This window comes from Trueperaceae bacterium, assembly GCA_036381595.1.
In the GTDB taxonomy this organism is placed as follows: domain Bacteria; phylum Deinococcota; class Deinococci; order Deinococcales; family Trueperaceae; genus DASVCN01.
Genome location: DASVCN010000024.1, coordinates 1 through 55,870 on the forward strand (window position 1 = coordinate 1; position 55,870 = coordinate 55,870).

A 55,870-nucleotide genomic window follows, 5' to 3' on the forward strand; every position below is an offset into this window, starting at 1 on the left:
TCGTCGTTATGTACCTGACCGCCTTCCTGGTAAGTGTCTGACTGCAGTCAGCGCCCGTAGTCTGATCTCATCCTCGTCGGGGTACCGGCTCATGTCACGGAACAAGCAGAACCGGAGGGAGATCCTCCCTGTCCATCCACGTGAGCATCTGGCGGAGTACTTGGAGGAACTAGGCGCAAGCCCGTATCGATTGACGAAGGAAACCCAGGTTCTGCAGACACGGGTGAGCTAGGTAGTCCCAGGCGAGCGGGCAATAACAGCAGATACGGCGCTCCGATGAGCCAACTCCTTCTATACCAGTGCCCAATTCTGGCTCTCAACCATGCCAGACAATGGCAGTCTTCGTGGCAGGAAGCGCCATGGATCGAGCTTGGTACGCCAAAAGGTAGTAAGATGTAGAGTATGAGTCAGCAGAAACTCAGTGTCTCGGTTCCACGTCCACTCGCCAGGTTCATCGAGGAGTACAGGCGCGAGCACAACCTCAAGACGAAGAGCAGTGTAGTGGAGCGCGCCTTGGAAGCACTTCGCGAAAAGGAACTGGAACAGGCCTATGCCCTGGCGTCAAAAGAGAACGATCAAGCTTGGGATGCAACAGTCGCGGACGGACTGCGGGACGAGCCCTGGTAATGATCAGGGGAGACATCTGCTACGCCGACCTCGACCCCAGCATCGGCAGTGAAGCCAACAAGCGCAGGCCCTGCTTGATCGTTTCCAATGACGCCAACAACCGAGCCGCTAACACTATTACCGTACTGCCAGTAACTAGCAACGTAGAGCGCATATACCCATTCGAAGTCTTGGTGGAAACGGAACTCGGTAAACCGTGCAAGGTTCAGATTAACCAGGTCCGGACCATCAGCAAACAGCGCCTTAGCGGGGCGCCCCTCACCCGCCTACCGGAAGAGACCATGCACCTCGTCGATGACGCCCTACGCCTGCACCTTGACTTGTAACGGCCGGTTCGAGCGGCAACCCCACACCTCTCTGCGCGAAACGCCACTGCCACCCCAGTCAGCCGCTTCTCACGGGATTGACGAGTCGGATGTAATCCTCCAATTACCTGCCCGTATTAGCAGTTCGGCACGTAAGACAGGCAAGAGTTCGTCCGAAGAGACCTGACATGAAGCTCTTCGAGGTGTCGCCGTAGGTCAACCTGTTACGCTTGACTGAAATGCGCACCGTGGGCAACAGGAAGCGTGTAAGCGGCAGTTCGAACAGCAGCAAGAGCATCGGTTCGCGACTACTACGAGAAGTGCGAGGCTACGCTGAGGCTCTCGTCATTGCTTTCCTCGTGGTCACCTTCGCCTTCAACACCGTCGGCGTGGTCGGATCTTCAATGCAGCCCACACTAGACGGTGGGGCCGGTAGAGGACGTCTTCTCCAATCGCTGTTAACTGGCGATCGAGTGTTCATCCCCAAGTACGAGACCTGGCTTCGCAGGTTGGGCCTCCTCGGACCCTACCACCAACCCGGCCAAGTAGTAGTACTTCGCGAGCCGCCTAACTCCCCCACCGCCCAACTCCCCGAACGCCAAGACTGCGCTCAGGAAGTCATCGGCCTACCCTGCCGCCCCTTCCTGATCAAGCGGGTGATCGCTGGCCCCGGCGACCACCTGAGCATGGTGAACGGGCAAGTCCACCTGAACGGCACACCGCTCGAAGAAGCGCACCTAGAAAGCGAGCAGTTAAGACGCGAACCAGAGTACTTCCCAGTCATCACCCAATCGAATGGGGTCGTTACCGCTGTTGGCGTCAACCTAGCGACGGCGCCTTCCGGCATTACCTATCCCATCCTCCCAACCAAAGTGGACGTCAGCGTCCTCTACCCGCCCCAACACCCGCTCATCCAGTACTTCTATGGAAAAGTACTAACCTCACTAGCTGCAATTTCGGAGGAAGCTCCAGTGCGCGAGCCCTTCGTGCACGAAATCGTGGTTCCGCCCGACCACTACTTCGTTATGGGCGACAACCGCTCCCGCGGCGGCAGTGAAGACTCTCGCCTTTTCGGACCGATACCAGGCATAACAATCGCAGGTAGGGCAAGTGCAGTCATCTGGCCGCCGAGGCGAGACGGCCAGTGGAACTGGCGGGCACTTCGGTCACCCAGCGAGTACAAGACGGCAGCAGTCAACCAATAGCGGACGCGGCCAAGCACAATTCGACGGCGGCACAATCGGGGCCTCGGCACTGATCCCACTCTAGGAACCTCCACTTACGCGCCCTACTCAACAACTCGTTCTGGGCCGCCTACTTAGCGAGTTCCCTGAGCACCTCGGGATGCCTGACAGCTACCTGAAGCAGAGTCCTGGCTGCGCCCGTCGGCTCGCGGCGCCCCTGTTCCCAGTCCTGAAGCGTACGAGCGGACACCCCCAGTAACCCGGCGAAATCACGCTGAGACAGGCCCACGTGGGCCCGGGCCGCTGCCACCGGGGACAACTCTACTTCCGTCACCCGCTCGGCCTGTCCCCGCTTCATCTGCTGTACGGACTCGAGCAGATCCTTCTGAAACCTTTCCATCTCGCTACTCATTCCCTAGGCCCCGCTTAAAAAGAGTCAAAAACCTGTTGGCAGATTGTCGAACTTTGACTTGGCGTAAACGATCAGCAACCATCGCCAGCGATGGTGTAGATGACTCGAGCCCCGCCACGCTTACCCCGTCCCGATGCCGACCACCGAACCTTCCTGCAGCCCCCCTGGTTGATCATGAACGTAGCGAACGTATGCCTGAGGACATGAGGGGTAACCCGATCCCTAAGGCCCGCTCGCTTCGCCACCCTATTCACGTGCCAGCGCAGAGTCGCAACACTCGACCGCCGCGCAGGGCGGTGCTTCGCCACCAACAGGGCGGCATGGTCGTCGGTCCTAGCCGAGAGATACCTCTTCAGCCAAATAGCCGCCTTCGCTCCGAAGTATACCTCGCGCTCCCGGTGGCCCTCGCCCAACACCAGAATGCTGCTCTCGCGCCAGTCGACGCCACACCGGTTCATCCCGTGAACCTCACCGATACGTGCATAGGCGCCAACTCAACTCTGCACCTAGAAGGCTGCTGCCTACGCGCTCAGCTGGCTGATGATCGAGAACATCGGCAGGAACATGCCGGCTACGATGAAGCCGACGATGGTGCCTAGGAAGACGATCATCGCAGGCTCCAGAGCTGCCGTGAGCGAGTCCACGGCCTCATCTACCTCGCGCTCGTAGAAGATGGCGATCTTGTCCAGCATCGAGTCGACCGCGCCTGTCTCCTCGCCGATGGCGATCATCGACGACACGAGTGGCGGGAAGACACGCGGGTACTGCACCAGGGTCGTGCTTATCTGCTCGCCCTTCTGTACCGACTCCTTGGTCTCGTCCAGGACGTCCTCGACGATGATATTGCCGGCCGTGCCCTTGGTTATGTCGATCGACTCGATGATGTTCACACCGCTCTTGAGGAGCAGACCGAAGGTGTTGGAGAAGGAGGCGATCGCTGTCTTCTGCACCAGCGGCCCGATGATTGGCAGGCGCAACAGCAGCCTGTCGATGACGTGCTTGCCGTTGTTCGTCCTGTAGTAGAAGCCTATGCCGACGATCAGCGCAACGATGAGCCCGACCAGGATGTACCACTGGAACCGGAGGAAGTCGGAGATGGCGATGAGCACAGCAGTGATGGTCGGCATCTCGCCACCCAGCTGGTCGAGGATCTGGGCGAACTGCGGCACGATACCCGTGAGGAGGAACCAGGTGACCGCCAGGGCGATGACGAGCACCACCGTCGGATAGGTAAGGGCGGTGCGGATCTTGCCCCGCAGCGCGGCCTGCTTCTCCTGGTAGGAGGCGACCCTCTCCAGGATGCCGTCGAGGTTGCCCGACACCTCACCTGCTTTGACCAGGTAGACGTAGAGCTTGTTGAAGATGCCGGGGAACTTCGCCAGGGAGCCGGAGAGCGGGAGGCCTGTCTCGACGTCTTCGCGGATCTTCTTGAGGGCGTCTTTCATGCCCTGCTTCTCGGCCTGCTTCTGGAGGATCGCCAGCGACTGCACCACCGGCAGGCCGGCGTTGATAACGGTGGCGAACTGGCGGCTGAAGACGGTCACGTCGCGCAGGTTCGGCTTCGAACCGATGTCGAGCCACTTCGGCAGCTTGATATCGGCATTGAGACCCGACTTGGGCGCCTTTATCTCACTGATGAAGAAGCCCTTCTCCCGCAATGCCGACGCCACGTCCCGTTGGCTGGCAGCCTCCATGGACGCGGCCACGATCTTCCCTGTCCGGTCCCTTGCCTTGTACTCGAAAACCGGCATCGATCCTCCTAAAAGTGCGCCGGCCGACGGCGCTGCACGGCAAAGTCTAGCCTCGGCCCCTCCTCTGCTGCTGCTGGATTCTGCACTTCTGCCGGTGGGAACGGCGATCGCCGAGCTCCGGCCACCCCCTTCCTCGATGGTGCAGGAGGATCGCGCGGCCTCGCATCCGGTCGATAGCGCGATAGGTCGCGCGGATACAATGCCGGGATGCCACGTGAGAAGATCGCCGACAAGCGCACCCGGGCAACCGAGGTGCTCGCGCGGCTGCGAAAGCTCTACCCCAACGCCAGAACCGAACTGGAGTACCGCAGCCCTTTCGAGCTGTTGGTCGCGGTCATCCTCTCGGCCCAGGCCACCGATGCGGGCGTCAACCGGCTGACACCCCGCCTCTTCGACCGGTACCCCGACGCATCCTCACTTGCCCGGGCCACCCCCGAGGAGGTCGAGCCGCTCATCAACAGCATCGGGCTCTTCCGAGGTAAGGCCAGGAACATCGTGGCAGCAGCCAGGATCCTCGTCGAGAAGCACGCCGGCGAGGTTCCCGACGACTTCGATGCCCTGCTCGAACTCCCGGGAGTGGGCCGGAAGACGGCCAACGTCGTACTCGGGACCGTCTACGGCCGACCCGGGATCGCCGTGGACACGCACGTCCTGCGGGTCTCGAACCGCCTCGGCTTCACCCGTTCCGATGATCCAGTGAAGGTCGAGAAGGACCTCGAACGGCTCTACCCGAGCGAACAGTGGGTATTCGTCCACCACGCCCTCATCCTGCACGGCCGAAGGATCTGCGTAGCCCGCACGCCCAAGTGCGCAGATTGCGTTCTCAACGACATCTGCCCTAGCAGCAGGGTATAGGGGCCGGCAGGCCGCAGGCTTGGAGGAGGGAGCCGCAGGCTTGGAGGTGGGGGCGCGCGACCACCAGGGTAGACATGCCTACTTCCGCTCATCTACTGCCTGAACCTCTGCCAGCCTGTAACCAGCCGGGAAATCCGGACGGGCATCGGTTGGTACGCTTGCACCCATGTTCGACCTAGCCATCGTTGGCGCCGGGCCCATCGGCCTGGAAACGGCCATCCTCGCCAAGCGGGCAGGGCTCGATTACGTAGTCCTCGAGAAGGGCAGCGTGGTCAACGCCATCTGCGGCTACCCGACCTACATGACCTTCTTCACCACCTCGGACCGCCTCGAGATCGGCGGCCACCCGCTCGTTTCACAGACCGATAAACCTACTCGCAAGGAGGCGCTCGAGTACTACCGGCGCGTCGTTCAGAACGAGAACCTCGAGGTGCGACTCTACACCGAGGTGTTGGAGATCACGCCCTGCACACGCGGCTTCGAGCTTAAGACGGCAAGCCGCCGCCCTGGTCAAGCTGCATCGCCCGGCACATCGGACCGAGCTATCGAATCGGGCCGCGACGAGGAGCAGGCGAACGATCGGATACTCGCCCGCAAAGTCGCTGTAGCGACCGGCTACTACGATCATCCGAAAATGCTCGGGGTCCCTGGCGAGGACCTTCCGCACGTAAGCCACTACTACACCGAGGCCCACCCCTTCTTCCGGCGCAAGGTGACGATCGTGGGCGCCGGCTCGAGCGCTGCCGACGCGGCACTCGACCTCTTCAGAGGCGGAGCCAAGGTGACGATGATCCATCGGGGAGACGATTTCCGCCACAGCCTCAAGTATTGGGTTCGGCCCAACCTGGAGAACCGCGTCAAGGAGGGCTCGATCGAGCTGCACCTGAACACGGTGGTCGAGGAGATAACGCCCCAGGCGGTTATCGCGCGCAAGGAAGGCGAGAAGCTAGTCATCCCCAGCGACCAGGTCTTCCTCCTCACCGGTTACTTCGCACCGCACAATCTGATCTCAGCAGCCGGGGTCGCTTACGACCCGGACACCCTCGCCTGCGATCTGGACGAGGAAACCTTCGAGAGCAACGTACCCGGCCTCTACCTCATAGGGTCTGCCGGTCACGGCAACAAGACCTCCGACGTGTTCATCGAGAACGGACTCGTACACGCGAGGAAGGCGATGGACGACATCGTGGGCAAACTGAAGGGAAGCGCCGTGCCCGGCTGAAGCGCTCGCCCTGCGTCGTTCCGTGATGGATCGTGGGCCCGGCGCTCATCCGGGCCCCGAACGGTAGCCGACCGGCTGCTGCTCGCGGTAACGAGCGTGTGCAACTGTATGCTGCCCGCATGACCCAGTACGATTTCCTCCGCGATCTGCTGCAGAGCCCGGGCGTGAGTTCGTTCGAGGGCCTGCCTGCGAAAGTGTGGCGGGACCAGGCTCGCGCTTACGGCGCCGAGGTGGAAACGGACGCCTACGGCAACAGTTTCGCCCGCTTCGGCAAGGGCGGCAGCCCGCGAGTGATGCTGGCGGGCCACGTCGACGAGATAGGCCTGCTCATAACCTACGTCGATGACGCGGGTCTCCTCTACTTCACGGGCGTCGGCATCAACGAGGGCAGCGGCTTGCCGGGCCAGCGGGTGCGTGTCGTGTCCGAAGGGAACGAGTTGCCGGGCGTGATCGGGCGCAAGGCGCCTCACCTGAGTGGTAGCGACGACCGCGGCAAACGGGTGAAGCTCGAAAGCCTCTGGATAGACATCGGGGCCCGCAACAAGGAGGACGCGCTGAAGCGGGTGCAGCCAGGAAGTTTCGCGGTCTTCGAAGCACCGGTGATCGAGCTCGGCGATAACCGCTGGGCTTCGAAGGCGATGGACGACCGAGTAGGAGCTTTCGTGGCGCTAGAGGCGGCGAGGCGTGCCTCTGCCTCGGGAGCCAAGGCCGAGATAGTGGCCGCGGCGACGACGCAGGAGGAGATCTCCGGCGTTGGCGCTAACGTAGCGGCCTACCGGATAGAGCCGGACCTGGCGATCGCGCTCGATCTGACTCACGCCAGCGACGTTCCCGACGTGGACAAGAAGAGTCAGGGTGAGATCGAACTGGGCAAGGGACCGGTGCTCGAGGTGGGCGCCACGGTACACCAGGGGCTGATGCAGCGCCTCCGTGAATGCGCCGAGAAGGAGGGCGTCCCCTACCAGCGCGGTTTCAGCGGTCGCAGGACGGCAACCGACGCCGACGACATCGCCAAGGTCAGAAGCGGCGCACCCACGATCCTCGTGTCGGTGCCCAACCGGTACATGCACTCACCGGTCGAGATCGTCGATCTCAACGACGTGGAGGGCGCCATCAAGCTGCTGGAGCGTTTCATCGTCGAACTGGAGGGCGCCGGCGACCTCTATCCGCGAGACTAGGAGCGCCGGCGGCGCTCATGAAGCTGATCGTCACCCACGAACAACCGGACTTCGATGCGCTGGCCGGCCTGGCTCTGGCCCGCTTGGCCCACCCCGGCGCCGTTGCGGTCCTGGGGGGCGACGTGCCGGACAACGTTCGCGCCTTCCTGCACCTGTACCGCGACGAACTGGAACTGCGCCCTCCGGACGAGGTGGATGCCAGCGACGTAACCGAGCTGATAGTCGTTGACACCAACGATCCGGCCCGACTGGGCGGTTTCCGCGACCTGCTCGGTACCGTTCCGGTGACGGTGTACGACCACCACCCTCGTCACGACGCGGAGATCAGGGCCGCTCACGGCATCCAGGAGCAGGTCGGCGCCACCGCAACGCTGCTTACCCGGCACCTCGAAGCGTCCTCGATCGCCATCCCCCCGCAGATCGCCAGCCTGGCCCTCCTGGCCATCCACGAGGACACTGGCAACCTCTCCTTCGACCTAACCACCGCCGAGGACTACCACGCAGCTACCCTGCTCATGCGCCGGGGCGCCTCCCTGGCGGTCGTCCGGGAGTTCCAGAGCGACTCCAGCGACAGCGACCAGAGGGAACTGCTCGGGGCCGTCCTGGAGCGCGCCCGCATCGTTCAGCTGGGCGGTTTCACCGTCGCCGTATCGGCCTTCGAGTTCCCCCGCTACGTCAGGCAGGCGGTGGGCAGCTGCAATCGGCTGCTAGGCGAGACCAGCAGCGACGCTGCCCTCGTCGTCGTGAAGATGGAGGGCAAGACACTGCTCTTCGCCCGCAGTCTCCGCGGATTCGATGTCGGCGCTGCCCTGACGAGCGAGTTCGGGGGAGGCGGCCACGCCGGCGCAGCCTTCGCCCGGAGCGACCTGGAGCCTCCCGAGGCGGCAGCACGGGCACTCGAAGCGCTCGAGCGGCACATGCCGGCGTCTCTCACGGCCCGCGAGATCATGAACAGCCCGGTTCGGAGCCTGGAGGCGGAGGATACGGTCGCCGAAGCCCAGAGCCAGCTGAGCCGTTTCGGCCACAACGGTGCCCCGGTTGTGAGCGACGGGAAACTGGTTGGCATCATCTCCCGACGCGACCTGGAGCGGGCCCTGCGGCACGACCTGGGCCAGTCGAAGGTGAGCGGGTTCATGAGCAGAGACGTCATCACCGCCACACCTCAGGCCACGCTGATCCAGCTCGAGCGGTTGGTCGAGGCCCACAACATCGGCCGCATCCCGATAGTCGAGGGCGAGGAACTGGTGGGCATAGTCACCCGTAGCGACCTGCTGGCTGCCCACCATCCGCCTCGCGAACCGGCCACAGCTCTGGAGGTGAAGGAGCGCCTGCCCAGTGAGGCCCGAGACGTGATCGAGCGGGCCGCGGCAGAACTGGCCGGTACGGACGAGGAGGCCGCGCTCTACGTAGTGGGCGGCACCGTTCGCGATGCGCTTCTCGGCAGGGCCCTGGTCGACCTCGATCTCGTACTCGAGGGTTTCGCCGCAGAAACTCTGGTAGGCCGCCTGCAACGCAAGCTGGGCGGGAGCATGACCTTCCACGCCTCCTTCGGCACCTCCACCCTCACACTTCCGAGCGGACTGGCCGTGGATGTGGCCGGTGCTCGCGAGGAGTACTATCGCCACCCGGGAGCCCTGCCCCAGGTAACGCCCTCCTCGATACGCAAGGACCTCTCGCGGAGGGACTTCACAATCAACACCATCGCGGTCCGCCTCTTCCCTCTGCCACCGGAGCTGATAGACCCGTTCGACGGGCTGCGGGACCTCGAACGGAAGACCCTTCGCACGCTTCACCCGCTCTCCTTCGACGAGGATCCCACCAGGATCCTGAGGGGAGCGCGATTGGCGGGACGCCTCAATTTCGATCTCGCCGCCTCGGCCCGGAATCAGGCTACCCAAGCCCTTGCGGGTGAGGCGCTGGCGAAGGTAAGCGGCTCCCGCCTGCGAGCCGAACTGGAACTGACGTTGGCCGAGCCGCGGGTCACTCCCGCCCTCGGCATCCTCGACTCGCTGGGGGCCATGCAGAAGGTCTACGGCCTCGAGTTCGACGAATCGCTCACCGGTCGACTCGACGAACTTCGGACGAAGGAGGAGGTTCCCGACATCGCCTACCTGCTGGCCCTCCTGCTGGGCAATACGGCCGGCCGGGCGGCCGCCCATGTCGAGGAGTTCCACTGGCCGAGGAGGCTGCTGGCGAGCCGCGAGAACCTGGTCCGGGCGGCGGAAGAGGACGATGTTTCGGACGAGTGGTTGGAGTCCGCGGACGAAGCTCAACGATCCGTAGCGAAGGCGCTCTCGCCAGCGCTGGCAGCGCGTGTGGAGGCGTTCGAAGAGGCCCCCAGGCGCAGAAAGGTGCGCGGAAGGGACGTGTTAGAGTTGGGCCTGCCCCCCGGACCCGAAGTCGGGGAGATCCTGTCGCAAGTGGCCAGGGCGAGGCAGCACGGCCGGGTCAATTCCTTCGAAGAGGAACTCGAGCTGGCCCGGCGCCGGGTCGAGGAACGACTGCAGCGCCGAGCGCGGGAGTAACGTCATGATCCTCAATTTCTGGAACAACCCGACCATCCTCGTCATCAGCGCCATCGTCATGATCATGGCGCTCATCTTTCACAACATGGTCCAGGCCTGGGTCGCTTCCCGCTACGGCGACAACGGACCAAGGCTGTCGGGCTACATGAACTTCGATCCGCAGCAGCAACTGGAACCGTGGGGCGTGCTGCTCCTGTTCCTGCTAGGCTTCGGCTGGCCGCGAACGATCCCCGTCAACAGCCGTAACTACCGCGGCCGTGGCAAGCAGGAGGCGATGGTCTGGTACAGCGGACCGCTCACCTACCTGGGGGTCGCTACCCTCTGCTACCTGCTCGAGTTGGTCTTCCGTAACATGGGCAGTTTCGAACTCGCCCGAGCGTTCTTCGCTGCGGGCAACTTCGCCGTGCTCCACGCGGCCATCAACATCATCCCCGTCTACCCGCTCGACGGCGCCCGCGCAGCGCTCGCCTGGGGCGGACCTGGTGTGCGGCGATTCATCGGCCAGATCGCGTCCTACGGCATCATCGGCTTCTTCGTGGTCTTCCTGGTGCTCTCCTACACCGGCATAACGGGCTTCATCATCGGCTTCTTCAACAGCATCATCCGCGGCCTGCTGCAACTGATACCCGGGCTCTAGTTGGGGGCGACGCAACGCGACCCAACGCGATCGAACGCCACCGAACTCGACCTACCGCGATCGAACGCCACCGAACTCGACCCAAGGCGACCGAACGCGACCACCGCAAGCTGCGAAGGCTCAGCTCCTGCTCGTCGTAGCCGCCTGCGCACCCCTGGCTGACTCGTCGACCCTGCGTACGTCGACGATCATCTGCACGACCGGGGCGTAGGTCTCGAGCGTCGCCAACAGCTGACCCGAGGGCTCGTACTTGCGGATCGACTGGCCCCCCCGCCTGGCCGCGTAAAGCTGACCCTCGTCATCCACGCCCAGGTCGAGGAGGTTCTCGTTCGAGTCGCCGTGCACGGTGTCAACGTTGTACGACTGGACCAGCTTCCCGTCGGGGCTGACCTTGCGGATCTTGGCCCCTGAGGCGTCGCTGATGAAGAGGTTGCCATCGGCGTCCACGGTCAGGCCGTCGAGGAGCCGCATCCCCGCCTGATCCCCACCCTGCTTGAACGCCCAGCGCGTCTGGTAGGTGCCGTCCGGAGCGAGCCGCTGTACCTGCCGATTGCCGTAGTCGAGAACGTAGACGGCCCCGTCGCCACCCACCACCAGAATTCGCGGGTCGTTGAAGGTACCGCGCCCCTCGCCCCGCCCGCCGAAGCGGGCCAGGAAGTTCCCCTGCGAATCGAAGCGCTGGATGAGGTGGGTCTCGGCGTCCAAGACGTAGAGGGTGTCGTCGGGCGCCACCGACAGCGAAACCGGGTAGAGGAACTCGCCCTGCTTCATCCCATAGGAACCGAAGCTCGTGAGCGGAGTACCGTCCGGCGCCAGCTTGTGGATCATCCTGTGCTCGGTCTGACCCAGCTGGTACTCGAACACGGCCGCGTAGTAGTTGCCGGCGCTGTCGACAGAAACCGAGAGAGGTGCGGCGGTGAACGAACCGGCTCCTTCGCCGATGTCGCCCAGGCTGGCATGAAGGGCGCCGGCCGGGTCGAGCACCCGCAATACCCCCTGCTTGGTGCTGACGGTAAGGACGATGCGGCTCGGAAGCTCCGGGATCCCCTCGTCCGAGAGGTCGGCACTGGCCAGAGCCGACTGCACCTCCTCCAGCGAGGGCCGGTCGTCCGGGTCCTTCTCGATCATCTTCATCACCAGGTCGTCGAGCACCTTGGGTACCCGCAGGTTGAGCTGGCGGGGCGGCGGCGGACTCTGGAAGATCTGCTGGTGGACTATCGCCTCGTAGCCGCCCTTGAAGGCGGTCTGCCCGGTGAGCATCTCGTAGAACACCAGCCCCAGGCTGTAGATGTCGCTGCGGTGGTCGATCTTGAGGCCGCGCGCCTGCTCGGGCGACATGTAGACGGGTGTGCCGATCCGTGCACCGGTCATGGTGAGGCGCGAGAGCACTTTGCCGCCGGCGATGCCGAAGTCCATCAGCTTCACCGCATCGGGCGCCAACCTCGGCTCTTCGCCGTCGCGGATGCCGCCTTCGAGGATCATGATGTTGGCCGGCTTGATGTCGCGGTGGATGATGCCGGCAGAGTGGATGTGCTGCAGGGCGCTGGCAACCAGCGCCATGACGTCGACCGAGAGTTCAGCGTCGAGCTCCTGTGTCTCGATATAGCTCTCCAGCGACCGCCCCTTCACGAACTCCATGACCATGTAGTGCTTTATCCCCAGGCTGCCGTGCTCGAAGGTGCGGACGATGTTGACGTGGTTCAGCCTCTGGGCGACCTCGGCCTCCCGGTGGAAGCGGCGGATGAACTTGGCATCGGCGACGTACTGCTCCATCGGGATCTTGAGCGCGACGATCTGGCCACCGTTGAGCTTCCGGGCCCGGTAGACGCTCGCCATACCGCCCGAGCCCACCTTCTCGAGGATCTCGTAGCCCGGTACCTCCATCGGATCGAAGCCGGGAGAACCGCGGTGCGAGCGCTTGCCCTTCGATCGTGCCGCGTCCTTCCGCTTGCGGGGCGCGACCCTTGGCTTGCGGGCGGTGCCCTGGTTGCCGGTAACGAGAAGTCCCAGCGCCAGCGCGAAGAGCGCTACCGGCGCCAGGGCACGGTCGGCTCCGCTCACTGCCAGCAGTCCGGCGACCAACAGGGCGCCCAGAGCGACGATGGTGATCTTCACCCAGGAGGCCGCGTGTAGCAGCCAGAGGACCAACAGGAGAGTGATCACCAGCAACACCCAGAGCATCAGGGAACCTCGGCGATCACGAGGGTGATGTTGTCGGGTCCGCCCCGCTGATTGGCGAGGCCGATGAGGTACTCGACGCTCGACTGGCGGTTGCTCGTGCGGCCGATCTCGGCCAGGATCTCCTGGGGCTGCACCTGGCCGTGGAGCCCGTCGCTGCAGAGGGCCAGGACGTCGCCGCTACGGACTCCGAACGGGATGATGTCCGGTTCGACCTCGGGCCGGGTGCCCAAGGCGCGGGTGATGAGGTTGCGCCACTCGTGCGTCCGGGCCTCGGCGTCGGTGAGCAAACCGCGCTTGCGCTGCTCCTCGACCCAGGAGTGATCGACGGTGAGCTGATGGATGCGGCCGTCTCGCACCAGGTAAGCGCGCGAGTCGCCTACATGGCCAACCACGGCGTTGCCGTCGTGTACGGCCGCCAGGGTGAGGGTGGTTCCCATCCCCTTGCGGCCGCTCTCCCTGGTCGCTTCGTTGTAGACCTTGCGGTTGGCGAGCCGGATCGCTTTCTCGGTGAGGCGCTCGATGCTGACCATCGGCTTGCCCATCTCGAGCTCGCTCACGTAGCGACTGAACGATTCGTCGAGCACTTCCATCGCGAGTTTCGAGGCTACCTCGCCGGCCGCCGCGCCACCCATGCCATCGGCAACCGCAAGCAGAGTCAAGGGCCCACCGCGGAGCGAGAACTGCAGCACGCGGTGGTAATCCTCATTCAGCGGTCTGACGCGGCCCACATCGGAGCCGTGGCCTACGTTCTGACCCAGGCGCACGCGGTGAGTCTATCCCTTGCGAGCGGCGTGTCTTGACGAACTATCCCACACGCCCGCGGCCTCAGTTTCCCTTGGCTCTCGGCCTTCTGACGGTTTCGAGGTAAGGGAAACGCTCGAGCAGATTCCGGTAGTCGTCGAAGAGCCTGAGCGCTTCCCCCCTGTCGCCCGGCAGCTCCTTTATCCGCAGATAGGCGAGGTGCCCGCCGGTGAACTCGAAGGTCGGGGTGCCGAAGACGTCGAGGGCGACAGCCCGGTAGTGCTCGTGCGCCAACTGCGTGCGGCACTCGGGATCGGCCAGATCGCTCTCGAAGCAGGCCATGTGCACGCCCACCTGCTCTGCGACCGAGAAGATCGTCTGCTGGTCGAACGGCCGGTGATCGCGGTGGCGGGCCCGAAGCAGCGCCAATAGGAAAGCGCCGTGCTTCTCGGCTCCCTGCCGGCGCACGGCGCATGACGCGAGGAAAGGCAACAGGCCGTTACAGCCGTACTCGTCCTGCGGATCGAGGCGTTCGTTCCAGAGTTGCCAACCGTTCCCCTGGAGACGCGCCTGCATCAGGCTGAAGTGTTGCCACTCGAACTCGATCTCCCGCTCGGTGGAGACGATCGCGGCGACCTCGGCGCCCCGCCAGGCGTAGGGGCACAGGTAGTCGACGTAGACGCGAACTGTCTCCGGCATGGACACATTACAGCCCGGGTTGTTGCCGAGAACGGGTAGTGCGAGCGACAGGCAGGCCGGTTGGAACGGCGGTTGTGCAGGCCTTCACGCCGCAACGGTGGAGTGATGTCCCCCCTACCGCGACGGCGGTCGGGATGTTACTGGCTGACTGCCTGCGACAGTTCGGGCAGCAGCTTGCGGAGCTGGAAGCGCACACGCCCGAGCGAGTTGGCGCCGTCCAACGTGAGTACGGCGACGTACTCCTTGCCGGCCGCCTCCAGCGGGGTCATCAGCACCGGTCCGTTCTCGTATTCGATCATCGTCTGCGTGACCCGCCCCTCTCCCAGCAGCCCGGCGAGCGCCTTGCTCGAGGAAAGGCTGCTGGCGATGGCGCCGCCGACGAACGAGAGGTCGGTCCCCTCGCTGGAGACCCCTTCCAGCACCATCCCGTCACTGTCCACCACGGCCGCGCTACGCACGCCACGGATCTCCAATACCTGCTGCAACAGCGGCTTCAGCTTCACGCTTCTCCTCTCAGCTCGAGCCTGAGTGGCTCCAGCGCGCTCTCCTGGATGAGCGGCGCGGCGTTGTGCGAGCTCTGCCTGTCGCTCACGATCGCAAGGTAGTAGCCGGAGACCGGGAAGATGTCGAGATTATGGCCCTCGAGTTCGACTCGTTGACCGCTCGGCTCGCCCAGCCCCAGCTCCCGGCAGGCACGACGGCTGGCGAAGGCGATCCCTGCCACCTCGGCCGCCAGTTTCTCGGCCCGCAGGCCGTAGCCGAACATCTCGACCGGCAGGCCGTCCTGGGTGAGGAGCAGAAGCGCCACCAGTCCGTCGGCCCCCAACAGGGGGCGGAGTGCTACCTTGAGGCTCATGCCAGAACCTGCGCCAGCCGCGCCCCCGCCTGGTCGGTATAGAGGCGAGCCTTGCCCAGGTTGCCTTCGGCCTCGAGGAGCATGAGGCAGAAGAGGTCGTTGCCGAGTAACCGCACGTAACCGACGCGCTCCTGGGAACCGAGGACCAGCTCACGGAGGTCGCCGCTCCTTAGGTGTGTCGACATCGCGCTCCTCGCCGACGCCAGTATGTTCGTAATCTCGGCGGCGGCAGCCGAGAGATCGGTTTCGTCGTTGCTGTACTGTTCTACGAGGAGGCCGTCCATTCCCGCTACGGCTGCCGCGACTGAGCCGTCGACCTGTTCCACCAGGTGAGCGAGAATCTCGTCCAGCTCGGTCATCTGGGGGAGTCTAGCACGGGCCCCTCAGCGGTGTCGTTCAAGTTTTCGCACCCGTGGAGGGCGTTTTCTCGTCTGCTATCTTGTTTGGGCATGAGCCAACTCCACATCCACGCGCGCTCCTCGGATGTCGCCCCGTTCGTGCTCCTCCCCGGCGATCCGAACCGCGCGACCTACATCGCCCACAACTTCTTCGACGAGCCTCGGCTCTACAACGAGAACCGCCAACTGCTCGGCTACACGGGCAGCTACAAGGGCGTGCCCGTGAGCGTGCAGGCTACCGGTATGGGGTGCCCCAGCCTCGCCATAGTCGTCGAGGAGCTCATCCGGTTGGGCGCCCGCACCCTCATCAGGGTGGGGACCGCCGGCATAGTCGCCAAGGAGGTGAGGCCGGGCGACCTCGTGATCGCGACCGCCGCCGCGGCTGCCGACGGCACGACCCGGCAGTATCTGGATGGGGCTCCCAGCGCTCCTCACGCGTCGTTCGAGGTGGTCGAGGCGCTGCGATCGGCAGCTGGCGCCGGTAGCGGCATCCACCTCGGCCCGATCAGGACCGAAGACGCCTTCTACGCGACCAGCAAGGAGGATGTCGCCAGGCTTCGCGAGCAGGGGCTGCTGGCCGTCGAGATGGAGGCCTCGGCGCTCTTCCTCCTCGGTCAGCTTCGCGGCGCCCGGTGCGGCTGCGTCCTGGCCGCCAGCAACGCCATCGGCGACTCCTCGTTCATCGATCCGGAAGTCCTGCGGCGTAGTGTCGGGCGGATGACCGAGGTGGCCCTCGACGCCTGCCTGAGACTGCACGCTAACGCCTGAGGGTGGCGCCCGCCGGGGCCGGCAGCCTCCGGCGGAGCTAGGAGGAAGACGATGAGAGTAGCGGTAATGGGATCCGGCACGATGGGCTCGGGTATCGCCCAGTCGTGCGCAGCGGCCGGTCATGAGGTCGTCCTCTTCGATGTAGCGCCGGCGGCTCTGGAACGAGCCCGCCGGTCGATGGCCGACAGCCTGAGCCGACTGGTGCGCAAGGAGAAGCTGAGCCAGCAGCAGGCAGACGAGACCCTCGCGCGGGTCAGCTGGTCGCAGGACCTCTCCGACTTCGCCGAAGCCGAGGTCCTGGTTGAAGCGGTGTTCGAGGAGATGGAGGTCAAGCGGAGCGCCTGGCAGCAGGCCAGCGAAGTGGTAGGAGCGCAGGCGCTGCTCGCCAGCAACACCTCTAGTCTGTCGATCACCGAGATCGCCGGGTTCAGCGGCAGCCCGGAACGCTTCTGCGGGATGCACTTCTTCAACCCGGTCCCACTCATGCCACTCGTCGAAGTGGTGAGGGCGTTAGGCACGAGTCCTCAAACGATCGAGCGCGCTCGTGCATTCGTCGAGGGAATCGGCAAGACGCCGATCGTGTGCGAAGACAAGCCGGGGTTCATCGTCAACCGGTTGCTGATCCCCTACATGAACGATGCCGTCCACGCCCTGAGCGAAGGGGTAGCGAGCGCCGAGGACATCGACCGGGCTATGAAGCTGGGCGCGAACATGCCCATCGGTCCGCTCGCGCTGGCCGACCTGGTGGGCCTCGACGTGTCTCTGGCAGCGGCAGAGAGCCTCCACCAGGAGTTCGGCGATCCCAAGTTCCGGGTCGCCCCCCTGCTGCGGCAGATGGTCCGCGCTGGCAAACTGGGTCGGAAGAGCGGCGCAGGGTTCTACCGTTACGACTGAGAACGACTACGACTGAGAACGACGGGTCGCACGGTAGTCTGGACCGTTCGGGCTGAGGCTACCTGGCGCCCGCACTCGGGCGCCGGAACCGGCGGGAAGGACCTCGACGAGGAAGGGAAGGCGGTAATCGCACATGGCCAAGGATGAAACGGGCGGCAACGGTGGCGCGGGCAATCCGAGCGTAGACGAGCAGGAGATCGATTTCGAGCACCTCTCCTACGAGGTCGAGTCGAACGTTGCGACGATCAGCATCGATCGGCCCGAAGCCCTCAACGCCCTCAACCAGGAGCTGATGATCGAACTTGGCTTCGCACTTGAGCTGGCAGAAGCCGACCTCGACGTGCAGGCCCTGATCATCACCGGGGTGGGACGCGCTTTCGTAGCCGGCGCCGACATCCAGAACCTCCAGCAGCTGGCCGACGGCTTCAGCGGTCGGGAAGCGTCGTTGGCGGGCCAGGACCTGATGAACTCGCTGGCCGCCCTCCCCTTCCCCACCATCGCTGCGATCAACGGCTTCGCCTTAGGAGGCGGACTCGAGTTGGCGTTGGCCGCCGACCTTCGGGTGGCCGCCACCGGGGCGAGACTCGGTCTGCCCGAAGTGCAGCTGGGTCTGATCCCCGGTTACGGCGGCACCCAACGACTGCCGCGCCTCATCGGCCTGGGCCGGGCACTCGACCTGATCCTCACCGGTCGTCACGTGCAGGCAGAGGAAGCTCTCACGCTTGGCCTCGTCAACCGGGTGGTCGACGACGCCCTCGAGGGAGCACGGGAGCTGGCTCGAGCCTGCCTCAAGAACGCTCCCATCGCGCTCGGGCTGGCCAAAGAAGCGGTGGTGCGCGGACTCGACGTCACGCTGCCTCAGGGCCTGGAGATCGAAGCAGACCTGTTCGGGATGGTCACCACCACCAACGACATGAAGGAGGGCACCAGCGCCTTCCTCGAGAAGAGAGCCCCCGAATTCAAGGGGAACTGACCGACCGCACGAAGGGAGCCGGCTAGCCGTGCCGTTCCGCATCAAGGTCTCGCTGGCCATCCTCCTGTCGCTTCTGGTCCTCGCCCTCGTTGGGCCGTTCCTCATCCCGGTGCCGCCGTTGGAGGGGACTTCGGCGGCAACGTCACTGGCTGGCGCGGACAGCAACTTCGCCGCTGTCGACGGGGTGACGCTTCACTACCTGGATGTGGGGTCCGGACCGACCGCATTCCTGCTGCTTCACGGCTACCCTTCCAATGCGGCGGGTTGGAGGTCGGTGTTGCCCGAGCTCTCGCTCTACGGCAGGGTCGTCGCTTACGACCGCGTCGGCTTCGGCCTGAGCGGCCGGCCGCTGCCTGGCTCCTGGGAGCGGGGTGAGAACCCGTACCTGCCGGGCGCTCAGGTCGAGCAGGCGGTCGCGCTCCTCGACGAGCTGGGGATCGACAGCGCCGTCTGGATAGCGAGTTCGACTGGCGGCCTGGTGGCGATCAGGGCCGCACTCGAGCATCCTGACAGGGTGAGCGCGCTAGTGCTGGAAAGCGCGCCCGTCTACAGCGGCAGGTCGCCGCCGGCCTGGTTGCGTCCGATCCTCTACTCGCCGCAGATGAGCAGGATCGGGCCGCTCCTGATGCGGCAGCTGGGCGGGCAACCGGGAATGGGACTCTATTCGTCGCAATGGGCCGACCCGGAGCGGATCGTCGATGAGGACGTCGAGGACTTCCGGGTTACCTTCCGGGTCGACGATTGGGACGAGGGGTTGTGGCAGATCACGAGGGCGAGCCGGCCGTTCGATGTCGAGGGTGAGCTCGAGAGTCTCGGGCAACCGGTACTGGTAATCGCCGGAGCCGGCGATCAGATCGTGCCGCCCGAGGAGAGTGAGCGTCTCGCCGGAGAGCTGTCCCAGGGGACGCTCGCGCTGATGGAGGAGTGTGGCCACATCGTGCACCGGGAGTGTCCGGCGCAGTTCATGCAGGTGTTGGAAGGCTGGCTGCAAGGCCTTTGAACGGCACCGCCCGGTCCGGTCGGACTCGGCCATGATGCCGCTCGACGAGGGGCTCGCGCGGCCCGGCCGAGCCCGCCGATGCTAGACTCTAAGCCGTGATCCTCGGCGTCATCAGCGACGTGCATGCCAACGTCGTTGCCCTCGAAGCGGTACTCGAAGTGTTGAAACGGGAGGAGGTAGACACCATCGTCTGCCTCGGCGACCTGGTGGGTTACGGTCCCTCTCCCAACGAGACCATTGAGCTGCTTCGAAGCGAAGGCGTCATCTGCACGCTCGGCAACGCCGATGAACGGATCGCCTACGAGTTCGCGCGCGGCAAGAGACCCCGCGAGGGTGTGGCCGACACCATCCTCGAGTGGACCCGCAGCGTCATCGAACCGCGGAACGTCGAGTTCCTGCGGAGTCTGCCGGTCCAGCACCGCCTCAACACCTCGGCGGGACGCTTCCGCTTCTTCCACGGCACCCCGGAGACCCCAGTCGAGCGGCTCAACCTCAACCAGGACCCGTTGTCGCTCAGCAAGATGCTGGAGCGGAACCGCTGTAGGCTGCTGGCCGCCGGCGCCACACACGTCCCTTACTACCGTCAGTTACCGGCCGGCTCGGTGCTGAACCCGGGGTCAGTTGGGCTGGCGCTCAACGGCGAGCCGGGGGCCGACTACGCGATCGTGCGAGTCGACGGTGGGAACGTCGAGGTTTCGATGGATAAGGTCGAGTACGACTTCGGGGCGGTGGCTTTCGACATCATCGCCTGGGGCCTGCCGCCGATGGTGGCCGAGGCCATCCAGCAGGGCCGGATGCCGGAGAAGATCGACGAGAACTAGCCGGCCTGCCGGGGCCTTCAGGCCCGCTCGAACGCCATCGCCAGCGCCTCACCGCCACCGATGCAGATCGCCGCGACCCCGGTTCGCGCGTCGCGGCGCTCCATGGCGTTGAGCAGCGTGACGACGATGCGGGCGCCGGAAGCACCGATCGGGTGACCCAGCGCGACAGCGCCGCCGTGCACGTTCACCCTCTGTGCATCCAGACAGAACTCCTTCATCGCCGCCATGGGCACCACGCTGAACGCCTCGTTGATCTCGTACAGATCCACCTCGTTCGGCTCGAGCCCGGTGCGTTCGAACAACGATCTAAGCGCCCCGACCGGTGCCGTCGTGAACCACTCGGGGGCGCCGGCCGAGGAGGTGTAGGCGTCTATCCGCGCCAGGATCGGTAGACCCCGCTCACGCGCCACCTGCTCGCTGGTCACCACCAGTGCCGCGGCCCCGTCGTTGATGGTCGAGGCGTTGGCGGCGGTAACCGTACCCTCCCGTTCGAATGCGGCCCTCAGCTTCGGAAGCTTGTCGAAATCTACGTTCCGTGGGCCCTCGTCCTCGTTGACGGTAGTCGTGGCGCCGCGGCGACCCTCGACCTCCACAGGCACTATCTCGGCCTCGAAGGTTCCGTCTTCCATGGCAGCCTGGGCACGTCGGTACGACCGGACCGCGTACTCGTCCTGGGCTTCCCGGGAGAACTCGTATTTCGAGGCGCAAGCCTCGGCGCAGGAACCCATGTGCTTGTCGTTGTAAACGTCCCAGAGGCCGTCGTGAACCATAGAATCGATAAGTTTCGCGTCGCCCATCCGGAGGCCCCCGCGGGCTCCGGGGAGCAGGTAGGGGGCGTTGGTCATCGACTCCATACCGCCGGCAACCGCGATGTTGGCGTCGCCCACGGCTACCGCCCTGACCGCCTGGATGATCGCCTCGAGTCCGCTCCCGCACATCTTGTTGAGGGTGACGGCCGGGGTGGAGTCGGGTAGCCCAGCGAAGAGCGCGGCCTGGCGTGCGGGCGCCTGGCCCATGCCGGCCTGCAGCACGCAGCCCATGGTGACCAGGTCCACATCGTCGGCTGCGATCGCCGCGCGCTCAAGGGCGCCGGCTATCGCGGCAGCACCCAACTGCGAAGCCTTGAGTGGTGCGAAGGCTCCCTGGAAGGCGCCTATCGGCGTTCTCACTGCCGACGCGATCACAACGTTCATGGTTCCTCCTGTTCGCGCCGACAGGGCGCGCTCATCTCCGGTCCTGCCGCCGCTTGCACTGTATGAAGTATAGATGTCAGCGCCGGAACGTCACTGTCGCCCTCGTACCGCCCCAGCTCACCTCGATGGGACTGCGAAGGTCGAACTGGGCGGGCAGGAGCACGACTCCGGTAATGGGAGCGTCCGGGGCGACAAGCTCCGGCTGGCCGGCTAGAAGCCTGAGCCGGAAGGGGTAGCGCACCACCAGGGAGAGCTCGCCCTGGCTGAACTTCAACTCGGTATCCCAGGGCCCACGAGAGGCCGAGGTGACGAGCAGCAGCAGCGGGTGGTCGGTCCCGCTACCGGCAACGAGTTCGTCGAAAGCGCTGCGCTGGTCGGGGAGTGCCAGGCCGAGCAAGCCCGCGTCGGCCAGCAGCAGACTCTGGCTGGCCGGGCCGTCGGGACCGTTCGCGAAGAGCCGGAGTCCGGGCACGCCGGCTCCCAGGTCCACCAGTTCGCCGCCCGATCCCATGACTGGAGCCGGCGGCGGGAACACCAGCCGCAGAACCAGGTTGTCAGGGCCTTCGGCGACCCCGTCCCGTAGCCAGAGGCCGAAGAAGGATAGTGCGTCTACCGGCAACCACCAACCGTCTTCCCGTCTTCGGACCGCGGCCGATAGGCTCTCCTCGCGTGCCCCCTCCCCGTCGGCTGGACGCCAAAGGATCTCCGAGGAGTCCTGGAACAGGGTCATCACGCCATCGCGGCCGCTCAGCGTGAGCACCCCGGCTGCCTCACTCGCCAACAGCTCCAGCTGGGCCTCCAACGTTTCGGCGTCCACCAGGGTCGCCCAACCGTCGCGGACCGCGGGGAGTTCCGCCGACCAGGCAGGGCTGGACCGGTTCTCGCCTCCGACCTGCGCCAAGCCGAACTGCGCAGCTACCAGGAGCGATGAGAGCAGGCCAAGAAGCAGTTTTCGGTGCGGCCGCATACGACTTCGCCCGCCCGAAAGGGCTATAATCTCGGTATAGATATGGTCATCGACCAGAGCGTGTTCGCGGCCCGGGCGAGTGCCCGCTAGCTTTCGCGTGCTCATCGACACCAACCTCGACAATCGAGATCCTGCCCCTGCGCCGCCGTCTGGCGGTGTAATCCTGCGGCAGTCTCGGGAGGAGCCACGATCGAAAAAGTCCACGGCAGATTATCCGGTCTGAAGAAGAACGAAGTAAAGCGACTTTCCAACCTCTACCGCCGGCGAGTTGCGCCGGAGGTAGCCGTTGGCTTCGAGCTGGCCAAGGAGCTCGGCGAGCTCGCCACCGACATCGGAGCCAACGTGAGCGCGCTGCTCGACCGGCGCGGACGGGTGGTAACCGTTGCAGTCGGAGATGCGGCAGAGACGCCTCTGCCTCCGGTTCACGGCGAAGCCGAGTCGCGTCTCTTCGGCTTGCGGCTGGTCCACACCCACACCAAGCCCGGCGGCCTGAGCGGCTCCGACCTCTCGACGCTGTTCCTCAACCGCCTGGACGCGATCGTCGCCATCGACGTAGCTCGCAACGACCGCGGCGGCGTGGTGCTGGGAGACGCTCACCTTGCCCAGATTTCCCCGCCTACGGCCGAAGACGAGGACTGGACGATCGATCCGCCGCGCTCCGTACGCGAACTCGAGCGGGTGGACATCAGCGAGCGGATCCGGGCACTCGAGGAGGAGCTATCTCGCAGTCAACGCACTCGCGAGGTGAAGCGCTCGAGCGCCGAGAGGGCCGTGCTGATAGGACTCGAGTCGGGCGAGGGGATCCTCGAGGCCGAGTCGCGCCTGGCCGAGCTGGAAGAGCTGACGAGGAGCGCCGGCGCCGTCGTAACCTTCTCGAGCATGCAGTCACGCAAGGTGCCCGACCCGCGCACGCTTATCGGACGCGGAAAGTTGCAGGAACTGGTGTCGAAAACCTACCACGAGGACGCCGACCTGCTCATCTTCGACCGTGAACTCACGCCGGCGCAGTCGCGCGAGATCGAGGCCGAGACCAGGCTCAAGGTGCTTGACCGCACCCAATTGATCCTCGACATCTTCGCCCAGAACGCGCGCGGTCGGCAGGCACAGGTGCAGGTCGAGCTGGCGCAGTTGCAGTACCAGCTCACGAGACTGGCCGGCCGCGGCCAGGCGATGAGCCGTCTGGGTGGGGGCATCGGGACGAGAGGCCCGGGTGAGACCAAACTCGAGGTCGATCGCCGGCGGATCCGTGACCGGATCGTGGCACTCGAGGAGCAGGTCGACGAGATCTCGCGCCAGCGTTCCGAGACGCGCAAGGCTCGTACCGCCTCGCAGGTGCCGGTCGTGGCGCTCGTGGGCTATACGAACGCGGGCAAGAGCACTCTCTTCAACGCCCTCGCCAAGCCCGACGCCGCCGCTCGTAACCAGCTGTTCGCCACCCTCCGGCCAACTACCCGTGAGGGTTGGCTGCCCGGCCTGGGGCAGTGGGGCGCGAAGGTACTCTTCACCGACACGGTGGGTTTCATCCGTGACCTGCCCAAGGAGCTGGTGAACGCCTTCCGCGCGACGCTGGAGGAACTACACGACGCCGACCTGCTGCTGCATGTCGTCGACGCGGCCACTCCTGGTGCCCCGGACAGGGTGGATGCGGTGGACAGGATCCTCGAGGCGCTGGAGCTGAAGGTGCCTAGGCTGGTGGTCCTGAACAAGGCCGACATCGCCCACCCGGAGGTCCTTGCTCAGCTCGCCGAGCGCTACTCGGCGGTTACCGTCACCGCCCTGAACGGGAGCGGCCTGGAGGACCTGAGGAACGAGCTTGCCCGGTTCCTGGAGGACGGCGCTCCTGTCCTGCTCCCCCACCGCCAGTCGACCGAGTTCGCCGCTTCGGCCAGGCACGACTGACGGGCGCAGGACGCGCGGTTAGCATTGGTCATGCCTTACCGTGACCTGCACGATTTCCTCGCTCGACTCGAGCGTGAAGGCGAGTTGCTGCGGATCAGTGAGTCCGTCTCCGCGGAACTCGAGATCACCGAGATCGCCGACCGGATGGTCAAGCGGGGCGGCCCTGCACTGTTGTTCGAGAATGTCGAGGGCAAGGAGTTCCCGCTGGTCATCGGACTCTACGGCACCGCCCGGCGAACCGCCCACGCCCTTGGCGTGGACGAACTGGACGATCTGTCGAAGCGTCTGCGTGAACTGCTCGATGTGAGGTTGGGCGGCGGCCTCTTCGGCCTGGCCGCCCAGTTGCCCAAGTTGCGGGAACTCAAGGGCCTTGCGCCACGCAAGGTACGGAGCGGGCCCGCACAGGAGGTCGTCTGGCGCGGGGACGAGGTCGACCTGTCGCGCTTGCCGGTCCTGAAGTGCTGGCCTCACGATGGTGGTCCCTTCATAACCCTGCCGTTGGTGGTGAGTCGTGACCCGATCGAGGGTGACCTGAACATCGGCATGTACCGGATGCAGGTGTACGACCGGACCACCACGGGCATGCACTGGCAACGCCACAAGACCGGGGCGCGGCACCTGGAAAGCGCCCGGAAGGCCGGGAAGAGGCTGGAGGTCGCGGTCGCGCTCGGCGGTGACCCGGCCCTCACCTACGCCGCGACCGCCCCGCTTCCGCCTATCCCTGGTCTCAACGAGTATTCGCTTACGGGCTACCTCCGCGGCAGGCCGTTGGAAGTCGTCAAGGGACTGACGGTCGACCTGGAGGTGCCGGCGCACGCCGAGTTCGTGCTGGAAGGGTACGTCGATCCTGCGGAAGAGTGGCGGATCGAGGGCCCGTTCGGCGATCACACCGGCTTCTACACGCTCGCGGACCTCTATCCGGTCTTCCACGTGACCGCGATAACCATGCGGAAGAACCCGATCTACCCGGCAACGATCGTGGGCCGTCCGCCGATGGAGGATGCTTACCTCATCGAGGCATCCGAGCGGCTCTTCAAGGTGCCCGCGCAGATGATCCTGCCTGAACTGGTCGACTACCACATGCCCCCCGCCGGCATCGCTCACAATCTGGTCAACGTCGTTATCGAGAAGCGCTATCCCGGTCAGGCGTACAAGGTGGCGAACGGACTGTTGGGGTTGGGACAGATGATGTTCGCCAAGGTCATCCTGGTGACCGACGAGGACGTCTCCCCCAGGGATCACCAGACTTTCTGGCGAACCGTCCTGCGGAACGCGCTACCCGGTCGCGACCAGCAACTCGCCAAGGGCCCCATCGACGTGCTCGACCACTCGAGCCGTTCCTGGAGCTACGGCTCCAAACTGGTCATCGACGGCACGTCGAAACATCGGGAGGAGGGGGAAGCGGCCAGCTGGATACCCAATCCCGAACGAGACGCTTCGATGCTGCCGGGTCACGCCGAGATACTCGATCAGCACCAGTTCGAGGGCGGCTTCTGGTTCATCACCACACGCAAGACGCGGGCCGAACAGGGTCGTCACCTTGGCGAGTGGGCCGCGCGGCAGAACGTCGCCAGTGGAGTTCGTTTCATCGCCGTCGTGGATGACGACAGCGACCCGCGGAATTTCGATGAGGTCGTCTGGACACTGCTCAACAACATCGACCCGGAGCGCGACCTCCAGATCATCGACGACACCTTCGGCGTCGGCCCGGTCTGGGTCTTCGACGGCACGCCTAAGCTGCCGGAGGAGGGCTTCGACCGTCCGTGGCCCGACAAGATCGTCATGAGCGACGAGGTCAAGGCGCGGGTGGACGAGAGGTTCGGGCGCCTGTTCGCGCCCTCAGAGGAAACCGAGGCGGTCGATGTTCGCTAGCTGTCCGGGCCGCTGCCACTACTGATCAGGCCGAGGACATGCCGAAGTAGAGAGCCGGCGAGACTGCTCGCCGGCTCTTCGTTCTCGAACCCTCAGTATTCAGTTGCTCGCTAAGAACGGATCGACCGGCAGGCAGACATCTTCGATGCAAACCCAGGTGTAGTAGTGCGGAATCTTCAGCCCCGTCAACTTCGTGACGGTGCCGTGCAGTACGTCTTCCTGGACCGTGTACAAGGTACTGCCGATCGCTCCTACTCCGAGTGACTCAGCAGCCGCGCCGAGCAGGTCGTTCTCCACCCGAACGAACTTGTCCTCACCGTCGAGTTCCAGAAGGTCATCGTCCACCTCGACGATCTCGTCGTCATCGTCACCGGACCGGTTATCGCCCGGCGATGGACCTTCACGGTCCTCTGACCGGGTAGATCCGTCGATCGTTCCTGTTGACGGTTCGTCGGTACCCTCATCCACCGGATCGGGTACGTCATCGATCTGCTGGGGATCGCCATCTGCTTCATCGGTCGACTCTTCGACTGCGGCCTGATCGCTACTTTCAGGCGCCGCCTGCACCGGTTCGGCCAGCTCGGACTCGCTTCCACCTATGGACCCGGTCGGCTCTCCAACCGACGTACTTTCATCGCTATCTTCAGTCGGCTCGTCCTGTTCCGGTTCGGTCGAGTTGCCGTCGACGAGATCGACGGTTTCGTCCACAACGTCCACCACGCTGTCTACAAGGCCGGTCAGAAGGCCGCCCAACGCGAAAGCCGAGGGAACGAACGCCAGAAGGGTGACCGCAGAGAGAATCGCGAGGAGTCGGGAGATAGAGTAGTGCATGACGATCCTCCTTTGGTGAACTGTACCACTGTTCACGGTGTCCGTAAAGTGAGCGTGAAGTGAGGACCAAAAAGCGTAAAGTTCGGGCGGAGCTCGTAAAGGACTGCCGGCTGTTCGCTACTTCTCGATCGTTCCCACGACTTCCATGAATGCCTCGACTATCTCTGAGGGGTAGTGGATGTCAGCGAATCGCCTCAACTCGGCGAAGGCGGACTCTGCGGGGAGGGCCTTCCTATAACTTCGATCGGTCGTCATGGCGTCATACGTGTCGGCAATGGCCACGATGTACGCCTCGGTCAAAATCTCATCGCCTCGCAATCCGAAGGGATAGCCACTGCCATCCATCCGTTCATGGTGTTGTTCGACTATGGGGCCGGCGTCGCGGATGAACGTCGGTTCGATGAGCTCCCGTCCGAATCGAGGGTGCTCCTTGATGATCAGCCACTCTTCTGCCGTCAGCGAGGAAGGCTTCTGGAGTATTTCGACCGGCACCTTAGCCTTTCCCACGTCGTGCAGGTACGAGCCGTAGTCGAGCAGGTGGAGGCGGTGGGCATTCAGTCCGACTGCCTTGCCGGTGGCGAATGAGAGGCGTTGAAGCCGCAGACAATGCTCAGCTGTGTAGCCGTCCCTCTCCTCGACTTCAACGGCAAGCTTCATGAGGTCCTGATGTTTCGTACTTATTTCTTTGAAGAAGGGCTTCGACGTGAAGTAGATGAAACGAACCTCTTCCAAAGCGGTGAAGAAGGCTTCTTCCTTCAGGCTCCTCGTAACGATGCAGTCTCCCGGACCGAGCAGTTCACTCTGCGAGCTGTCCAGGTGAGCCAACTTGCCCGACAGGATGTAGTACGTTTCCATTGCGTCTTCGTCAGTTCCAGTTGGAACGAGCGTTATTCGTTCTCCGGCGAAGAGTACGCCTTCTAGGACTTCCACCCCACCCGTTGCCAGTAGATTTACAACCATGGACTTGGTCTTCACAGACTCGAGGGACTCTCCATGGCGGAGAATCTCGAGTCCTTCGGCACCGCGTACTTCCCGCGTTGGCTTGATCGACTGCACCGGTATTGCCTTCTCTCTCGATAGAGCTGGCGGTCCTCGAAGTCTGAACCGATAGGGTCGGCCACCAGTCGTGCCCGTCATCGATCGCGGCGGTTCCCGCGCAACACAGTGCGACAGAGCACTCCGTACGGCTCTCAATTGTGCTGCGCCCCTACCTCCGTTGGAGTGAAGTCGACAACAGAAAGAGCAGCGCCTGACTCAGGATGATCGTGCTGCCGCTGGGTATGTCGGCCAGGAACGATACCACCAGGCCGCCCACGGTGCTCACGACTCCGATCGCTACGGCCAGCACCGTCATCGCGAAGAGCGAGCGGGCTACGAGCCTGGCCGCGGCCGCCGGGATGACCAGGTAGGCCGCCATCAGAACGATCCCGATCACCTGTGCGCTCACGACCACTATCAGGGCGGCGATGGCGAAGAGCGCGTACTCGAGGAGTCTCACCCTTACCCCGTCAGAGCGGGCCAGGTCCGAGTCGAACGTGGCGTAGGCGAGCCGGGGCCAAAGGAGCAGCAGCACGAGGAGCGCGGTACCGGCGACCGCGACGATCACCGGCAGGTCGTCCCGGCCCACGGCGAGAATGGAGCCGAACAGCAGGTGCCAGACGTCGATGACGTTCCGTTCTGGAGGGATTATCGAGATGAAGAGCACGCCCAGAGCCACCGATACCGCGAAGAAGACACCGATGGCGACGTCCGAGGAGAGGGAGGTACGGTCTCTCACCCAGGCGATGCCCAGGGCGGCGGCGAGGGTGAACGGGACGGCGACGAGCAGCGGTTCCTCGAGCAACGTCGAGTTGCCGAAGGTGGCGGCAACGAAGGCGCCCAGAGCGATACCGCCGAAGGCTGCGTGGGCGAGCCCATCACCGAGGAACGCCAGCCCGCGCTGGACGACGAATGTGCCCAGGACGCCGGCGACGATGGCGATGCAGACGCCAGCCAGCAGCGCCCGCTGCATGAAGGCGAACTCGAACAGGGTCCAGACCTCCGTCACCTAGGGCGCCACCCTGCCGTGTTGGTGCCCCAGATGTCCGTAGGCGGCTCGAAGGCAGTCGTCGGTGAGCACCTCGTCAGGAGTGCCGATGCCGTGCGCGCGGCGGTTGAGGACCAGCACCTTGTCCGCGTGATAGCGAGCGGCCGAGAGATCGTGGGTGATCATCACTATCGCGGCGTCGGCTCGTTGCTGATACCCCTCCAGCAGGTCGTAGAGATCGTGCTCGCCCAGGAAGTCGACGCCTGTGGCCGGCTCGTCGAGCAGGACCACGTCGGGCCGTCTGACGAGGGCGCGCGCAAGGTAGACGCGCTGGAGCTCACCTCCGGAGAGGCCGGCGAGTCGCCGATCGATGAGGTGGCCTGCGCCCACCCTGGCCAGCGCGTCGGCGGCCTCTTCCCGCTCCCGCGCAGTGACCAGTGCCGGCCAGCGGAGCCGCGAGCCGGAAACGACGAGCTCCTGGGCGGTCGCCGGGAAGGTTCGGTCGAAGGTCTTGAGCTGGGGCACGTAACCTACCCGGCGAGGTTCGACACCGGCGTCTTCACCGAAGATCGCTGCGTGCCCGCGTTCAGGCCGTATCAGTCCCAGTGCAACCTTTATCAACGTGCTCTTCCCTGCCCCGTTGGGGCCGACGATCGCCAGCGTCTCCCCCTCCTGAAGGTCGAAGCTCACATCCTCCAGCGCGAGGACCTTGCCGAACTTCACGCTCACGTGGTGAACGTGGAGCGCCGGCAGGCCAGGCGGGGGCTCTCGGCCGGCTACCGCGGTTCCCACTTCTCCAGCGATTCGGCAACCGTCCGGGCGTTGCGTCTCATCATCTCTGCATAACTCTCGCCGCCGGCGCCCAGGGGGTCGAGGGTAGCAACCTCCACAGCGGCCTCCTGGGCGAGAACCTGTGCCGCGCGGCCACTGAGGCCCGCCTCGTTGAAGATAGCCGGAGCCCCGCTCTCGCGGATGGCCCGCACTACCGAAGCCAGATACCGAGGGCTGGGTTCGCGGCCCGGGAACGGCTCTATCTCCATCACCAGGTCGAGTCCGTAACGTCGGGCGAAGTAAGGCCAGGCGTCGTGGAAGGGGATGAACGGCGCGCCTCTGACCGGCGCCAGAATCTCACGCAACTCTGCGTCCAACGCCGTCAGAGAGGACGCGACCGACGAGGCGCGTTGAGTGTAAGCATCCGCCCTGGCGGGATCGAGTTCTGCCAGTGAGGTGCCGAGCGCCAGCGCGACCTCCCTCATCAGCAGCGGATCCAGCCACACGTGCGGATTCACCCCTCGGCCGTGGGAGTCCTCGGGCTCCCCGCCGACCAGCAGTTCATCTTCGAGTACCTCGAGCGCTTCGACGACCCGCGCATCCGGGTTGACCGAGGCGGCGATCTCGCGCAGCCACTCGTCCGACGCACCGTTCAGCACGACGAGGTCCGCGCCTGAGATCCGCGCTGCATCGCGAGGGCTCGGTTCGAAGGTATGGGGTGATGCGCCTGCCGGCAACATCACGCTTACCTCGACGGCCTCACCGCCCACCTGATGAGCCAGGTCCCCGTAGGGGGCGATCGAGGCCACAACTCTGACCTGCCCCAACGCGTTAGCGCTCAGCAACAGATAGAGAGCGGTGATGAGCAATCGAACGAGCATCGGCCTCCAGTGCCCCCGCGTTCCGTCCAACATAGCCGAGGGAGCCAGGCGACCGGCAAACGCCGAGAGGCGCGCCGTAAGCGCGCCTCTCCCACTCGGTATGTAGGCGACGTTATCTGTTCGGGTTGACCAGCAGCGTGGGATCGAGGTCACGCAGCGCCTTCGCGCTGATCCAAACCCTCTTGGGCTTGCCGTCTACCCAGATGGTCCGCTTCTGCAGGTTCGGCTTCACCGTCCTGCGGTGCACTCCCACCTGCTTGAGGCCCACGCCGCCCTTCTTCTTGGCGGAGCCCTTGCGCTTGCTCGTCTTCTGCATCCTCGTTCTCTTGCCGGTGATCGCGCACACCTTCGGCATCGTTTCCTCCTGGACCTGATCGATCTGCTCGGGGCATAGCGCTCTCGCGGCGCCCACACAAAAACGTTTGAGTCTAGCACACTCTTCGCGCGACCTTCAAATCGAGTCGACCCCGCGAACGACGTCCGTGCGATGATGCCGGCATGGAAGGAATGACTCGATCCCAACTGGCTACCCGGATCTACCGGACTTCGCGACTCACCGGCGAATTCGTCCTGCGCTCAGGGGCCGTAGCCAACGAGTACTTCGACAAGTATCGCTTCGAGCACGACCCGAAGCTCCTCAAAGCTATAGCAGAGGCCATGGCACCGCTGGTACCCGACCGGACCGATGCCCTCGCCGGGCTCGAACTTGGCGGCGTACCCGTCGCAACGCTGCTTTCACAGGTGACCGGCCTGCCGCTCTTCTCGGTCCGCAAGAAGGCCAAGGAGTACGGCACCCGGAATCTCGCCGAGGGCGGTGATGTTGCCGGCAAGCGCCTGCTGGTGATCGAGGACGTGGTCACCTCCGGTGGGCAGGTCGTAATCTCGACAGGCGATCTGCGCGATCTGGGCGCCCACATCGAATCGGCTCTGTGCGTCATAGACCGGCAGGCAGGGGGTCGCGAGGCCCTGGCCGGGGTCGGCGTCGAGCTGCTACCGCTCTTCACCATGGCAGAACTCGAGACCGAGGCCTCGAGAGTCGCGTGAGGGACGGAAGTGTGCCCTCGACCGCCTTTGTAAGCAAGGTTTTACTCGTTCACGAGGGCCTTCGTCTACCCTGAGGTCCCGTGGCGCCCGGGTATCGGGCGACCGTAGGCAGGAGCAATAAGAGGAGCCAAGGGGGGCATATGGCGACAGACAGCAACAAGTCGACGGCGACAGGCGGCACTTCCTCCGGAGGTCAAGGCGCCAAGGACGCCAAGGAGACGGCGAAACAGGTAGCAGGCGAGGCTCGCAGCACCGCGAAGGAACTCGGCCGCGAGGCGATGGATCAGGCCAAGTCGACGGCGGGGTACGTGCGCGAACAGGCAAAATCCTCCGTGGAACAGGGGAAGAGCCAGGTAGCCGATCAGGTAGGCGGACTCGCGAAGGCGTTCCACAAGAGCAGCGAGGAACTCCGCAACGAGGAGATGGGTCGACTGGCCGATCAGAGCGAGTGGCTGGCCGGTCGCATCGAGGAACTCCAGAATTACCTGCAGAACCGCAGCACGACCGAGTTGCTCGATGATCTGCGGGGAGCGGCGCGGTCACAGCCAGCCTGGTTCCTGGGAGGCATGTTCGCGGCCGGCCTCCTCGCAGCCCGCTTCGTGCACAGCAGTAGCGCGGAGGATCACTCCGGCCGCATGAGCGGGAGCCAGACTCGCTACGCCACCACTGCCAGCGAAAGCTACCGCACCGCCGACACCACCAGGCCATGACCGGCGGGCGTGGCAGGAAGCGAAGTTCGGCAGAGATAGTGCGGGAGATCGAAGCCACCCGCGCTCGGCTGGCGAACGACATCGAAGCGGCGCAGGTGAAGCTGAGCAGGCGCGGCCTCCAGGACGAGGCTATGGGCAGGCTCAGCAACATCAGGAACCGGGCGACCGGCGCCATCTCCGGGGTCAGCCACTCCGCTGACCACCAGGCGAGCCAGTTGAGCCACCTGGCGGTGGACACCATCAAGCGCTACCCCATCGTGACCACCATCATCGGGCTGGGACTGGCTCTACTCGCGTTCAGCAACGGCCGCCGCTCCAGGCCGCCCGGCACCGTCGACGAGGACATGGAGTTGGTGACCAGACCGACGCCCAGGGCGGTAGACCTTCCGCCCACGAGCTACTGATTCGGAAGCGGGGGAAACGTGACCACTGAGGCGAGAAGAGATCCGTTCGAGCGCTCTATCGGGGACGTCCTGTCGGACCTGTTCCGCGACGGTTCCGAGCTCATCCGCCAGGAGATCGAGCTGGCCAAGGTGGAGATGCGGGAGAACGTCTCCAGCCTGACCAAGGATAGCGTCGGGATCGCGATCGGCGGAGCGATGGCGCTGGTTGGCCTGTTCGCACTGGTGGCCGCACTGATCCTGGTGCTGGGCCTCGTGATGCCTTACTGGGCCTCGGCCCTGATAGTCGGCGGCCTCCTGGTGATCATCGGGATGGTCGTAGTGATGGCGAACGTTCGGGCGATCAAGAGCAACGGCATCGCACCGAAGAAGACGATGGAGACGATCAAGGAAGACGCACGGATGGTAAGGGAGAAGTTCGCATGAGCGACTGGGACAGGTACAGCACGGAACACGACGTCAGCGGCAGCATCTACGAGTCGGACTACGGTCGATCCTCGGAGGGCCTGCGCGACCGCGCCCGCCAGGGGGTCGACCAGATGCGGCACCGGGCACAGGACATGAGCGGGAAGGCGCGCGAAGGCTTCGACCACTACTTCCATCAGCACCCGCTTACCTTCGGGATAGGGGCAGTGGCCCTCGGCTTCGCCATCGGGATGCTCCTGCCCGCCACGAGACCGGAAGAACGCTGGATGGGCGAGGCGTCGGAACGGGTGAAGGAGCGCGGCCGCGAGACGATGCACAAGGTCGGCGACGTCGCCCGCACCTCCTTCGAGGAGGCGCGCGAGACTGCCCGGCACGAGATGGAGGAGCGCGGTCTGGACCCCAAGAAGATGGCGCACGAGGCCCGGGATGTGGCCGAGAAGACCGCCAAGGAAGCGCGCCGTGCCGCCGAGGAGGAGGCGGAGCGCAACAAGTTGCGCTGACTCCCGCTATCGAACGGCTCAGGAGCCGGCTGCCACCTCGGTGGGCGTCGGCTCCTCTTTCTGTCGCCGCCTGGTGTCGACCTGCGTGAACTCGGCGCCGAACAGCAGGATCTGCGACGAGTAGTAGATCCAGAGTAGGAGGACTACCAGCGAACCGGCCGCTCCATAGGTCGACTTGACGCCCGAGAACCCGAGGTAGAAGCCGATCAGGAACTCACCGATCTTGAAGAGGACAGCCGTGATGATCGCACCCCTCAGGACGTTGCGCCAGTGGAGTTCGACATCGGGCAGGACCATGAAGATGGCGCCGAACACCACGGTGAACACGGCGAGCATCAGCAACTGGTTGACGATGAACCAGACCACGTTGCCGCCCGGCAGCAGGCCCGAGAAGCTGGACAGGATCACGTTGAGCGCCGCCTGGAGTGCGAACGAGACGAGCAGCACGAACCCGAGAGCGAGTACCATGCCCAGCCCCTCGAGCCGCACCAGCAGGAGCTTCCTGATGCCGCGACTACGGTCGGCAGCCACGTCCCAGATCTTGTTGAGGGCGCCCTGCAACTGAGCGAAGACTGTCGTCGCGCCGATCAGGAGGGTCACGATGCCGATCACCGTCGCCAGGATGCCCCCTCCCTGCTGCGAGGTCCGCTCGACCATCGTGCCGATCAGGTTGGCTGCGTCCGGGCCGATCCGCGCCTGCAGCTGGCTCATCAGCTGGCTGCGCGCCTCCTCGCTCCCGTATACGAAGCCGACTATGGCGAGGACGATCACGAGCAAGGGCGCTATGGAGAAGATCGTGTAGTAGGCGAGGGCGGCAGCGAGCCTGGGCGCCTGGTCCTCGCCGAACTCCTTGACGGTCTGCTTGAGGACCTGCCAATACTCGGACACGTTCACCCCCATCCCAGGCTGAAGGAGAGGAGGTCACGGCACCATGTCGCCGCATACAGCATCCGTGATCGTCCTCGGCGAGTCGGCGGTTAGAGTTGGAGCATGAGCGAGGACACCATCTTCGGCAAGATCGTTCGTGGCGAGGTCGACACCGAACTCCTCTACCAGGACGAGCTGGTCACCGCCTTCAGGGACATCAGCCCGCAGGCTCCTGTTCACATCCTCATCGTCCCGAACGAGCCGATAGCTACGGTCGACGATGTCGGGGAGGAGAACGAGGCAGCTCTGGGCCGGCTGTTCACCGTCGCTCGGCGTCTCGCAGCGCGGCACGGTCTCGAGAAGGGGTACCGGCTCATCGTCAACTGCAAGGAGCACGGACACCAGGAAGTATTCCACCTCCACATGCATCTGCTCGGCGGCCGTCCGCTGGGACCGATCGTCTGCCCAACCGAGTAGCTCTTGCCTGCACGCTTCGTGCTCGGGCACCTGAGCTCGGGCGGCCTGTTGCTAGACTCGCCGTCATGGGCTGCCCGTCATGGCAGAGTTGATCGGTGAAACACTAAGGCTCGCAAGCGGACACTACCTGCATCTGGAGCAGCTGCCGATCAGGATGCTCCTCGCCGTCGTGTTCCTGGCCGGCATCTCGTCGGCCGCCGGGCAGAGCCTGGTGCTATTCGTCAGCCGCGTTCGTCCGCACCGTTTCATCGCGAGTCTGCTGCTCTCGGCGATGATCTTCGTCGCCGGCTTCATGCTTTGGAGTCTTTCGGTCTGGTCCATCGGCAGTTTCGCCTACTCTCGAGAGGTTCCTTACGAGACGGTGCTGCGCGCCATCGCACTCGCCTACAGCCCCTACCTCTTCAGCTTCTTCGTTCTGACCCCCTACCTCGGCTCCTTCATCTGGCTGCTGCTCTCCATCTGGAGCCTGCTCGCGCTGGTGATCGCCACCGGCGTGGTGCTGGACCTGACCCTCTGGCAGGCGCTCCTCTGCAACGCCGGCGGGTGGCTGCTCCTGCAGTTGCTGGAACGGACGATCGGCCGGCCGGTGCTGGCCCTGACGAAGATCCTCCGGAGCTGGGTGGCGGGGACTCGCCTGACCACCGAGGCCGAGAGGCTCGCCCGTCCTGAGGGGGAGGGCTGAGTGGACGTCGACATCTGGACGATGGTCACCATCGGCAGCCTGGCACTGCTGGTAGGCGGATCGTTGGCCCCACTCGAGACACTGGGCTGGTGGGCCGGCTGGTACGGACGCCGTGGCGATGAGCTGGCTCTGGCGAAACCAATGGTCACCGAAGAACCGGGGCAGAAGCGCCACTTCCTGGTCTTCCTTACCGGCGTGCACAGTGTCTCAGGCGAAACCTTCGCCAAGCGGGAGCAGAGTCTCCTGCGTGAGCTGCGGGCCCGCTTCCCGGGTAGCGTCGTCGTGGAGGTGTTCCCCTACTCGGTGACCAACCGCGCGCTCACCGGCCAGCGGGTGTTCGCCTGGTTCTGGCGCTGGGCGCTGTCGATGAAGCTGAGCAAGCGAACCCTCAGCGGCATCGCCGGGATGGTCATCAACCTTCGCAACCTGTGGCAGGTCGCGGTCTCGACCGACAAACGCTACGGCCCGCTGTACAACCAGGGATCGGCCGAGCTGATTTTGGGCGCCCTCGTAGGCGCCGGCTACCGCGTGGGGAGCGGGATGCCGGTCACCCTCATCGGTTATAGCGGTGGCGGTCAGGTCGCGGTCGGCGCTGGCGGTCACCTCGCCCAGATGCTCAACTGCCAGGTGCGGGTGATCTCGCTGGGCGGGGTGATGAGCTCGGACCCGGGTCTCATGGGTATCCACAAGCTCTTCCACCTCGTAGGCAGGCGGGACGTTGTGGAACGCCTCTCGTACGTCTTCTTCCCCGGACGCTGGCCGTTCTTCCGCCACTCGCACTGGAACCAGGCGCGATCGGCGGGGCGGATCTCGCGGATAGACATGGGGCCGATGGATCACACCGGCCCAGGGGGCTATCTCGACAGCAACAGCCGGCTGGCCGATTCCCGCACCTACCTCGAGGCAACGGTGGACGTCATCGCCGGGATCGTCGGAGAGGCAGAGGAGGTCGCCGAAACCTAGCGGTGTTGGGCGCCCAGGCGGAGGAGCTCTGGGCCGTGGGACGACGGGCGTGCGGATAGGGAGCATCCGGCGGCTACGCTCAGTGGTACTCCCCCCACTCCTGACGCAGCACGCCGCAGACCTCCCCCAGGGTGGCGCGCGAACGAAGGGCAGCGAGAACCGCGGGGAAGAGGTTCCCGCTGCCGCGCGCGGTAAGCCTGAGTTCCTCCAGTGCGGCGGAGGTAGCCGCTCCGTCGCGCTCGGCTCTGAACGACCTGATCGTCTCACAGCGGCGACTCTGCACGGCCGGGTCGACCGCATGGACCGGTACGGCCTGCTCCTCGTCGATCCGGAACGAGTTCACGCCAACCACCTTGCGCTCGCCCGACTCGACCTCGCGCTGGAACCGGTAGGCCGACTCCTCGATCTCCTGCTGCAGGAAGCCCGCTTCGATCGCGGCCACGCTGCCGCCGAGGTCCTCGACCTGCCGCAGCAGCACCTCGGCCTGAGCCTCCAGTTCATCCGTGAGGTGTTCCACGTAGTAGGAACCTGCCAAGGGGTCCACCGCCTCAGGCACCCCGCTCTCGTAGGCGAGGATCTGCTGGGTGCGAAGCGCGGTGCGTGCCGACTCCTCGGTCGGAAGGCCCAGCGCCTCGTCCTTGGCGTTGGTATGGAGGCTCTGGGTTCCGCCTAGTATCGCCGCGAGGGCCTGGTAGGCGGTGCGCACCACGTTGTTCTCGACCTGCTGGGCGGTGAGCGTCGACCCGCCGGTCTGAGTGTGGAAGCGCATCATCATCGCTTTCGGCGAGGTAGCGCCCAGTTCGTCGCGCATTATCCGCGCCCACATACGCCGCGCGGCACGGAACTTGGCGGCCTCCTCGAGTATCCGATTGTGGCAGGCGAAGAAGAAGGAGATCCTGGGCGCGAACTCGTCGACCTCCAGGCCCGCCTCCATGGCAGCCCTAACGTATGCGAGGGCGTTGGCGAGGGTGAAGGCGATCTCCTGGGCCGCGCTCGAGCCGGCTTCGCGGATGTGGTAACCGGAGATGGAGATGGTGTTCCAGTTCGGCACGTTGTCGGCGCAGAAAGCGAAGAGGTCGGTGACGAGCCGCATCGACGGCTTGGCCGGGTAGATGTAGGTACCGCGGGCGATGTACTCCTTGAGGATGTCGTTCTGGACCGTACCGCCCAGCTTCTCGAACGGAACGCCCTGCTCCTCGGCCACCAACAGGTAGAGTGCGAGCAACATCATCGCCGGCGCGTTGATCGTCATGGAGGTGGTGACTTCGCCGAGATCGATCCCCTCGAAGAGCCGCTTCATGTCGTCAACGGTGGCGATGGATACACCTACCCGGCCCACCTCGCCTTGGGCTAGCCGGTCATCGGGGTCGAGCCCCAGCTGGGTGGGCAGGTCGAAGGCGACCGAGAGGCCGGTGACGCCTTGGGAGATCAGGTAGCGGTAGCGCTCGTTAGATTCCTCCGCAGAACCGAAGCCGGCGTACTGTCTCATGGTCCAGAGCCGGCCCTCGCTGTACATCCGCGGATAGACACCGCGGGTGAAGGGAAACTCGCCCGGTTCCCCGAGGCGTTCCTCCAGACCCTCCGGCGGGGCGTCGTAGAGAGGCTTCATAGCTCGATTATAGGCGCCGGTAGGGCGGCTCCCGAACCAGCGGGCGATAGACGGTGCGGCGGTACCGGACCGGGTGAAGCTAAACTCCTTGCATGATGCTCTTCCTCGGCGAAGAGATGAGGCGTGCCGACGAACTCGCGGAGGAGGCCGGCGTGCCTACCCGCGTACTGATGGAGGCAGCCGGAGGGGCGGTCGCGAGGTCGGCCCTGCACAACTTCCCGGCAGCAAGGCGGGTGCTGATCCTCTGCGGCACGGGGAACAACGGCGGTGACGGGTACGTTGCCGCGAGATACCTGCTGGAGGCGGGCGCTGGAGTGGAACTGTTGGAGCTGCCGGGAGAACGGCGAGGGGACGCCCAGGAGGCCCGTGACTCGCTCGCCGGGAAGCTCTCACCAACCGAACTCGACGCCGGTTCACTGGGCGCGGCTCTCGAGCGCTCCGACCTGGTGATCGACGCTCTCTTCGGGAGCGGCCTCAGCAGACCTCTGGCCGGCGACGTGGCCCGCCTCGTCGATCTCGTCAACCGCTCCGGCCTGCCGCTGCTCGCGGTCGACATCCCCAGCGGCGTCTCCTCCGACTCACCCCACCCGCCCGGATCGCATATCCGCGCGAACCGGACGGTGCAACTCGCCGGCGCCAAGTTATCGAGCGCCTTCGAGCCTGCCCGCTCTGCCTACGGGGAGATGGAGCTGGCAGACATCGGCATACCGAAGCGGATCCTCGAGGAGGTCTCGACCACTCGGCTGTTGGGCCCCGAGGTCGGCCGCGGGATACCCCGGCGAGCGAGGGAGGCTCACAAGTACGAGGTCGGCACGGTCCTGGTCCTGGCCGGTTCAGCCCAGTACCTAGGGGCCGCCGAGCTCACCTGCCGCGGCGCCTACCGAGCGGGGGCCGGTCTGGTGACCCTGGCGGCAGAAGCGCGGCTCGCCTCCAGCTGGCCCGAGATCGTCTTCGCCCAACTCTCCTGGAACGAAGACCCCGCAGAACGACTCGAAGCGGTAGCCGAACGACGGGCCGGCGCGATAGTCGCCGGCCCCGGCCTCGACCGCCGAGCACTCCCCTACCTGCCCAGGTTGCTGGCCGCGCGCCCGGTCCCGTGGGTGCTGGATGCGGGGGCGCTCGAGCCTGACCCGGCGCTCCGCCAGGCCGTGCGGGAACACGGCTCCTGCGTCCTCACCCCTCACGCCGGGGAAGCCTCGAAACTGTTGGGTTGCAGCGCCGGCGATATCACTCGCGAGCCGTTGGCGGCGGCCCGCCGCATCGCCGAAGAGTGGAACTCCATCTGCGTACTGAAGGGGGTCGGGACGGTAGTTGCCTCGCCAGGAACGGTGGCGGTCTCGACCGAAGGGCATGAGGGGATGGCCAGCGGAGGGACCGGGGACGTGCTGGCCGGCGTGCTGGGCGCCTTCCTGGCGGCTCCCGGGGCAGAGGATCCGGTGCCGCGAGTGGAAGCCGGGGTTGTCGTTCATGGACTGGCCGGCCGGCTGGCGGGCGAGCAGTTGGGCATAGGCATGATCGCCAGCGACCTGGTCGCCAGGGTACCTTTGGCCATGCGGACGCTCTCCGGTACGCCGCCTGGCCCGTGATAGGCTTCCCGCCATGACCTCCTCCCCGATCAGGTTGCGGGTTCCCGCGACCAGCGCCAATCTGGGCCCCGGTTTCGACAGCCTCGGCCTGGCCGTGGGGGTGCACCTCGAGGTGACGGCGTACCCGTCGGAGCGGAACCGGTTCGTCTACCGGGGCGAGGGTGAGGTCGCAGCCACGCCCGACAACCTGCTCCACCGAGGCTTCGCTGCCGCCTGCCGGGCGGCCGGACGCGAACCGTTCCCGGTCACCCTCGAAGCAGACAACCCGATCCCTCTCGCCCGGGGACTGGGCTCTTCATCCGCGGCCCTGGTGGCTGGCGCGGCGGCCGCCGACCAGCTCCTGGGCGGGCCTCTGGGCCGTGACGGCATCTTCGAAGTGACGGTGGCCATCGAGGGCCATCCGGATAACGTGGGACCCGCGGTCTACGGCAACTTCACCGTGTCGGCGCTGGGCTCGAACGGCAACTACCTGACCCGTTCCCTGACCATCCCGCCAGAATGGCATCTGCTTTTCGCCGTTCCCGACTTCCAGGTGTACACGGAGGAGGCGCGGCGGCTGCTGCCCCTCAGCTACCCGCGTGACGCGGTCGTGCGCACCGCCAGCCGGGCCGCCTTGTGGACCCTCGCCGTGGCCAGCAACGAACCGGAACTTCTCCGCACCGCGAGTCTCGACCTGCTCCACCAGCCTTACCGGGCCCCGCTACTCGCCGGATTCGAGGAGTGCCTCGAGTCCGCCTTCGCGGCCGGAGCCTACGCCGTCTACCTGTCGGGCTCAGGACCGACGGTCGGGAGCGTGGTGGCCGACGAAGCGCTGGTTGCGGTTCGCCCGGCGCTGGAGCGTTACGCCGGCGAGGGCGGCCGGGTACTGGAACTGCGGGCCACCGGCGGGTACGAGGTAGTAGGGCGGCCGCTGGTCACGGGACGCTGACGACCGCTCATCTCCTCGTCGGGGGCCGCTTGGCGCGAAGCACCTTGAATCCTCGCTCGGCGACCACCGTTTCGGGCTCGGACCAGGCGGCGATCTCCCGCTCGTAAGGCAGGTCCCTGTTGGCCACGAGCCACAGTTCGCCACCCGGCTCGAGCAGCCTGCCGGCGGCGGCTATGAAGGCGCGTGGCACGTCGAGGCGTACCCCCCGGCCAACATGGAAAGGCGGATTGCAGAGGATGACGTCGAAGCTCTCCACCCTGATCTCGCTATCGATGTCGGAGTGGCGGCTGTCCAGTTCGAGGCCCAAGTCGGCAGCGTTGCGCCGCACACTCTGCAACGCAGCGAGGTCGTCGTCGACTGCCGTAACGGCCGCGCCTCTGCGGGCTGCGAGCAGGGCCAGCACGCCGTAGCCGCAGCCGAGATCGAGGACGCGACGCCCAGCCAGGTCGCTCCACGGGATCACGGCTGCCAGGACCCCGGTGCCGGGGTCGAGCCGTCCCGCAGCATGTACCCCCGGCCGGGCCCGGAGCGGGAGGCCCGCAGCCTCGAACTCCAGCCACGGGTCGCTACTGTCGCCCTCCAGTGGCTCCCTCGCCACGCTCAACCGCCAGCCTCGATCGCGCTCGACCACCTCGGCGTGCCCGAAGAGTTCCCCCAGTCGTTTCTCGAACCGCTTGGCCCCCTGGTCCTTGTGGAGTGCCAGATAGAGGGTGCCGCCCGGCCGTAGCGCGTCGCGTGCGGCCAGCATCTCGGCAAGAACGCGGGCGTTGCCTCGATCGGCCGGCGGCGCCAGCGCGATGAGGTCGGCGCTCCCGCCGCCGAGGTCCCAGGGTAGTGCTGCGCGGACTCCGGCGACGGGGCCCACGGCCTCCCTGGCGCAAAGTAGGGCGGCCATCGAGGACTCGGCGATCTCGACGCCGGGGTTCGTCGCGGCCAGCAGGCCCACCGCTCCAGCGCTGCCGGTGCAGTCAACCAACGGCCCGCCGACCCCCGCCAAGGCGCGCCGGAAGACCCGCTCCTGCGGAGGCGGACCGGGGTAACCGCGCACGCCCGGCTTGGTGCAGATGGCGCCCTGCGGCAGTTGCAGCCGCTCGAGCCTGTGGTACTCGGACAGCAGGGTCACTGACCAAGTCTATGGGGAGCGGACCGGAGGTATCGGCGCGAGGTTCGTCGAGCAAGGACTCTTCACCCGGCCGGTGATAGCCTCGTTGCATGCCGCTGATCCTCGGAATCGACACCTCCTGCGACGACACCGGAATCGGTCTGGTGAGAGACGGGGAGGTCCTGGCCAACGTGGTCGCTTCCCAGGCCGCGCTGCACGAGAACTTCGGCGGGGTGGTGCCGGAGACGGCCAGCCGCGAGCACCTGAGCGTGATCGACGGTGTGCTGAAACGCGCCCTCGCTCAGGCGGGCGTGGGCCTCATCGACCTGGAGGGCGTAGCTGCTACCTTCGGCCCCGGACTGGTCGGGGCGCTGCTGGTGGGACTCAACTTCGGTCGCTCGCTGGCCTGGGGCTTGGATCTGCCGTTCATCCCGGTTCATCACCTCGAAGGGCACATCGCGGCGGCAGCAGCGGGGGGATCGGTCGAACCGCCCTTCATCTGCCTGGTCGCCTCCGGCGGTCACACCAGCCTCTTCGACGTCCCCAGTTGGGGCGAGTACACCGAACTCGGCCGAACGCGCGACGATGCCGCCGGCGAGGCGTTCGACAAGACGGCTCGGCTCCTCGGCCTCCCCTACCCCGGCGGGCCCGAACTGGCGCGCCTGGCGGCCCGAGGGAACGATCGCGCCCACCCGTTCACGCCCCCGATGCAACGGCAGGAAGGGTTCGATTTCTCGTTCAGCGGACTCAAGACGGCCGTGGCGACGCTGCTGGAACGGCAACCAGGTGCTGACCTTGCCGACGTCGCCGCCTCCTTCCAGAGGACGGTGGTCGAGAGCCTGGTGAGCACGGCGCTGCGGGCGGCCAATGTGAGCGGCCGTAACACCCTCGTCGTAGCCGGGGGCGTGGCCGCCAACGAACTGCTGCGAAGCGAGCTGGCGGCGAGCGGTCTGCGGGTTCACCTGCCCCCACCATCACTCGCCACCGACAACGGGGCGATGATCGCGCTCGCCGCCGAGGCCCGCCTCGAGCGTGGGCCGGTGGCGCCAGGGTGGGAAGTGGACGCGCAGCCTTACCTGCCCCTGGCGAGCCCGCCGAACTGACACCTGCCCGGCCCGTGCCACGGCTGCCGGCGAGGCTACCTCCGCCTCGCTGCCAGCGCCTGCTCGTAGGCAGCCAGGTATTGCGGCACGATGAGCTCCTCCGCGAACTCGTCCACCGCTCGGGCCCGAGCAGCCTCGCGGAAGCTCCGGTGAACGACCGGGTCGGCCAGTATCCGGAGCGCGCACTCCGCCATCCCCGCGACGTCTTCCTCTGCCCTGAGGCAGCCACTGCGGCCATCCTCGACCACCTCGGGCAAGCCCCCGGAAGCGCTGCCGACCACGGGCACGCCCGATGACATCGCCTCGAGCGCAGCGAGACCGAAAGACTCCCTGCTGCTGGGCAACAGGAACAGGTCGGCCAACGCCAGCAGCTTCTCGACCCGCGGGAACGATCCGAGGAAGGTGACGCGGTCTGCTACGGACAGGTCGCGGGCGAGCTGGAGTGCGACGGGCCGGTCGGGGCCGTCTCCTATCATCAGGAGGCGCGCAGGCATGCGGCCGGCAACCTGGGCGAAGACTCGCAGCACGTTCTGCACCCGTTTCACCGGGCGGAAGTTGGAGACGTGCATCAACAGCTTCTCGTCGTCGGCCGCGTAGCGGCGACGCATCTCGGGGTCTTCCCTGGGCCGGAACCGCTGCGTGTCCACCGGGTTCGGTATGACCCTTATCTCACGAGCGATGCCCAACTGCTCTCTCGTCGCTCCGGCGAGGTAGCTGCTCACCGCGGTCACCACGTCGGAGCCTTCGACGGAGAACTGGGTGGTACGCAGGTAAGCGGGTTGCAGGCCTACCAGGGTCACGTCGGTGCCGTGCAGGGTCGTGACCAGCGCTGGTTTGGGCTGATGACGAGCCATGTCGCGGCCCAGTAGCGCGGCTGTTGCGTGCGGCACGGCGTAGTGGGCGTGAACCAGGTCGATCCCTGTCTCTTCGATGACCTCCACCAGCTTCGACGCCTCGGAGAGGGTAGTGAGCGGGGCCGAGAAGAGGGGGTAGCTGAGGGTCTCGACCTCGTGGAAGTAGACACCCGGGCAGTCGGTATCGACCAGCCGGAATGGCAGGCGATCGGCGACGAAGTGCACCTGATGCCCGTGCCGGGCCAGGGCTATGCCCAGTTCGGTGGCGACCACTCCGCTGCCGCCGGCGCCGCTGTGGAGGAGAACGCCGATGTTCATGCTCGTCGTAGACTCATATCATGTCCCTCGGCATCGTCACCGACTCGACTTGTGACCTGCCGGCGGCCACCCTCGGTCGATTGAGGGTCGAGGCGGTCCCGCTGAGGCTGCACATAGGTGACGAAATCTATCTCGACTGGCGCGACATAGACCCGGCGACACTCTACGATTGGATGCTCGATCAGGGCGTGCTTGCCACCGTCTACCCCCCCGAACCCGAAGACTTCATGCACGTCTACCGGCGCCAGTTGCAGCGGTACGACCGTGTCGTCTCCATCCACCTCTCGGCAGCGTTCTCAGGAACGCTCGAACAGGCCCGACGGGCTGCGCGTCGTCTGGGCGTCGAAGGACAGATCACCTTCATCGATTCCGGCTTCGCCGGGCCCGGCCTGGCCGAGTTCGTCCTCGAGGCCGCCGAGCTCGTGCGCGCGGGGGCGGGCGCCGTTGACGTCTTCCGGATGGTGAGCCGACTGCGCGAGGAGGTGTACGGGGTACTGAGTCCGAGCAACGGGGGCTGGGGCGGAGAGCTCGACTGGTTGAGGAGCCTGCGCGAGAAGCGCCATCTCGCCTCGGGCCACCGGCGGCTGGTGGAGATGGAACCGGGTCGAGTTCGCCAGGTCGGCTGGGCACGAGTAGGCAAGGTCGGGGCCGGCCTGGCGGCTGCTCTGCGTCAGCGCTTCGGTCAGCAGAGTCTCCACATCGCGATCTCTCATGCGGGCTCTGATCCGGAAGCGCTCGCTACCCTCAGGGCTTCGATGGAGGAGGGCGGCCTGCGGATCGCTCACGGGCGGGTGCAGATGGTGGGCCCCGCGATGGCCGCCCGGCTGGGGCCTACCTCGTCGATGGTATTCGCCAGGCCGGCACCAGTCAGATAGTCGCCCGGCACCGTCAGCGCACGGCGCCCCACAGTCCGCCCAGGTACATCTCCTGCGTCACGACCCCGGCAACCTTACCGTCCTCCATGACGACTACGAGCTTCTCATGTGCCAACACCCGCCGCAGGTCGGTGACGGCAGCCCTGCCGTCCACCTTCACCAGCTCCTCCCACGAGGTGATCCGCTCCCTGGTGAGCCCCGTAACCCCTATCGGCACGCCCCGCTCCTCGACCACCACGATCCTGTTCTCGGCCAGCGTCTGGATGTTCTGCGCCGACTCCACGCGTGGGACCTGTGCGGCCACCTGCCTGGCGGTTGGCGGGGCGACGAGACCGAACGAGAGCAGTGTGGGGCTGGGCATCCGCAGGGCCGACCGGAGATAGCGGAGCGCGCTCGTGAAGGCGATGACGAAGAGGAGTCCCTCTGCTACGCCCGCGACATCGAAATCGTGGAAAGCGAGGCTGCCCCGCCGCCCCAGCAGCAGGTAGAGGAGGAACGACAGGAGGAGGGCGAAGACGATCGCCGCGAGTGCGCCTAGGAGGGCCGCAAGACGCAGCTGGCCGGGGCGTCTCACGGACGAACCACCGGGTTCATCGGGACGCCGAGGTGTTCGAGGCGGTCGACGTCGGCCGCGAGCGAAGCGTCCTCGCTGATCACCGCCCGTACCTTCCCGCCCAGGCGCCCAGTCACGATCTGCTCCAGGCGATTCACATCGGCCCTGCCGGCCAGGAGAGCAAGGAGCGTCCGCGGACCCACCAACCGAGCCAGAGCGAACGGGTTCTTACGGGCAAGATAGACCCGGTCCATGAAGCGGAGGAGCGGAGCGGTCAGTGTCGGTCTCAGGAGCATAAGGTTGCCTCCGGTGAAGCGACCCTGCTTCACCTTCACGAAAGTGCGCTCATGGGTCGGGAAGGCCGCCAGCGAATCCTCCGCGCTGACGATCGGGTAGGCCAGGTCGGCGTCACCCGCCCGCGCGACGAATCTGTCGATGGCGTCGCCGGTTAGCCAGGGAACGTCGGCCGTTACGACCAACATGGTCGAGCCAGCTGCGAGCGACTGGGCGGCTCCGAGCCCCAGTGCCAGGGAGTGTCCGAAGCCGCTTCCGGGGGGTATCAGCCGTACGCCGTCGAAGTCGGGGGCGTCGCAAGGAGGGCCCACCACGACCATGTCGCAGACCGACCGGGAGGCACGAAGGGCCGACAGCACGAAGGCGGCCATGGGCCTGCCGTTGAGCGGCACCAGCGACTTGGAGGGCACTTTCGCAGCCTTGGCGAGCGCATCGTTCGGGTCCCCGCCCGCGAGCACCACTGCGACTACCTTCCCACTCTCCTGCATGTCGATGGGGCATTCTACCCCAGCAGCAGGAGGCTGCCTCGGCCAGAAGGCGGAACGCCGCCTGGCGAGCGAGCCAGCGCGGCGTTCCTGGGGGAGGAGGGAAGGTTATTGCTGCTCTTGCCTCACCCGCACGAAGCTGCTTTCGCCCGCACGGATGTTCACGTCGCTGACATAGGTGCGGTAGCCGGGCGCGACTACCGTGAGCTGATACGACCCTGGGAGGAGGTCGGGGATAGTCAGGAGCCCGCTGCCGTTGGCGATGTTGCCCACGTAGCGCCCATCGAGGAAGACCTGGGCGCCGCCCACGTTGGCGACGATCTCCAAGGAACCGTGCAGGCCGACGAGTTGGGTGCTCACCGTCTGGCTGCCGCCCGCGCGTACATCGAAGCGGACGAACGTGTCCTGGTAGCCGGGGAGGCTGAAGCGCGCCTCGTAGCTCCCGGCTTCGAGCTCGATGGTGCCGGTGGGGGTGGTCCCTACATAGCGTCCGTCGACGTAGACCTCGGCCCGGCGCGGGTTGCTGTCGAAGCTGACCTGGCCGGTGCGCCGCACCGGCTGCAGGGTGGCGTCGACCGTAGTGGTACTGCCCGGACGCAGGTTGACCGATTGAGAGAAGGTCTCGTAACCCTGGCGTTCGACGCGCACGTCGTGACGCCCGGGGCGGGTGCCGTAGCTGACCGGGGTGTATCCGACGAACTGGCCGTCGACGTATACAGCCGCGTCGGATGGGCTGGAGCGAACGGAGAGGGTGCCGAAGGCTGCTTGCTCCGGACGGTCCCCGACGTAGAGCAGGGCGGTGTCGGTCACCCAGTTCTGCTGTTCGATGGGACGCACCACGATGGAGAGGTTACGGGCGAATCCCTCCTCGCCCAGGTTCGAGGTAGCGAAGCCTCCCTCCTCCTGGAAGGTCGCCAGCTGCCTGGTGTCGAGCTGGGTCCGCGAAGCTACCGCGATCACCTTGTCGAGCCCGCGAGGCGGAGCCGCGTTGAAGACGTAGCGAGCGTTGCGCGCCGGGAAGTAGCGGGTTTCGCCCGCCTGCAGGTAGTTGTCCTGTCCCGCTCGGTCGAACCGGTTGGGGAGAAGCTGGGTGATCTCTCCGTTCGGCCTGACGTCGAAGAGGTAGACGTAGGCGTCCTCGCTCACCCGGACACCGATGCTGATCTCCTCGCCCACTCGGTAGGTAGGGATGCCTTCGCCGCCACCCTTGTCGAGGAAGACGTCGACGTCGAAGCCGGGGCGGGGATTGATGACGATCGATTGCGGGCTGAAGACGACTCCATCCTGGGATTGAGCCCAGGCGGGAGCGGCCCAAACCAGTGTCAGGAGCAGAAGAGCGAATAGCCTTTTCATGCACCCTCTCCTTTCGGGAACCTGTGCGAGGCGGTGGTGCCTGCGGCGGGCAACGCTCCCTCATGATCCGAGGTGGTCGTGCCCGTGCCGATCGCGCGTGCTGTTACGTAGCAGTGCACGGATGGAGACTAGCACCTGGGCCTTCCCGTGCGTGTGCCCATACTTAAAGCTTCTTCATCTACTCTGGTCACACCGTGGCCGGCGTTTCCGTCAAGGTAGGTTACAGAGAGGCCGGCAACCGGCCAGCTGTCAGATTTAAGGAGTTCGAATGAAGATCCGCAACAGAAGCGTGCCCAAGCTGGCGATGATGCTGGCTCTGCTCGTCACCGGAACGGTCCTCGCTCAGCCCCTCTCGGCCGATGAAGTGCTGGAACGGGTAACGGCCCAGGCGGAGTCGCTCGAAGACGCCAGCTTCCTCCTGACGGGAGAGCTGATCGATCCGGATGGAACCACGATCAACCTCGAGGTCGCCATAGAGGTGATCCCCGGCGAGGAGGTGGCCAGGGCTACCTTCTATCAGCCGGACGCGCTGGCCGACAACGTGATCGTCTTCGAGGACGATACGGTCAAGAACTACCTGTTCCTGACCAATCAGGTGACGCTGTTCGATGCCAACGATCCTGACGCCCTGGGCGGGCTGCTAACGGGGCAGGCGGGCGAAGACGAGGGCTTCGAGTTCACTCTCGACCTCGACGCCCTGTTCGCCGGCTGGGAAGCGAGCCTGGAGAGTTACGAAGGCGGTGTCTATCGGCTGCGGATGGACAACAATTCTGAAGGCGCGGCCATAGACCACGCCTTCGTCAACGTACCGGAAGAGAGTTGGATACCGGCGTCGGTCACGTTGGTAGCTCCCGAAGACCGCGTTCTCGCCGAACTGTTCGTCGAGGAGTTCGAGCGTGACCAGGGTCTTTCGGCCGAGGACGTGACCTACCTGCCCGAAGACGCCGAGGTGATCGACGAGCGCAACTAGGTAGTGGTAACCCTCTCCTCGTCACCCAGCCTGCCGAATAGGCCCAGGCAGATGAGTCCAGCTATCCCCACCAGGGTGTAGATGATGCGGGCGCCCGCCGAGTCCTGGCCTCCGAAGATCGCGGCGACCAGATCGAATTGGAAGAGGCCGACGAGCCCCCAGTTGATGGCCCCGATGATTATCAGGGCGAGCGAGATCGAGTAGAGCGTCTTCATCCCTTGCTCCCTTCGTGACTCCGTTGCCTTCTCCCAGCGAGAGGGTCGAGTGAGCCATTGTGGAGCGAAGGACCAATTCTGCACACGGTCGGGGCACCAAATTCCCCGATAGCGTTCGGTAGCTTCAGCCAACCATATCTTCGGGCACCACCAGGCGATCGAACTCCTCACCTGTCAGGTAACCGAGGTCGATCGCGGCCTGCCGCAAGGTCGTTCCGTTGCGGTGGGCACTCTGGGCGATCTCAGCCGCCTTGTAGTAGCCGATGTGGGTGTTCAGGGCCGTCACCAGCATCAGAGAGTTGTCGAGGTGCGACCGTATCCGCCCCTCGTTGGCTTCGATGCCTACGACGCACTTCTCGCGGAACGAGGTCATCGCGTCGGAGAGCAGCCGCGCGGAGTGGAGCAGGTTCTGGATCATCACCGGCTTGAAGACGTTCAGTTGCAGGTGACCATGCGTTCCCGCCACCGACACGGCCGTGTCGTTGCCGATGACCTGAGCGCAGACCATAGTCAAGGCTTCGGCCTGAGTCGGGTTCACCTTGCCCGGCATTATCGACGAGCCCGGCTCGTTCTCGGGCAGGCGCAACTCGCCGATGCCGCAGCGGGGACCCGATCCGAGCAGACGGATGTTGTTGCCGATGGCGAAGAGCGCGACAGCGAGCCTCTTGAGGGCGCCCGACGCCTCCACCACCGCGTCGTGGGCCGAAAGCGCTTCGAACTTGTTGGGCGCGGTGACGAACGGATGGCCGGTGTACTCGGCGATCTTCGCGGCCACCCGTTCGGCGAAGCCCTTCGGAGTATTGAGCCCGGTGCCCACTGCCGTGCCGCCCAGGGCGAGCTCGGCCAGGTGCGGCAGGGCGTTCTCGATGGCCTCGATACTGTTGCCTACCTGCGCGGCGTAGCCGGAGAACTCCTGCCCCAGGGTGAGCGGGGTGGCGTCCATCAGATGCGTGCGGCCGATCTTCACGACAGCCGCGAACTCCTGCGCCTTGCGCTCGAGTACCTCGTGCAGGGCACGGGCGCTGGGGAGGACATGTTCGACCAGCGCCTCGTATCCGGCGATGTGCATCGCCGTGGGGAAGGTGTCGTTCGACGATTGCGACTTGTTGACGTCGTCGTTCGGGTGGACCGGCGTCTTCGAGCCCAGCTGGCCGCCGGAGATCTCTATGGCCCGATTGGCGATCACCTCGTTGACGTTCATGTTCGACTGGGTGCCCGAGCCGGTCTGCCAAACGACCAGCGGGAAGTGCTCATCGAGCTCTCCGGCGAGGATCTCGTCGCAAACCCGGCCGATCAGCTCCGCCTTCTCACGCGGGAAGTCGGTCAGGTCAGCGTTTACGGCCGCCGCAGCCTTCTTGAGGACGGCGAAGGCTCTGATGACCTCGATCGGCATCCTCTGCCCGCCGATCCGGAAGTTCTCGAGCGACCGCTGGGTTTGTGCCCCCCAATAGCGGTCCGCCGCGACCTTCACCTCACCCAGGGTGTCCTTCTCGATCCTGTACTGCCGGTCTGTGGCCTCGTCGACTTGGCTCGAACCTGCCATGAGTCCAGTCTAGCGCACGGTTCCGTCGCGCATCGGGCGCTGGCGCCGCTTCCTCGGGCGCCCCGCTACTGCTGTCTCCTGGATCGGCTCAGCCATCCGGCCTCGGCCGAGGCTTCCTCCTCCAGGAGCCGCCGGCGGGCCACGAGCAGGCCGCTTCGGCCCAGGTAGCCGACCAGCTTGCGGGGGTTGCCCCGCTCCACCACCGGCAGGCGGCCGACGTCGTAGTGCAGCATCTTCACGCTCGCCTCGTGCAGGCTCTCGTCAGGGTAGGCGACGATGAGGTCTTCGTTCCCGGCATCGAGTACGGTCTCGTGCGGCTCGGGTCGTTCCGCCGAACGGAGCAGGTCGCTGCGGGTGATCATCCCTACGAGGTCGCCCCGCTCGTCAAGGATGGGCAGACCGTGGTGGCGTATGAGCACCGGATCGTTCTCGCGGAGGCGCCTCACGAACTCCTCCATCGGCATGTCGGCCGGGATGGTCGCGGGATCGGGGTCCATCACCTGGGCGACGGTGAGGCGCTGGAGCACGTCGGCCTCGTAGTCGCCCTGCACCTTGAGGCCGCGGCGCTTGAGCTTCTCGGTCATGATCGTGGTGCCCAAGAAACGCACGGCTATCAGGTCGGCGATGACGCCAACCACCATCAGCGGCAGGATCGCGTTGTAGTCACGGGTGATCTCGAACGCGAAGAGGATGAAGGTGAAGGCGGCCCGAGAGGCGGCGCCGAAGACGGCGCCCATGGCTGCGAGCGCGAAGGCGCCAGGCGAGAGGTCGGCGGTCGGTACGAGGGCGTTGCCGAGGTGGGCGAAAAGGGCGCCCATCGCGGCGCTGGCCATGAACATGGGCGCCAGCAGGCCGCCGGAGGTACCGGAACCGAGCGACACCAGGAGCGCCAGCGACTTGAGGACCATTATCCCGAGCAGGCCAGCAAGCACCAGTTGATCGTTGAGGATCGCGGTGATGGTCTCGTACCCCACGCCCAGTACCCGCGGGTCGAGCAGGCCGATGAGACCGAGCCCGAGGCCGCCGATGGCCGGCAGCAGGATGCGGTTGACGGGCAGCCTTTCGAAGGCGTCCTCTACCAGGTAGAGGAGTCTGGTGAAAGCGATGGCGGCGCCGCCGCAGAGGAGGCCCAGCAACAGGTACCAGGGCAGGGCGCCGGGCACCCCGAACTCGGTTGGCGCCATGACGAACAACGGTCCCCGGCCCAGCAGCACGAAGTGAACGCTGGTGGCCAACGTCGAGGCGATGACCAGGGGGATGAACGAGCGCGACTTGAACTCGAAGAGCAGCAGTTCGATCGCCAGGATCACTCCTGCGATCGGGGTGCTGAAGGTAGCAGCCATGCCGGCCGCGGCGCCGCAGGCGAGCAGCACCTTGCGTTCGACCGGCGTGGTCCTGATGACCTGACCGATGAGAGAACCGAGGGCGCCGCCGGTCTGGATGATCGGCCCCTCGGCCCCGAACGGTCCACCGGTGCCGATCGCGATCGCTGTAGCGACAGGCTTGTAGACGGCGACCTTCGGATCTATACGGCTACGGTTGGTGAGGACGGCCTCCATCGCCTCCGGGATGCCGTGGCCGGCGATCTTCGGGGTGCCGTAGCGGGCCATGAGGCCTATGGCCAGACCACCGAGCGCCGGGATGAGGATCACCCAGGCGCCCACCTCCTCGAGGGTTATCGGGCTCAGAACGAACGAGAACTCCTGGAAGAAGACCAGGTTGGTTATCAACGCGATCAGCTGCAGGAGCAGGTAGGCGACGAAACCGGCGGCGATGCCCACGACGGCGGCTAGGATGGAGATGTAGATGAGTCGGAAGTTGGCGCTGTCCCCCGACTGGGAGATCGGTGTGTGGGTGTGGTTGCCGGTCGGGTAGAGCATCGGTGCCTCCACGGAAACGCATGACGGCCCTGCCCGAGTAGGGCCGTCGCGACGAACGATTTTCACGGGTCAGCGTCGGGCGTTCCGGATAGTCGGTCACACCCTACGCCGCGGTCCGCGACAGTATAGCCGAGCCGGAGGCCGACCGATCCCCGGACGGCGCTACGGCCGCAGGAGGAACTCCAGCGCGTTGCCGAGGCCGTTGCGCCAGTTCGTCCAGTTGTGGCCGGCATGCCTCTCGCGATACTCGTGATCGGCTGCCTTTCCGGCGAGCTCCCGGTGCACCTCGCGATTCACGTCGGTAAGCCACTCGATCGTGCCCACCTCGCTGTACCAGCGCAGTGGCAACGACTTCCGGCCTTTCAACTGCCCGAGCACCCACGACTCATCCGAACCGTAGAAATCGCGATCCCCGGGAGTGCCCAGGAAGGCGCCCGAGAAGGTAGCCAGCCCGGAGAACCGTTCGGGGTGGAGCAGGGCCATCGTGGCGCTGACGAGGCCCCCGAGCGAGGCTCCCATCAGCAGCGGCTCGCCTCGCATCGGGTACCTCGCCTCGAGGAAGGGGAGGAGTTCCTCCAGAGTGAAGGCTCTATACTCCTCGTTGAACCCGTACTCCGCGCTCCGGTCTGCCGGCTCCACGAAGGCGAGTCGGCCCGGCCGCGCCTTCCCTTGGGCCAGGAGCGCCTCGAGCACCCTCGGCAGACCAGCCAAACGCAGGAAAGCAGTGCCGTCGTGGACGATCACGAGGGGCATGCCGGCATCCTCGTGGCCGTGCGGGGTGTAGACGGTCATGCGCCGCACGCCGCCGAGGCGAACGCTTTCGAGCCGGTGCCGGTCCAACCGGCCCGAAGCGATCTCTTCCGGCAGGTCCGCATATTCGCTGGACCGGTACTCAGGACCTACGATGGCGCTGACCTCCGGGTACCAGGGGTTCGCGGCCCGCAGGTCGTTGCCGGGGTCGGCCCGCATCCGTCCTTCACCGTCGATGAAGGCGTACTCGAAGTAGACGTCATCGGGTAGCCGGATACGGAAGCTCTTCACCCTGCTGGAGTCGACCGGGTGCGGGGAGCGATCCATGTCCGTGTTGTCCGAAACGACGTGGGTCGCCCAGTTGGGGATGTTTATCTCGGCCTGCACGGGCAGAGTTTACCTTCGCTCCTCCCGTCGCCGGGCAGTGGGAGGCGCCTTAGACCCCTGGTAGACTCCGGCATGGTTCATCCCTTCGATGCCCTCAGCGAGGAGATGCTTCGCTCACGCCCCTCGGTGAAGTGGCGTCACTACCCGGAAGACGTGCTCCCCTGCTGGGTAGCGGACATGGACTTCCAACCGGCGGAGCCGATCCGTCGCGCCATCGCGGAATACGCTCGCGCGGGGGACCTCGGCTACCCGCCCAAGGCGGGCCTCGCGGGACTCTTCGACGCCGTCCGCGGCAGGCTCTCGAACCGGTTCGGAATCGAGGTGGGGCCGGACGACCTGATGATGATGCCTGGCATAATCCCGGGGCTCTACCTCGCGGTTCGCACTCTCGCCGGCCGCGGCGAGGGGGTCGTCATCCAGCCGCCGGTCTACCCGCCCTTCATGGCGGCGGTCACGAACAGCGGACGGAAGGCCGTCTACAACCCTATGCGGTTGGGCGGCAACGGCTGGGAGTTCGACTTCGACGGCCTCGAACGTTCGATCACGCCCTCCACCAGGCTGCTCATGCTGTGCAACCCCCAGAACCCGACCGGCCGGGTGTTCAGCCGAGCCGAGCTGGAGCGCCTCGGCGACATCGTGCTGCGCAACCGGCTCTGGGTGGTTACCGATGAACTGCACGCCGACCTCACCCTCGATGGGCGGTTCACACCGTTCGCGTCGCTGGGCGAGCAGGTCGCCCGGAGGACGTTGACCCTCTACGGTCCCACCAAGGCGTTCAACATCGCCGGCCTGAAGATCGGCTTCGCCTTCAGCACCAACCAGGAGCTGATGGAGACGGTAAGGATGGCGGCTACCGGCCTGGTGGTACCGGGGAACGCAGTCGCCCAGGCTGCGACAATCGCCGCCTACGGCGAGGGGGACGAGTGGCTCGGGCAGACCCTCGACTACCTGCGCAGCAACCGGCAGTTCCTGATCGAGTTCGTGGAGCGCGAGCTTCCGGGCGTGTCGCTGCACGCTCCGCAAGGAACCTACCTGGGCTGGCTCGACTTCAGGGAAGCGGATCTCGGTGAGCCCGCGGCCCGGTTCCTGCTGGAGAAGGCGAAGGTAGGGCTCAACTCGGGCAGCGATTTCGGGCCCGGCGATGGCACTCCCGACCTCGAAGGGTTCGCCCGGCTGAACTTCGCCACCTCGCGAGCGATCCTGACCAGGGTGCTGGAGCGGATCGGAACGGCCCTGACCGCCAGATGAGCTTCGAACCCCTCCCGCCCGCCCTGGCCCAATGCCGCTCCTGCGCACGACTGGTCGAGCACCGCGAGCAGGTCGCCCGCGAGAAACGACGCTCCTACCGCGACCAGGAGTATTGGGGGCGACCCGTCCCCGGCTTCGGCGACCCCTCAGCGCGGATCGTGCTGCTGGGCCTCGCTCCCGGCGCTCACGGCTCGAACCGGACGGGGAGGATGTTCACCGGAGACGCCTCGGGCGACTTCCTCTACCCGGCCCTCCACCGTGCCGGCTTGGCCAACAGGCCAACAGCCGTCTCGTCCCAGGATGGACTCGCCCTCTCGGACGTCTGGATCACCTCGGCCGCCCGCTGCGTACCGCCGGGCAACAAGCCGCTGCGGGAGGAGCTCGTCAACTGCCGCCGCTGGCTCGCGCACGACCTCGCGGGACTCCGTAACGCCCGCCTCGTGGTCGCGCTGGGCAGCATCGGTCACGACAGTTACCTGGAGTACCTCAAGGGGAACGGCGCGCGGTTGGTCAAGCGCGACTACCCGTTCGGCCACGGCCGCCTGCACCGGCTCGAGGAGGTCGGCGGCCTGCCGCTCCTCGACAGCTTCCACCCGAGCTTCCAGAACACCAACACCGGCCGGCTCACCGCACAGATGTTCGACGAGCTACTTGCGCAAGCGCGACGGTTGGTGGAGGCGGAGCCGGGATGAGCCTGACCCGGCGACCGACGTCGCTCGTCCGGTCGGATGCTTAGGACACTCAATCTGGGCAAAGACCTGGAGAAGGCGGTTTCCTCGGGCCATCCCTGGGTCTACCGCGACTCGCTTCCCCGCCACTCCGCAACGACGGGCGAGTGGTTGAGGGTGGAAGCCGGCAAGGCGTCGGCCTACGGCCTCTACGACGAGGAGGGCGCCATAGCCGTGCGCATCTTCAGCAGCGAGGGCCTGCCCGACAAGCGGTGGTTCGCCGAGCGCGTCGAGGAGGCGCTCGAGCTGCGGTCGGATCTGATCGGATCGGGCACCGACGCCTACCGGCTCGTCTACGGCGAAGGTGACGGCCTGCCAGGAGTCGTGGTCGACCGCTACGGCCGCTACGCCGTCGCCAAGGCCTACTCGCCAGGGGTCAGGAGCATCCTCTCCCCCATCGTGAAGGCGCTGGCCTCGGCGATCGACCTGCGCGGTGTGAGCGAGCGGAGCGCGGCCGGCCTGGAACCCCTCTACGGTCAGCTGCCTCCGCCCGAGCTGACGGTCGAGGAGAACGGTCTTCGCCTACTGGCGAACCTGTACGAGGGGCAGAAA

58 protein-coding genes (1 of these 58 cut by a window edge) are annotated in these 55,870 nt (G+C 65.7%); 31 read left to right on the plus strand and 27 right to left on the minus strand.

The window, feature by feature from the left end:
- Positions 1-402: 402 nt before the first annotated feature.
- The 3 genes from VF168_08100 (at position 403) to VF168_08110 (ending at position 2,137) form a co-directional block, all read left to right on the plus strand.
- Positions 403-627 (plus strand): antitoxin, encoded by a 225-nt coding sequence (locus VF168_08100; protein ID HEX7004135.1) that lies wholly within the window; start codon positions 403-405, stop codon positions 625-627.
- Positions 627-953: a type II toxin-antitoxin system PemK/MazF family toxin gene (locus tag VF168_08105; GenBank protein ID HEX7004136.1), complete on the plus strand. Its 327-nt coding sequence runs from the start codon at positions 627-629 to the stop codon at positions 951-953. Before VF168_08100 ends, VF168_08105 begins: the two co-directional genes overlap by 1 nt.
- Positions 954-1,171: 218 nt before the next feature.
- Positions 1,172-2,137, plus strand: a complete 966-nt coding sequence (locus VF168_08110) for a S26 family signal peptidase (GenBank protein ID HEX7004137.1) — start codon at positions 1,172-1,174, stop codon at positions 2,135-2,137.
- Between the two features lie 109 nt (positions 2,138-2,246).
- On the opposite strand, the gene VF168_08115 is transcribed toward VF168_08110, so the two are convergent.
- Both VF168_08115 and VF168_08120 read right to left on the minus strand, forming a co-directional pair.
- Positions 2,247-2,516 (minus strand): helix-turn-helix domain-containing protein, encoded by a 270-nt coding sequence (locus VF168_08115; protein ID HEX7004138.1) that lies wholly within the window; start codon positions 2,514-2,516, stop codon positions 2,247-2,249.
- 533 nt (positions 2,517-3,049) lie between these two features.
- Complete coding sequence (locus VF168_08120; protein ID HEX7004139.1) at positions 3,050-4,279, minus strand: type II secretion system F family protein; 1,230 nt, start codon at positions 4,277-4,279, stop codon at positions 3,050-3,052.
- Positions 4,280-4,486: 207 nt separating this feature from the next.
- Here VF168_08120 and nth point away from each other — a divergent pair, with 207 nt between their 5' ends.
- The 5 genes from nth (at position 4,487) to VF168_08145 (ending at position 10,696) form a co-directional block, all read left to right on the plus strand.
- On the plus strand, positions 4,487-5,134 hold the full coding sequence (nth, locus tag VF168_08125) for an endonuclease III (protein HEX7004140.1): 648 nt from the start codon (positions 4,487-4,489) through the stop codon (positions 5,132-5,134).
- Between the two features lie 166 nt (positions 5,135-5,300).
- Positions 5,301-6,356: a YpdA family putative bacillithiol disulfide reductase gene (locus VF168_08130; protein ID HEX7004141.1), complete on the plus strand. Its 1,056-nt coding sequence runs from the start codon at positions 5,301-5,303 to the stop codon at positions 6,354-6,356.
- 119 nt (positions 6,357-6,475) lie between these two features.
- Positions 6,476-7,534 (plus strand): M42 family metallopeptidase, encoded by a 1,059-nt coding sequence (locus VF168_08135; protein ID HEX7004142.1) that lies wholly within the window; start codon positions 6,476-6,478, stop codon positions 7,532-7,534.
- Positions 7,535-7,551: 17 nt separating this feature from the next.
- Positions 7,552-10,059 (plus strand): CBS domain-containing protein, encoded by a 2,508-nt coding sequence (locus VF168_08140; protein HEX7004143.1) that lies wholly within the window; start codon positions 7,552-7,554, stop codon positions 10,057-10,059.
- A 4-nt stretch (positions 10,060-10,063) separates the two neighbouring features.
- Positions 10,064-10,696 (plus strand): site-2 protease family protein, encoded by a 633-nt coding sequence (locus VF168_08145; protein HEX7004144.1) that lies wholly within the window; start codon positions 10,064-10,066, stop codon positions 10,694-10,696.
- 120 nt (positions 10,697-10,816) lie between these two features.
- Here the strand turns inward: VF168_08145 and VF168_08150 are convergent, their stop codons facing one another.
- From VF168_08150 to VF168_08175, 6 genes are all read right to left on the minus strand, one after another.
- A complete protein-coding gene (locus VF168_08150; GenBank protein ID HEX7004145.1) occupies positions 10,817-12,877 on the minus strand; it encodes a protein kinase in 2,061 nt (686 codons plus the stop codon).
- Positions 12,877-13,641, minus strand: coding sequence for a Stp1/IreP family PP2C-type Ser/Thr phosphatase (locus tag VF168_08155; GenBank protein ID HEX7004146.1), 765 nt, complete (start codon positions 13,639-13,641; stop codon positions 12,877-12,879). The genes VF168_08150 and VF168_08155 overlap by 1 nt, the downstream gene beginning before the upstream one ends.
- A gap of 61 nt (positions 13,642-13,702) precedes the next feature.
- Entirely contained in the window at positions 13,703-14,317 is a 615-nt protein-coding gene (locus tag VF168_08160) for a DsbA family protein (GenBank protein HEX7004147.1), read from the minus strand.
- Positions 14,318-14,454: 137 nt separating this feature from the next.
- Entirely contained in the window at positions 14,455-14,820 is a 366-nt protein-coding gene (locus VF168_08165; protein ID HEX7004148.1) for a roadblock/LC7 domain-containing protein, read from the minus strand.
- Positions 14,817-15,173: a roadblock/LC7 domain-containing protein gene (locus VF168_08170; GenBank protein ID HEX7004149.1), complete on the minus strand. Its 357-nt coding sequence runs from the start codon at positions 15,171-15,173 to the stop codon at positions 14,817-14,819. The genes VF168_08165 and VF168_08170 overlap by 4 nt, the downstream gene beginning before the upstream one ends.
- Positions 15,170-15,532, minus strand: coding sequence for a roadblock/LC7 domain-containing protein (locus tag VF168_08175; protein ID HEX7004150.1), 363 nt, complete (start codon positions 15,530-15,532; stop codon positions 15,170-15,172). The genes VF168_08170 and VF168_08175 overlap by 4 nt, the downstream gene beginning before the upstream one ends.
- 90 nt (positions 15,533-15,622) lie before the next feature.
- Here VF168_08175 and VF168_08180 point away from each other — a divergent pair, with 90 nt between their 5' ends.
- From VF168_08180 to VF168_08200, 5 genes are all read left to right on the plus strand, one after another.
- Complete coding sequence (locus VF168_08180) at positions 15,623-16,339, plus strand: purine-nucleoside phosphorylase (protein HEX7004151.1); 717 nt, start codon at positions 15,623-15,625, stop codon at positions 16,337-16,339.
- A 51-nt stretch (positions 16,340-16,390) separates the two neighbouring features.
- Positions 16,391-17,233 carry a 3-hydroxybutyryl-CoA dehydrogenase gene (locus VF168_08185; protein HEX7004152.1) on the plus strand — a complete coding sequence of 281 codons (843 nt, stop codon included), beginning with the start codon at positions 16,391-16,393 and terminating at the stop codon, positions 17,231-17,233.
- A 133-nt stretch (positions 17,234-17,366) separates the two neighbouring features.
- On the plus strand, positions 17,367-18,206 hold the full coding sequence (locus tag VF168_08190; protein HEX7004153.1) for an enoyl-CoA hydratase-related protein: 840 nt from the start codon (positions 17,367-17,369) through the stop codon (positions 18,204-18,206).
- 28 nt (positions 18,207-18,234) lie between these two features.
- Positions 18,235-19,206 (plus strand): alpha/beta hydrolase, encoded by a 972-nt coding sequence (locus VF168_08195; GenBank protein ID HEX7004154.1) that lies wholly within the window; start codon positions 18,235-18,237, stop codon positions 19,204-19,206.
- A gap of 95 nt (positions 19,207-19,301) precedes the next feature.
- The gene (locus tag VF168_08200; GenBank protein ID HEX7004155.1) at positions 19,302-20,027 is read left to right on the plus strand and encodes a metallophosphoesterase family protein; all 726 of its coding nucleotides are present in this window, start codon (positions 19,302-19,304) and stop codon (positions 20,025-20,027) included.
- A gap of 17 nt (positions 20,028-20,044) precedes the next feature.
- Here VF168_08200 and VF168_08205 read toward each other — a convergent pair whose 3' ends face one another.
- Both VF168_08205 and VF168_08210 read right to left on the minus strand, forming a co-directional pair.
- Complete coding sequence (locus VF168_08205) at positions 20,045-21,220, minus strand: acetyl-CoA C-acyltransferase (GenBank protein HEX7004156.1); 1,176 nt, start codon at positions 21,218-21,220, stop codon at positions 20,045-20,047.
- A gap of 76 nt (positions 21,221-21,296) precedes the next feature.
- A complete protein-coding gene (locus VF168_08210) occupies positions 21,297-22,187 on the minus strand; it encodes a hypothetical protein (GenBank protein HEX7004157.1) in 891 nt (296 codons plus the stop codon).
- 342 nt (positions 22,188-22,529) lie between these two features.
- On the opposite strand from VF168_08210, the gene hflX reads away from it, so the two are divergent.
- Positions 22,530-24,086 (plus strand): GTPase HflX, encoded by a 1,557-nt coding sequence (gene hflX, locus VF168_08215; GenBank protein HEX7004158.1) that lies wholly within the window; start codon positions 22,530-22,532, stop codon positions 24,084-24,086.
- Between the two features lie 30 nt (positions 24,087-24,116).
- Complete coding sequence (locus tag VF168_08220) at positions 24,117-25,958, plus strand: menaquinone biosynthesis decarboxylase (GenBank protein HEX7004159.1); 1,842 nt, start codon at positions 24,117-24,119, stop codon at positions 25,956-25,958.
- A 99-nt stretch (positions 25,959-26,057) separates the two neighbouring features.
- On the opposite strand, the gene VF168_08225 is transcribed toward VF168_08220, so the two are convergent.
- From VF168_08225 to VF168_08250, 6 genes are all read right to left on the minus strand, one after another.
- Entirely contained in the window at positions 26,058-26,666 is a 609-nt protein-coding gene (locus VF168_08225) for a hypothetical protein (GenBank protein HEX7004160.1), read from the minus strand.
- A 240-nt stretch (positions 26,667-26,906) separates the two neighbouring features.
- Positions 26,907-27,845: an HD domain-containing phosphohydrolase gene (locus VF168_08230; GenBank protein ID HEX7004161.1), complete on the minus strand. Its 939-nt coding sequence runs from the start codon at positions 27,843-27,845 to the stop codon at positions 26,907-26,909.
- Positions 27,846-27,996: 151 nt separating this feature from the next.
- Positions 27,997-28,836 (minus strand): metal ABC transporter permease, encoded by an 840-nt coding sequence (locus VF168_08235; protein HEX7004162.1) that lies wholly within the window; start codon positions 28,834-28,836, stop codon positions 27,997-27,999.
- A complete protein-coding gene (locus tag VF168_08240; protein HEX7004163.1) occupies positions 28,837-29,607 on the minus strand; it encodes a metal ABC transporter ATP-binding protein in 771 nt (256 codons plus the stop codon).
- A complete protein-coding gene (locus VF168_08245) occupies positions 29,592-30,467 on the minus strand; it encodes a metal ABC transporter substrate-binding protein (GenBank protein ID HEX7004164.1) in 876 nt (291 codons plus the stop codon). The genes VF168_08240 and VF168_08245 overlap by 16 nt, the downstream gene beginning before the upstream one ends.
- 112 nt (positions 30,468-30,579) lie before the next feature.
- On the minus strand, positions 30,580-30,822 hold the full coding sequence (locus tag VF168_08250; protein ID HEX7004165.1) for a L28 family ribosomal protein: 243 nt from the start codon (positions 30,820-30,822) through the stop codon (positions 30,580-30,582).
- Positions 30,823-30,965: 143 nt separating this feature from the next.
- Between VF168_08250 and pyrE the strand changes: the two genes are divergently transcribed.
- From pyrE to VF168_08275, 5 genes are all read left to right on the plus strand, one after another.
- On the plus strand, positions 30,966-31,511 hold the full coding sequence (gene pyrE / locus VF168_08255; GenBank protein ID HEX7004166.1) for an orotate phosphoribosyltransferase: 546 nt from the start codon (positions 30,966-30,968) through the stop codon (positions 31,509-31,511).
- 140 nt (positions 31,512-31,651) lie between these two features.
- Positions 31,652-32,221, plus strand: coding sequence for a hypothetical protein (locus tag VF168_08260; GenBank protein ID HEX7004167.1), 570 nt, complete (start codon positions 31,652-31,654; stop codon positions 32,219-32,221).
- Positions 32,218-32,625 carry a DUF3618 domain-containing protein gene (locus VF168_08265; protein HEX7004168.1) on the plus strand — a complete coding sequence of 136 codons (408 nt, stop codon included), beginning with the start codon at positions 32,218-32,220 and terminating at the stop codon, positions 32,623-32,625. The genes VF168_08260 and VF168_08265 overlap by 4 nt, the downstream gene beginning before the upstream one ends.
- A gap of 18 nt (positions 32,626-32,643) precedes the next feature.
- Complete coding sequence (locus tag VF168_08270) at positions 32,644-33,048, plus strand: phage holin family protein (protein ID HEX7004169.1); 405 nt, start codon at positions 32,644-32,646, stop codon at positions 33,046-33,048.
- Positions 33,045-33,548, plus strand: a complete 504-nt coding sequence (locus VF168_08275) for a hypothetical protein (protein HEX7004170.1) — start codon at positions 33,045-33,047, stop codon at positions 33,546-33,548. Before VF168_08270 ends, VF168_08275 begins: the two co-directional genes overlap by 4 nt.
- Positions 33,549-33,566: 18 nt before the next feature.
- On the opposite strand, the gene VF168_08280 is transcribed toward VF168_08275, so the two are convergent.
- Entirely contained in the window at positions 33,567-34,448 is an 882-nt protein-coding gene (locus VF168_08280) for a YihY/virulence factor BrkB family protein (GenBank protein HEX7004171.1), read from the minus strand.
- A 90-nt stretch (positions 34,449-34,538) separates the two neighbouring features.
- Here VF168_08280 and VF168_08285 point away from each other — a divergent pair, with 90 nt between their 5' ends.
- From VF168_08285 to VF168_08295, 3 genes are all read left to right on the plus strand, one after another.
- Positions 34,539-34,892 (plus strand): HIT domain-containing protein, encoded by a 354-nt coding sequence (locus VF168_08285; protein ID HEX7004172.1) that lies wholly within the window; start codon positions 34,539-34,541, stop codon positions 34,890-34,892.
- 79 nt (positions 34,893-34,971) lie between these two features.
- Positions 34,972-35,574: a hypothetical protein gene (locus tag VF168_08290; GenBank protein HEX7004173.1), complete on the plus strand. Its 603-nt coding sequence runs from the start codon at positions 34,972-34,974 to the stop codon at positions 35,572-35,574.
- Complete coding sequence (locus VF168_08295) at positions 35,575-36,537, plus strand: hypothetical protein (GenBank protein HEX7004174.1); 963 nt, start codon at positions 35,575-35,577, stop codon at positions 36,535-36,537.
- A 79-nt stretch (positions 36,538-36,616) separates the two neighbouring features.
- Here the strand turns inward: VF168_08295 and VF168_08300 are convergent, their stop codons facing one another.
- Positions 36,617-38,146 carry a methylmalonyl-CoA mutase family protein gene (locus VF168_08300; protein ID HEX7004175.1) on the minus strand — a complete coding sequence of 510 codons (1,530 nt, stop codon included), beginning with the start codon at positions 38,144-38,146 and terminating at the stop codon, positions 36,617-36,619.
- A 92-nt stretch (positions 38,147-38,238) separates the two neighbouring features.
- Here VF168_08300 and VF168_08305 point away from each other — a divergent pair, with 92 nt between their 5' ends.
- Positions 38,239-39,732: an NAD(P)H-hydrate dehydratase gene (locus VF168_08305; GenBank protein HEX7004176.1), complete on the plus strand. Its 1,494-nt coding sequence runs from the start codon at positions 38,239-38,241 to the stop codon at positions 39,730-39,732.
- 13 nt (positions 39,733-39,745) lie between these two features.
- Entirely contained in the window at positions 39,746-40,660 is a 915-nt protein-coding gene (gene thrB, locus VF168_08310; GenBank protein HEX7004177.1) for a homoserine kinase, read from the plus strand.
- A gap of 7 nt (positions 40,661-40,667) precedes the next feature.
- Here thrB and VF168_08315 read toward each other — a convergent pair whose 3' ends face one another.
- Positions 40,668-41,783, minus strand: coding sequence for a methyltransferase (locus VF168_08315; GenBank protein ID HEX7004178.1), 1,116 nt, complete (start codon positions 41,781-41,783; stop codon positions 40,668-40,670).
- 89 nt (positions 41,784-41,872) lie between these two features.
- On the opposite strand from VF168_08315, the gene tsaD reads away from it, so the two are divergent.
- Positions 41,873-42,865 carry a tRNA (adenosine(37)-N6)-threonylcarbamoyltransferase complex transferase subunit TsaD gene (gene tsaD / locus VF168_08320; GenBank protein HEX7004179.1) on the plus strand — a complete coding sequence of 331 codons (993 nt, stop codon included), beginning with the start codon at positions 41,873-41,875 and terminating at the stop codon, positions 42,863-42,865.
- Positions 42,866-42,900: 35 nt separating this feature from the next.
- On the opposite strand, the gene bshA is transcribed toward tsaD, so the two are convergent.
- A complete protein-coding gene (gene bshA, locus VF168_08325; protein HEX7004180.1) occupies positions 42,901-44,037 on the minus strand; it encodes an N-acetyl-alpha-D-glucosaminyl L-malate synthase BshA in 1,137 nt (378 codons plus the stop codon).
- A gap of 20 nt (positions 44,038-44,057) precedes the next feature.
- Here bshA and VF168_08330 point away from each other — a divergent pair, with 20 nt between their 5' ends.
- Positions 44,058-44,912, plus strand: coding sequence for a DegV family protein (locus VF168_08330; protein HEX7004181.1), 855 nt, complete (start codon positions 44,058-44,060; stop codon positions 44,910-44,912).
- Positions 44,913-44,925: 13 nt separating this feature from the next.
- Here VF168_08330 and VF168_08335 read toward each other — a convergent pair whose 3' ends face one another.
- The 3 genes from VF168_08335 to VF168_08345 all read right to left on the minus strand — a co-directional run bounded on the left by VF168_08335 (position 44,926) and on the right by VF168_08345 (position 47,597).
- Positions 44,926-45,486: a hypothetical protein gene (locus VF168_08335; protein HEX7004182.1), complete on the minus strand. Its 561-nt coding sequence runs from the start codon at positions 45,484-45,486 to the stop codon at positions 44,926-44,928.
- A complete protein-coding gene (locus tag VF168_08340) occupies positions 45,483-46,247 on the minus strand; it encodes a nucleotidyltransferase family protein (GenBank protein ID HEX7004183.1) in 765 nt (254 codons plus the stop codon). Before VF168_08340 ends, VF168_08335 begins: the two co-directional genes overlap by 4 nt.
- Before the next feature lie 105 nt (positions 46,248-46,352).
- On the minus strand, positions 46,353-47,597 hold the full coding sequence (locus VF168_08345) for a PEGA domain-containing protein (protein HEX7004184.1): 1,245 nt from the start codon (positions 47,595-47,597) through the stop codon (positions 46,353-46,355).
- A 268-nt stretch (positions 47,598-47,865) separates the two neighbouring features.
- Here VF168_08345 and VF168_08350 point away from each other — a divergent pair, with 268 nt between their 5' ends.
- Positions 47,866-48,567: a hypothetical protein gene (locus VF168_08350; protein ID HEX7004185.1), complete on the plus strand. Its 702-nt coding sequence runs from the start codon at positions 47,866-47,868 to the stop codon at positions 48,565-48,567.
- On the opposite strand, the gene VF168_08355 is transcribed toward VF168_08350, so the two are convergent.
- The 4 genes from VF168_08355 to VF168_08370 all read right to left on the minus strand — a co-directional run bounded on the left by VF168_08355 (position 48,564) and on the right by VF168_08370 (position 53,342).
- Positions 48,564-48,782 carry a DUF378 domain-containing protein gene (locus VF168_08355; protein HEX7004186.1) on the minus strand — a complete coding sequence of 73 codons (219 nt, stop codon included), beginning with the start codon at positions 48,780-48,782 and terminating at the stop codon, positions 48,564-48,566. The genes VF168_08350 and VF168_08355 overlap by 4 nt on opposite strands.
- A 124-nt stretch (positions 48,783-48,906) precedes the next feature.
- Positions 48,907-50,325, minus strand: coding sequence for a class II fumarate hydratase (fumC, locus tag VF168_08360; GenBank protein HEX7004187.1), 1,419 nt, complete (start codon positions 50,323-50,325; stop codon positions 48,907-48,909).
- Between the two features lie 65 nt (positions 50,326-50,390).
- Positions 50,391-52,205 carry a chloride channel protein gene (locus VF168_08365; protein ID HEX7004188.1) on the minus strand — a complete coding sequence of 605 codons (1,815 nt, stop codon included), beginning with the start codon at positions 52,203-52,205 and terminating at the stop codon, positions 50,391-50,393.
- A gap of 162 nt (positions 52,206-52,367) precedes the next feature.
- On the minus strand, positions 52,368-53,342 hold the full coding sequence (locus VF168_08370; GenBank protein ID HEX7004189.1) for an alpha/beta hydrolase-fold protein: 975 nt from the start codon (positions 53,340-53,342) through the stop codon (positions 52,368-52,370).
- 72 nt (positions 53,343-53,414) lie between these two features.
- Here VF168_08370 and VF168_08375 point away from each other — a divergent pair, with 72 nt between their 5' ends.
- The 3 genes in view from VF168_08375 to VF168_08385 are tightly spaced (at most 36 nt apart) and all read left to right on the plus strand, a layout consistent with a single transcriptional unit that may run on beyond the window.
- Entirely contained in the window at positions 53,415-54,590 is a 1,176-nt protein-coding gene (locus VF168_08375; protein ID HEX7004190.1) for a PatB family C-S lyase, read from the plus strand.
- Positions 54,587-55,282, plus strand: coding sequence for a uracil-DNA glycosylase (locus VF168_08380; protein HEX7004191.1), 696 nt, complete (start codon positions 54,587-54,589; stop codon positions 55,280-55,282). The genes VF168_08375 and VF168_08380 overlap by 4 nt, the downstream gene beginning before the upstream one ends.
- Before the next feature lie 36 nt (positions 55,283-55,318).
- Positions 55,319-55,870 carry the start of a class I SAM-dependent rRNA methyltransferase gene (locus tag VF168_08385; GenBank protein HEX7004192.1) on the plus strand. The gene runs 591 nt beyond the window's last position, so the window shows 552 of its 1,143 coding nt (coding positions 1-552); its start codon is at positions 55,319-55,321; its stop codon lies off the right edge, out of view.

Coding starts and splice junctions, on each gene's coding strand:
- VF168_08100 (HEX7004135.1), top strand. CDS start 403: ATGAGTCAGCAGAAACTCAGTGTCTCGGTTCCACGTCCACTCGCCAGG.
- VF168_08105 (HEX7004136.1), top strand. CDS start 627: ATGATCAGGGGAGACATCTGCTACGCCGACCTCGACCCCAGCATCGGC.
- VF168_08110 (HEX7004137.1), top strand. CDS start 1,172: ATGCGCACCGTGGGCAACAGGAAGCGTGTAAGCGGCAGTTCGAACAGC.
- VF168_08115 (HEX7004138.1), bottom strand. CDS start 2,516: ATGGAAAGGTTTCAGAAGGATCTGCTCGAGTCCGTACAGCAGATGAAG.
- VF168_08120 (HEX7004139.1), bottom strand. CDS start 4,279: ATGCCGGTTTTCGAGTACAAGGCAAGGGACCGGACAGGGAAGATCGTG.
- nth (HEX7004140.1), top strand. CDS start 4,487: ATGCCACGTGAGAAGATCGCCGACAAGCGCACCCGGGCAACCGAGGTG.
- VF168_08130 (HEX7004141.1), top strand. CDS start 5,301: ATGTTCGACCTAGCCATCGTTGGCGCCGGGCCCATCGGCCTGGAAACG.
- VF168_08135 (HEX7004142.1), top strand. CDS start 6,476: ATGACCCAGTACGATTTCCTCCGCGATCTGCTGCAGAGCCCGGGCGTG.
- VF168_08140 (HEX7004143.1), top strand. CDS start 7,552: ATGAAGCTGATCGTCACCCACGAACAACCGGACTTCGATGCGCTGGCC.
- VF168_08145 (HEX7004144.1), top strand. CDS start 10,064: ATGATCCTCAATTTCTGGAACAACCCGACCATCCTCGTCATCAGCGCC.
- VF168_08150 (HEX7004145.1), bottom strand. CDS start 12,877: ATGCTCTGGGTGTTGCTGGTGATCACTCTCCTGTTGGTCCTCTGGCTG.
- VF168_08160 (HEX7004147.1), bottom strand. CDS start 14,317: ATGCCGGAGACAGTTCGCGTCTACGTCGACTACCTGTGCCCCTACGCC.
- VF168_08170 (HEX7004149.1), bottom strand. CDS start 15,173: ATGAGCCTCAAGGTAGCACTCCGCCCCCTGTTGGGGGCCGACGGACTG.
- VF168_08175 (HEX7004150.1), bottom strand. CDS start 15,532: ATGACCGAGCTGGACGAGATTCTCGCTCACCTGGTGGAACAGGTCGAC.
- VF168_08180 (HEX7004151.1), top strand. CDS start 15,623: ATGAGCCAACTCCACATCCACGCGCGCTCCTCGGATGTCGCCCCGTTC.
- VF168_08185 (HEX7004152.1), top strand. CDS start 16,391: ATGAGAGTAGCGGTAATGGGATCCGGCACGATGGGCTCGGGTATCGCC.
- VF168_08190 (HEX7004153.1), top strand. CDS start 17,367: ATGGCCAAGGATGAAACGGGCGGCAACGGTGGCGCGGGCAATCCGAGC.
- VF168_08205 (HEX7004156.1), bottom strand. CDS start 21,220: ATGAACGTTGTGATCGCGTCGGCAGTGAGAACGCCGATAGGCGCCTTC.
- VF168_08210 (HEX7004157.1), bottom strand. CDS start 22,187: ATGCGGCCGCACCGAAAACTGCTTCTTGGCCTGCTCTCATCGCTCCTG.
- VF168_08220 (HEX7004159.1), top strand. CDS start 24,117: ATGCCTTACCGTGACCTGCACGATTTCCTCGCTCGACTCGAGCGTGAA.
- VF168_08245 (HEX7004164.1), bottom strand. CDS start 30,467: ATGCTCGTTCGATTGCTCATCACCGCTCTCTATCTGTTGCTGAGCGCT.
- VF168_08250 (HEX7004165.1), bottom strand. CDS start 30,822: ATGCCGAAGGTGTGCGCGATCACCGGCAAGAGAACGAGGATGCAGAAG.
- pyrE (HEX7004166.1), top strand. CDS start 30,966: ATGGAAGGAATGACTCGATCCCAACTGGCTACCCGGATCTACCGGACT.
- VF168_08260 (HEX7004167.1), top strand. CDS start 31,652: ATGGCGACAGACAGCAACAAGTCGACGGCGACAGGCGGCACTTCCTCC.
- VF168_08265 (HEX7004168.1), top strand. CDS start 32,218: ATGACCGGCGGGCGTGGCAGGAAGCGAAGTTCGGCAGAGATAGTGCGG.
- VF168_08275 (HEX7004170.1), top strand. CDS start 33,045: ATGAGCGACTGGGACAGGTACAGCACGGAACACGACGTCAGCGGCAGC.
- VF168_08280 (HEX7004171.1), bottom strand. CDS start 34,448: ATGGGGGTGAACGTGTCCGAGTATTGGCAGGTCCTCAAGCAGACCGTC.
- VF168_08285 (HEX7004172.1), top strand. CDS start 34,539: ATGAGCGAGGACACCATCTTCGGCAAGATCGTTCGTGGCGAGGTCGAC.
- VF168_08290 (HEX7004173.1), top strand. CDS start 34,972: ATGGCAGAGTTGATCGGTGAAACACTAAGGCTCGCAAGCGGACACTAC.
- VF168_08300 (HEX7004175.1), bottom strand. CDS start 38,146: ATGAAGCCTCTCTACGACGCCCCGCCGGAGGGTCTGGAGGAACGCCTC.
- VF168_08305 (HEX7004176.1), top strand. CDS start 38,239: ATGATGCTCTTCCTCGGCGAAGAGATGAGGCGTGCCGACGAACTCGCG.
- thrB (HEX7004177.1), top strand. CDS start 39,746: ATGACCTCCTCCCCGATCAGGTTGCGGGTTCCCGCGACCAGCGCCAAT.
- tsaD (HEX7004179.1), top strand. CDS start 41,873: ATGCCGCTGATCCTCGGAATCGACACCTCCTGCGACGACACCGGAATC.
- bshA (HEX7004180.1), bottom strand. CDS start 44,037: ATGAACATCGGCGTTCTCCTCCACAGCGGCGCCGGCGGCAGCGGAGTG.
- VF168_08330 (HEX7004181.1), top strand. CDS start 44,058: ATGTCCCTCGGCATCGTCACCGACTCGACTTGTGACCTGCCGGCGGCC.
- VF168_08340 (HEX7004183.1), bottom strand. CDS start 46,247: ATGCAGGAGAGTGGGAAGGTAGTCGCAGTGGTGCTCGCGGGCGGGGAC.
- VF168_08345 (HEX7004184.1), bottom strand. CDS start 47,597: ATGAAAAGGCTATTCGCTCTTCTGCTCCTGACACTGGTTTGGGCCGCT.
- VF168_08350 (HEX7004185.1), top strand. CDS start 47,866: ATGAAGATCCGCAACAGAAGCGTGCCCAAGCTGGCGATGATGCTGGCT.
- VF168_08355 (HEX7004186.1), bottom strand. CDS start 48,782: ATGAAGACGCTCTACTCGATCTCGCTCGCCCTGATAATCATCGGGGCC.
- fumC (HEX7004187.1), bottom strand. CDS start 50,325: ATGGCAGGTTCGAGCCAAGTCGACGAGGCCACAGACCGGCAGTACAGG.
- VF168_08365 (HEX7004188.1), bottom strand. CDS start 52,205: ATGCTCTACCCGACCGGCAACCACACCCACACACCGATCTCCCAGTCG.
- VF168_08375 (HEX7004190.1), top strand. CDS start 53,415: ATGGTTCATCCCTTCGATGCCCTCAGCGAGGAGATGCTTCGCTCACGC.
- VF168_08380 (HEX7004191.1), top strand. CDS start 54,587: ATGAGCTTCGAACCCCTCCCGCCCGCCCTGGCCCAATGCCGCTCCTGC.